This is a genomic window from Micromonospora sp. CA-248089 (genome assembly GCF_050948515.1).
Lineage (GTDB): Bacteria > Actinomycetota > Actinomycetes > Mycobacteriales > Micromonosporaceae > Micromonospora.
Genome location: NZ_CP192016.1, coordinates 4,429,793 through 4,485,420, shown reverse-complemented (window position 1 = coordinate 4,485,420; position 55,628 = coordinate 4,429,793). Strand labels below are relative to the sequence as shown.

57 protein-coding genes (2 of these 57 running past the window's edge) are annotated in these 55,628 nt (G+C 72.7%); 34 read left to right on the top strand and 23 right to left on the bottom strand.

What is annotated here, in order from left to right:
* The 3 genes from ACQP26_RS20930 to tkt form a co-directional block, all read right to left on the bottom strand.
* A protein-coding gene (locus tag ACQP26_RS20930; protein ID WP_433493783.1) for a glucose-6-phosphate isomerase crosses the window boundary here: on the bottom strand, window positions 1-1,125 show its 5' portion. The gene continues 453 nt to the left of window position 1, outside the view; the window shows 1,125 of its 1,578 coding nt (coding positions 1-1,125); its start codon is at window positions 1,123-1,125; its stop codon lies beyond the left edge, outside the window.
* A gap of 99 nt (window positions 1,126-1,224) precedes the next feature.
* A complete protein-coding gene (gene tal, locus ACQP26_RS20925) occupies window positions 1,225-2,403 on the bottom strand; it encodes a transaldolase (protein WP_433493782.1) in 1,179 nt (392 codons plus the stop codon).
* Window positions 2,404-2,419: 16 nt separating this feature from the next.
* The gene (gene tkt, locus ACQP26_RS20920; RefSeq protein ID WP_433493781.1) at window positions 2,420-4,558 is read right to left on the bottom strand and encodes a transketolase; all 2,139 of its coding nucleotides are present in this window, start codon (window positions 4,556-4,558) and stop codon (window positions 2,420-2,422) included.
* Window positions 4,559-4,821: 263 nt separating this feature from the next.
* On the opposite strand from tkt, the gene ACQP26_RS20915 reads away from it, so the two are divergent.
* The 3 genes from ACQP26_RS20915 to ACQP26_RS20905 all read left to right on the top strand — a co-directional run bounded on the left by ACQP26_RS20915 (window position 4,822) and on the right by ACQP26_RS20905 (window position 7,260).
* Entirely contained in the window at window positions 4,822-5,781 is a 960-nt protein-coding gene (locus ACQP26_RS20915) for a heme o synthase (protein WP_269705041.1), read from the top strand.
* A 219-nt stretch (window positions 5,782-6,000) separates the two neighbouring features.
* Window positions 6,001-6,333 (top strand): hypothetical protein, encoded by a 333-nt coding sequence (locus ACQP26_RS20910; protein WP_269705042.1) that lies wholly within the window; start codon window positions 6,001-6,003, stop codon window positions 6,331-6,333.
* A 9-nt stretch (window positions 6,334-6,342) separates the two neighbouring features.
* The gene (locus ACQP26_RS20905; RefSeq protein WP_433493780.1) at window positions 6,343-7,260 is read left to right on the top strand and encodes an ATP-grasp domain-containing protein; all 918 of its coding nucleotides are present in this window, start codon (window positions 6,343-6,345) and stop codon (window positions 7,258-7,260) included.
* 586 nt (window positions 7,261-7,846) lie between these two features.
* Here the strand turns inward: ACQP26_RS20905 and ACQP26_RS20900 are convergent.
* Window positions 7,847-9,514 carry a right-handed parallel beta-helix repeat-containing protein gene (locus ACQP26_RS20900; protein ID WP_433493779.1) on the bottom strand — a complete coding sequence of 556 codons (1,668 nt, stop codon included), beginning with the start codon at window positions 9,512-9,514 and terminating at the stop codon, window positions 7,847-7,849.
* 73 nt (window positions 9,515-9,587) lie between these two features.
* Entirely contained in the window at window positions 9,588-10,550 is a 963-nt protein-coding gene (locus ACQP26_RS20895) for a COX15/CtaA family protein (protein ID WP_269705047.1), read from the bottom strand.
* Between the two features lie 98 nt (window positions 10,551-10,648).
* Here ACQP26_RS20895 and ACQP26_RS20890 point away from each other — a divergent pair, with 98 nt between their 5' ends.
* The 8 genes from ACQP26_RS20890 (at window position 10,649) to ACQP26_RS20855 (ending at window position 17,425) form a co-directional block, all read left to right on the top strand.
* A complete protein-coding gene (locus ACQP26_RS20890; protein WP_269705049.1) occupies window positions 10,649-11,425 on the top strand; it encodes a helix-turn-helix transcriptional regulator in 777 nt (258 codons plus the stop codon).
* Window positions 11,422-12,852, top strand: coding sequence for a Fe-S cluster assembly protein SufB (gene sufB / locus ACQP26_RS20885; protein ID WP_013287447.1), 1,431 nt, complete (start codon window positions 11,422-11,424; stop codon window positions 12,850-12,852). The genes ACQP26_RS20890 and sufB overlap by 4 nt, the downstream gene beginning before the upstream one ends.
* A gap of 84 nt (window positions 12,853-12,936) precedes the next feature.
* Complete coding sequence (sufD, locus tag ACQP26_RS20880) at window positions 12,937-14,079, top strand: Fe-S cluster assembly protein SufD (RefSeq protein ID WP_433493778.1); 1,143 nt, start codon at window positions 12,937-12,939, stop codon at window positions 14,077-14,079.
* Window positions 14,079-14,423 carry a non-heme iron oxygenase ferredoxin subunit gene (locus ACQP26_RS20875; protein WP_064445305.1) on the top strand — a complete coding sequence of 115 codons (345 nt, stop codon included), beginning with the start codon at window positions 14,079-14,081 and terminating at the stop codon, window positions 14,421-14,423. The genes sufD and ACQP26_RS20875 overlap by 1 nt, the downstream gene beginning before the upstream one ends.
* The gene (gene sufC / locus ACQP26_RS20870; RefSeq protein ID WP_064445306.1) at window positions 14,423-15,196 is read left to right on the top strand and encodes a Fe-S cluster assembly ATPase SufC; all 774 of its coding nucleotides are present in this window, start codon (window positions 14,423-14,425) and stop codon (window positions 15,194-15,196) included. Before ACQP26_RS20875 ends, sufC begins: the two co-directional genes overlap by 1 nt.
* Window positions 15,197-15,204: 8 nt before the next feature.
* Entirely contained in the window at window positions 15,205-16,509 is a 1,305-nt protein-coding gene (locus ACQP26_RS20865; protein ID WP_433493777.1) for a cysteine desulfurase, read from the top strand.
* Window positions 16,509-16,982 carry a Fe-S cluster assembly sulfur transfer protein SufU gene (sufU, locus tag ACQP26_RS20860; RefSeq protein WP_269705052.1) on the top strand — a complete coding sequence of 158 codons (474 nt, stop codon included), beginning with the start codon at window positions 16,509-16,511 and terminating at the stop codon, window positions 16,980-16,982. Before ACQP26_RS20865 ends, sufU begins: the two co-directional genes overlap by 1 nt.
* On the top strand, window positions 16,979-17,425 hold the full coding sequence (locus ACQP26_RS20855) for a metal-sulfur cluster assembly factor (RefSeq protein ID WP_433493776.1): 447 nt from the start codon (window positions 16,979-16,981) through the stop codon (window positions 17,423-17,425). Before sufU ends, ACQP26_RS20855 begins: the two co-directional genes overlap by 4 nt.
* 380 nt (window positions 17,426-17,805) lie before the next feature.
* Here ACQP26_RS20855 and ACQP26_RS20850 read toward each other — a convergent pair whose 3' ends face one another.
* Window positions 17,806-18,990: a DDE-type integrase/transposase/recombinase gene (locus ACQP26_RS20850; protein WP_433493339.1), complete on the bottom strand. Its 1,185-nt coding sequence runs from the start codon at window positions 18,988-18,990 to the stop codon at window positions 17,806-17,808.
* Between the two features lie 407 nt (window positions 18,991-19,397).
* On the opposite strand from ACQP26_RS20850, the gene ACQP26_RS20845 reads away from it, so the two are divergent.
* From ACQP26_RS20845 to ACQP26_RS20830, 4 genes are all read left to right on the top strand, one after another.
* Window positions 19,398-20,126 (top strand): LysE family transporter, encoded by a 729-nt coding sequence (locus ACQP26_RS20845; RefSeq protein ID WP_433493775.1) that lies wholly within the window; start codon window positions 19,398-19,400, stop codon window positions 20,124-20,126.
* Between the two features lie 350 nt (window positions 20,127-20,476).
* Complete coding sequence (locus ACQP26_RS20840; protein WP_433493774.1) at window positions 20,477-24,181, top strand: M12 family metallo-peptidase; 3,705 nt, start codon at window positions 20,477-20,479, stop codon at window positions 24,179-24,181.
* A gap of 85 nt (window positions 24,182-24,266) precedes the next feature.
* Window positions 24,267-24,905, top strand: coding sequence for an acVLRF1 family peptidyl-tRNA hydrolase (locus tag ACQP26_RS20835; RefSeq protein WP_281577258.1), 639 nt, complete (start codon window positions 24,267-24,269; stop codon window positions 24,903-24,905).
* Between the two features lie 162 nt (window positions 24,906-25,067).
* Window positions 25,068-26,279, top strand: a complete 1,212-nt coding sequence (locus tag ACQP26_RS20830; protein WP_433493773.1) for an RCC1 domain-containing protein — start codon at window positions 25,068-25,070, stop codon at window positions 26,277-26,279.
* A gap of 68 nt (window positions 26,280-26,347) precedes the next feature.
* Here the strand turns inward: ACQP26_RS20830 and ypfJ are convergent, their stop codons facing one another.
* Window positions 26,348-27,262 carry a KPN_02809 family neutral zinc metallopeptidase gene (ypfJ, locus tag ACQP26_RS20825; RefSeq protein WP_433496175.1) on the bottom strand — a complete coding sequence of 305 codons (915 nt, stop codon included), beginning with the start codon at window positions 27,260-27,262 and terminating at the stop codon, window positions 26,348-26,350.
* A gap of 246 nt (window positions 27,263-27,508) precedes the next feature.
* Here ypfJ and ACQP26_RS20820 point away from each other — a divergent pair, with 246 nt between their 5' ends.
* The 4 genes from ACQP26_RS20820 to ACQP26_RS20805 all read left to right on the top strand — a co-directional run bounded on the left by ACQP26_RS20820 (window position 27,509) and on the right by ACQP26_RS20805 (window position 32,580).
* Window positions 27,509-29,116, top strand: a complete 1,608-nt coding sequence (locus ACQP26_RS20820) for an ABC-F family ATP-binding cassette domain-containing protein (protein WP_064445312.1) — start codon at window positions 27,509-27,511, stop codon at window positions 29,114-29,116.
* 310 nt (window positions 29,117-29,426) lie between these two features.
* Window positions 29,427-29,654, top strand: coding sequence for a helix-turn-helix domain-containing protein (locus ACQP26_RS20815; RefSeq protein WP_007072022.1), 228 nt, complete (start codon window positions 29,427-29,429; stop codon window positions 29,652-29,654).
* Between the two features lie 43 nt (window positions 29,655-29,697).
* Window positions 29,698-30,465 carry an enoyl-CoA hydratase/isomerase family protein gene (locus ACQP26_RS20810; protein ID WP_433493772.1) on the top strand — a complete coding sequence of 256 codons (768 nt, stop codon included), beginning with the start codon at window positions 29,698-29,700 and terminating at the stop codon, window positions 30,463-30,465.
* Window positions 30,466-30,597: 132 nt separating this feature from the next.
* Window positions 30,598-32,580, top strand: coding sequence for an ABC transporter ATP-binding protein (locus ACQP26_RS20805; protein ID WP_269707059.1), 1,983 nt, complete (start codon window positions 30,598-30,600; stop codon window positions 32,578-32,580).
* Between the two features lie 70 nt (window positions 32,581-32,650).
* Here ACQP26_RS20805 and mug read toward each other — a convergent pair whose 3' ends face one another.
* From mug to ACQP26_RS20775, 6 genes are all read right to left on the bottom strand, one after another.
* On the bottom strand, window positions 32,651-33,271 hold the full coding sequence (mug, locus tag ACQP26_RS20800; protein ID WP_433493771.1) for a G/U mismatch-specific DNA glycosylase: 621 nt from the start codon (window positions 33,269-33,271) through the stop codon (window positions 32,651-32,653).
* Window positions 33,272-33,332: 61 nt separating this feature from the next.
* The gene (locus tag ACQP26_RS20795) at window positions 33,333-34,094 is read right to left on the bottom strand and encodes an SDR family oxidoreductase (protein ID WP_433493770.1); all 762 of its coding nucleotides are present in this window, start codon (window positions 34,092-34,094) and stop codon (window positions 33,333-33,335) included.
* Between the two features lie 32 nt (window positions 34,095-34,126).
* Entirely contained in the window at window positions 34,127-34,573 is a 447-nt protein-coding gene (locus tag ACQP26_RS20790) for a hypothetical protein (RefSeq protein WP_433493769.1), read from the bottom strand.
* Window positions 34,570-35,388, bottom strand: a complete 819-nt coding sequence (locus tag ACQP26_RS20785) for a DUF692 domain-containing protein (protein ID WP_433493768.1) — start codon at window positions 35,386-35,388, stop codon at window positions 34,570-34,572. Before ACQP26_RS20785 ends, ACQP26_RS20790 begins: the two co-directional genes overlap by 4 nt.
* Window positions 35,385-36,296, bottom strand: coding sequence for a TIGR04222 domain-containing membrane protein (locus ACQP26_RS20780; RefSeq protein WP_433493767.1), 912 nt, complete (start codon window positions 36,294-36,296; stop codon window positions 35,385-35,387). The genes ACQP26_RS20785 and ACQP26_RS20780 overlap by 4 nt, the downstream gene beginning before the upstream one ends.
* A 104-nt stretch (window positions 36,297-36,400) precedes the next feature.
* The gene (locus tag ACQP26_RS20775; RefSeq protein ID WP_194803152.1) at window positions 36,401-36,973 is read right to left on the bottom strand and encodes a TetR/AcrR family transcriptional regulator; all 573 of its coding nucleotides are present in this window, start codon (window positions 36,971-36,973) and stop codon (window positions 36,401-36,403) included.
* Window positions 36,974-37,078: 105 nt separating this feature from the next.
* On the opposite strand from ACQP26_RS20775, the gene ACQP26_RS20770 reads away from it, so the two are divergent.
* The 3 genes from ACQP26_RS20770 (at window position 37,079) to ACQP26_RS20760 (ending at window position 39,764) form a co-directional block, all read left to right on the top strand.
* Window positions 37,079-37,924 (top strand): carbon-nitrogen hydrolase family protein, encoded by an 846-nt coding sequence (locus ACQP26_RS20770; RefSeq protein WP_433493766.1) that lies wholly within the window; start codon window positions 37,079-37,081, stop codon window positions 37,922-37,924.
* 59 nt (window positions 37,925-37,983) lie between these two features.
* Window positions 37,984-38,628 carry an HAD family hydrolase gene (locus ACQP26_RS20765; RefSeq protein WP_030503276.1) on the top strand — a complete coding sequence of 215 codons (645 nt, stop codon included), beginning with the start codon at window positions 37,984-37,986 and terminating at the stop codon, window positions 38,626-38,628.
* A gap of 206 nt (window positions 38,629-38,834) precedes the next feature.
* Complete coding sequence (locus tag ACQP26_RS20760) at window positions 38,835-39,764, top strand: serine protein kinase RIO (protein ID WP_281577263.1); 930 nt, start codon at window positions 38,835-38,837, stop codon at window positions 39,762-39,764.
* Window positions 39,765-39,810: 46 nt separating this feature from the next.
* On the opposite strand, the gene ACQP26_RS20755 is transcribed toward ACQP26_RS20760, so the two are convergent.
* Window positions 39,811-40,059: a DUF2630 family protein gene (locus ACQP26_RS20755; RefSeq protein ID WP_013287422.1), complete on the bottom strand. Its 249-nt coding sequence runs from the start codon at window positions 40,057-40,059 to the stop codon at window positions 39,811-39,813.
* A 312-nt stretch (window positions 40,060-40,371) separates the two neighbouring features.
* Here ACQP26_RS20755 and ACQP26_RS20750 point away from each other — a divergent pair, with 312 nt between their 5' ends.
* From ACQP26_RS20750 to ACQP26_RS20715, 8 genes are all read left to right on the top strand, one after another.
* A complete protein-coding gene (locus ACQP26_RS20750) occupies window positions 40,372-41,709 on the top strand; it encodes a cytochrome P450 (protein WP_433496174.1) in 1,338 nt (445 codons plus the stop codon).
* A complete protein-coding gene (locus ACQP26_RS20745; RefSeq protein WP_433493765.1) occupies window positions 41,706-42,581 on the top strand; it encodes a terpene synthase family protein in 876 nt (291 codons plus the stop codon). Before ACQP26_RS20750 ends, ACQP26_RS20745 begins: the two co-directional genes overlap by 4 nt.
* The gene (locus tag ACQP26_RS20740) at window positions 42,578-44,122 is read left to right on the top strand and encodes a prenyltransferase (RefSeq protein WP_433493764.1); all 1,545 of its coding nucleotides are present in this window, start codon (window positions 42,578-42,580) and stop codon (window positions 44,120-44,122) included. Before ACQP26_RS20745 ends, ACQP26_RS20740 begins: the two co-directional genes overlap by 4 nt.
* Window positions 44,123-44,216: 94 nt before the next feature.
* On the top strand, window positions 44,217-46,676 hold the full coding sequence (locus ACQP26_RS20735) for a nitrate- and nitrite sensing domain-containing protein (RefSeq protein WP_433493763.1): 2,460 nt from the start codon (window positions 44,217-44,219) through the stop codon (window positions 46,674-46,676).
* Window positions 46,677-46,742: 66 nt separating this feature from the next.
* Window positions 46,743-47,168, top strand: a complete 426-nt coding sequence (locus tag ACQP26_RS20730; RefSeq protein ID WP_030503283.1) for a roadblock/LC7 domain-containing protein — start codon at window positions 46,743-46,745, stop codon at window positions 47,166-47,168.
* The gene (locus tag ACQP26_RS20725; protein ID WP_433493762.1) at window positions 47,165-47,554 is read left to right on the top strand and encodes a DUF742 domain-containing protein; all 390 of its coding nucleotides are present in this window, start codon (window positions 47,165-47,167) and stop codon (window positions 47,552-47,554) included. The genes ACQP26_RS20730 and ACQP26_RS20725 overlap by 4 nt, the downstream gene beginning before the upstream one ends.
* A complete protein-coding gene (locus ACQP26_RS20720; RefSeq protein WP_128137372.1) occupies window positions 47,535-48,143 on the top strand; it encodes a GTP-binding protein in 609 nt (202 codons plus the stop codon). Before ACQP26_RS20725 ends, ACQP26_RS20720 begins: the two co-directional genes overlap by 20 nt.
* Window positions 48,144-48,171: 28 nt before the next feature.
* Complete coding sequence (locus ACQP26_RS20715; protein ID WP_281577267.1) at window positions 48,172-48,654, top strand: GNAT family N-acetyltransferase; 483 nt, start codon at window positions 48,172-48,174, stop codon at window positions 48,652-48,654.
* Between the two features lie 9 nt (window positions 48,655-48,663).
* Here the strand turns inward: ACQP26_RS20715 and ACQP26_RS20710 are convergent, their stop codons facing one another.
* On the bottom strand, window positions 48,664-49,512 hold the full coding sequence (locus ACQP26_RS20710) for a LysR family transcriptional regulator (RefSeq protein WP_433493761.1): 849 nt from the start codon (window positions 49,510-49,512) through the stop codon (window positions 48,664-48,666).
* Window positions 49,513-49,607: 95 nt separating this feature from the next.
* Between ACQP26_RS20710 and ACQP26_RS20705 the strand changes: the two genes are divergently transcribed.
* Entirely contained in the window at window positions 49,608-50,339 is a 732-nt protein-coding gene (locus tag ACQP26_RS20705; RefSeq protein ID WP_433493760.1) for an SDR family oxidoreductase, read from the top strand.
* A gap of 10 nt (window positions 50,340-50,349) precedes the next feature.
* Here the strand turns inward: ACQP26_RS20705 and ACQP26_RS20700 are convergent, their stop codons facing one another.
* Both ACQP26_RS20700 and ACQP26_RS20695 read right to left on the bottom strand, forming a co-directional pair.
* Entirely contained in the window at window positions 50,350-51,126 is a 777-nt protein-coding gene (locus ACQP26_RS20700) for a hypothetical protein (protein ID WP_433493759.1), read from the bottom strand.
* A gap of 80 nt (window positions 51,127-51,206) precedes the next feature.
* A complete protein-coding gene (locus ACQP26_RS20695) occupies window positions 51,207-51,677 on the bottom strand; it encodes a YfbM family protein (RefSeq protein WP_269705082.1) in 471 nt (156 codons plus the stop codon).
* 83 nt (window positions 51,678-51,760) lie between these two features.
* Here ACQP26_RS20695 and ACQP26_RS20690 point away from each other — a divergent pair, with 83 nt between their 5' ends.
* Window positions 51,761-52,165, top strand: coding sequence for an SRPBCC family protein (locus tag ACQP26_RS20690; protein ID WP_433493758.1), 405 nt, complete (start codon window positions 51,761-51,763; stop codon window positions 52,163-52,165).
* A 13-nt stretch (window positions 52,166-52,178) separates the two neighbouring features.
* Here the strand turns inward: ACQP26_RS20690 and ACQP26_RS20685 are convergent, their stop codons facing one another.
* Window positions 52,179-52,880 (bottom strand): TetR/AcrR family transcriptional regulator, encoded by a 702-nt coding sequence (locus ACQP26_RS20685; RefSeq protein WP_433493757.1) that lies wholly within the window; start codon window positions 52,878-52,880, stop codon window positions 52,179-52,181.
* 96 nt (window positions 52,881-52,976) lie between these two features.
* Here ACQP26_RS20685 and ACQP26_RS20680 point away from each other — a divergent pair, with 96 nt between their 5' ends.
* Window positions 52,977-53,207, top strand: a complete 231-nt coding sequence (locus tag ACQP26_RS20680) for a hypothetical protein (RefSeq protein ID WP_433493756.1) — start codon at window positions 52,977-52,979, stop codon at window positions 53,205-53,207.
* A 132-nt stretch (window positions 53,208-53,339) separates the two neighbouring features.
* On the opposite strand, the gene ACQP26_RS20675 is transcribed toward ACQP26_RS20680, so the two are convergent.
* The 3 genes from ACQP26_RS20675 to ACQP26_RS20665 all read right to left on the bottom strand — a co-directional run bounded on the left by ACQP26_RS20675 (window position 53,340) and on the right by ACQP26_RS20665 (window position 54,845).
* Window positions 53,340-53,543, bottom strand: coding sequence for a hypothetical protein (locus ACQP26_RS20675; protein WP_269705089.1), 204 nt, complete (start codon window positions 53,541-53,543; stop codon window positions 53,340-53,342).
* 74 nt (window positions 53,544-53,617) lie between these two features.
* Window positions 53,618-54,583, bottom strand: coding sequence for a trypsin-like serine peptidase (locus ACQP26_RS20670; RefSeq protein WP_433493755.1), 966 nt, complete (start codon window positions 54,581-54,583; stop codon window positions 53,618-53,620).
* Window positions 54,584-54,686: 103 nt separating this feature from the next.
* Complete coding sequence (locus tag ACQP26_RS20665; RefSeq protein WP_269707125.1) at window positions 54,687-54,845, bottom strand: hypothetical protein; 159 nt, start codon at window positions 54,843-54,845, stop codon at window positions 54,687-54,689.
* Window positions 54,846-54,847: 2 nt separating this feature from the next.
* On the opposite strand from ACQP26_RS20665, the gene ACQP26_RS20660 reads away from it, so the two are divergent.
* Window positions 54,848-55,222 (top strand): GNAT family N-acetyltransferase, encoded by a 375-nt coding sequence (locus ACQP26_RS20660; RefSeq protein ID WP_433496173.1) that lies wholly within the window; start codon window positions 54,848-54,850, stop codon window positions 55,220-55,222.
* Between the two features lie 6 nt (window positions 55,223-55,228).
* On the opposite strand, the gene ACQP26_RS20655 is transcribed toward ACQP26_RS20660, so the two are convergent.
* Window positions 55,229-55,414 (bottom strand): DUF397 domain-containing protein, encoded by a 186-nt coding sequence (locus tag ACQP26_RS20655; protein WP_269705092.1) that lies wholly within the window; start codon window positions 55,412-55,414, stop codon window positions 55,229-55,231.
* Window positions 55,405-55,628 carry the 3' end of a Scr1 family TA system antitoxin-like transcriptional regulator gene (locus ACQP26_RS20650; RefSeq protein WP_433493754.1) on the bottom strand. 544 nt of this gene lie beyond the right edge of the window, so only the last 224 of its 768 coding nucleotides appear in the window; its start codon lies beyond the right edge, outside the window — the gene reads right to left on this strand; its stop codon occupies window positions 55,405-55,407. Before ACQP26_RS20650 ends, ACQP26_RS20655 begins: the two co-directional genes overlap by 10 nt.

Genomic DNA, 55,628 nt, shown 5'->3' with positions numbered 1-55,628 from the left:
TGGCCCGGCGTCGGGCTCGACGTCGACGTCGACCTCGATGGCGGCGGGTGCCGCGAACGGGTCGGCCCGCAGCGTCACCGCGGCGGCCGCGGCGGCGTAGGTCCAGGTCAGCAGGTGCGCGCCGAGCGGACCGTTCACCGCGATGTCGGCGGCCACGCCCGGTCCGACGCCGGCGCCGAGGGCGCCGCCGAGACCGACTGTGAGCACGCCCGGCCCGGTGGCACCGGGGGAGCCGGGGGACTCCGCGACCACCGGCAGGAGCCGTCCGCCGGTCGCGTCCGCCAGCAGTGCGCCGGCCCACCGGCCCAGACCGTCGAGGCCGGTGCCGTCGGGAACGAGCGCGACCGTGTCCCGTCCGGCGCCGGGCGCCGCGCCCAGGGCCGCGCCGAGCGCCAGGGCCGGGTTGTCCCGGTCCCGGTCGAGCGCGCCGGTGAGCGCCTCCGCCTCGTCCAGCACCTCGGCCACCGGAGCGCCGGCCAGCGCCGCCGGGACCAGGCCGGACGCGGTGAGCGCGGCCCACGGCCCGGCCACGCCCGGTTCGGCCGGGATCACCACCGCGCCCAGCTCGTCGGCGCGCGCCGCCGGCTCGGAACCGGGCTCGGTGACCACCACGACGTGCCGGGCGGCGTCGGGGCCCTCGTCCGCCCACGCCTGCCGGTAGGCCCGCAGGTGGGCGTCAGTGGTCCGGTCCAGGCCGCGCCGGGCGGCGAGCACCAGGAGGGTACGCGCCGGAGCGCCGGCGGCGAGCGCCGCCCGCACCGGCCCCGGATCGGCGGTGTCGAGCACCGTCACCCGGCGGCCCAGGCACTCGGCGACGACCTCGGCGGCGAGCGTGTCGCCGGGGTCGCCGGCCAGCACCACGTGGTCCAGGTCGTCCAGCTCGGCGGCCAGTTCGGCGAGCTGGGGGAGCAGCTCCCGGCTGTGCCGGTGGGCGTGCAGCCAGCCCAGGCGGGCGAGGGCCGCCGCCTCGGCGCCGGGCCCCCAGAGGGCCGGGTCGGCGGCGGCGAGCCGGGCCGGGACGTCGTGGGAGACGAGCGAGGCGCGTGCGGACGCGCCGAGGGCGTCCGCGCCGCGCACGGCCAGCCCGGCGGCCATGTCCGCCCGCCCGGCCAGCAGGTCACTCACGGCGCCACCTCGGCTTCCACACAGCGCTCCCTCACCGCTTCCACGGTACGGCGCGACGCGTCCCGGGGCCGGGCCCCGGGACGCGTCGGACGCCGTCGGTCACGCGTTGCCGCCGGCCTGCTGGGCCGCCTGCGCGTTGCCCTCGGCGGCCCGGTGCGGGCTGCCCGAGCCCTTGGCCGCCTCGGCGAGGGACTTCTTGACCCCCTCCAGCAGCTCCACCCAGCTCGCCTCGAACTTCTCCACGCCCTCGCGCTCCAGCGTGGCGATTACGTCGGACAGGTCCACGCCCACCGACTGGAGGTCGGCGAAGACCTGACGCGCGTCGTCGTAGGCGACGGTGACGGTGTCCGCCTTCGTCTCGCCGTGCTCGGCGTAGGCGTGGATGACCGGCTCCGGCATGGTGTTGACGGTGCCGGGCGCGATCAGCTCCTCGACGTAGATGACGTCCCGGTAGTCCGGGTTCTTCGTCGAGGTGGAGGCCCACAGTGGGCGCTGCGGGTGGGCGCCCGCGTCGGCCAGCTTCTGCCAGCGCGCCGAGGAGAACACCTCGCCGTAGCGCTCGTACGCCAGCCGGGCGTTGGCGACGGCGGCCTTGCCGCGCAGCGCCTTGGCCTGGTCCGAGCCGATCTTCTCCAGCCGCTTGTCCACCTCGGTGTCGACCCGGGAGACGAAGAACGAGGCGACCGAGCCGATCTTCGACAGGTCGTGCCCGTTCTCCTTCGCCTGCTCCAGGCCGGCCAGGAAGGCGTCCATCACCTGCGAGTACCGGTCCAGCCCGAAGATCAGCGTGACGTTGACGCTGATCCCCTCGGCCAGCGTGGCGGTGATCGCGGGCAGGCCCTCCTCGGTGGCCGGGATCTTGATGAACAGGTTCGGCCGGTCGACCAGCCACCACAGCGCCTTGGCCTCGGCGACGGTCTTCGCCGCGTCGTGCGCCGAGCGCGGGTCCACCTCGATCGACACCCGCCCGTCCACGCCGCCGCTGGTCTCGTACGACGGGCGCATCACGTCGCAGGCCCACCGCACGTCGTACGTGGTGAGCATGCGGACCGCCTCCTCGACGTCCACGCCGCGTACGGCGAGGTCACGAAGCTGCCAGTCGTACTCGTCGGCGTCGCTCAGCGCCTTGGCGAAGATCGTCGGGTTGGTGGTCACCCCTGCCACGTGGCTCTCCCGGCGCAGCTTGTCCAGCCCGCCGGAGCTCAGCCGTACCCGGGAAAGGTCGTCGAGCCAGATCGCCACCCCGGCGCCCTGGAGCTCCTTCAGCCTGTCCGTCATGACGCCCACGCTCCCCTCAGTTGCCGGTCGTGAAACCGGTGATGTCGCCGACCCGGGTCAGCGCCGCGTGCGCGGCGGCCACGATCCGGTCGGGGGTGAACCCGAACTGCTCGAAGAGCACGGTGTGCGGCGCGCTGGCGCCGTAGTGCTCGATGCTCACGCACTCGCCGCTGTCGCCGACGATCGCCCGCCACGACATCGCGATGCCCGCCTCCACGCTCACCCGTGCCTTTACCCCGCGCGGCAGCACCGACTCCCGGTACGCCTCGTCCTGGGCGAAGAACCACTCCTGGCAGGGCATGGAGACGACGCGGGTGGGGGTGCCGTCGGCCTCCAGCCGCTCCCGCGCGGTGAGGCAGAGCTGCACCTCGGAGCCGGTGCCGATGATGATCACCTGCGGCTTGCCGTTGGACGCCTCGGCCAGCACGTACCCGCCCTTGGCCACGCCCTCGGCGCCGGCCAGGTCGGTGCGGTCGAGCGTCGGCAGCGCCTGGCGGCTGAGCGCCAGCGCGGTCGGCCGGTCGGTGTGCTCCAGCGCCTGCCGCCACGCCCAGACCGTCTCGTTGGCGTCGGCCGGGCGGACCACGTCCAGGCCGGGGATGGCCCGCAGCGCGGTCAGGTGCTCGATCGGCTGGTGCGTCGGGCCGTCCTCGCCCAGGCCGATCGAGTCGTGCGTCCAGACGTACGTCACCGGCAGCTTCATCAGCGCGGCCAGCCGCACCGCCGGGCGCATGTAGTCGCTGAACACCAGGAACGTGCCGCCGTACGGGCGGGTGCCGCCGTGCAGGGCGATGCCGTTGAGGATCGAGCCCATGGCGTGCTCGCGGATGCCGAAGTGCAGCGTGCGGCCGTACTCGTCACCGGGGAAGTCCTTGGTGGCGTGCGCGGCCGGGACGAACGACCGCTCGCCCTTCATCGTGGTGTTGTTGCTCTCGGCCAGGTCGGCCGAGCCGCCCCACAGTTCGGGCAGCACCGGCGCCAGGGCCTCCAGGATCTTGCCGGAGGCGGCGCGGGTGGCGATGCCCTTGGCGTCCGCCGGGAAGGTCGGCAGCGCGTCGGTCCAGCCGGTCGGCAGCGTACGGGTGGCCATCCGGTCCCACAGCGCCTTGCGCTCCGGGTTGGCCTGCGCCCAGGCGTCGAACCCGGTGGTCCACTCGGCCTGCTCCTGCGCGCCGCGCTCCAGCACCTGACGGGCGTGCTTGAGCACCTCCTCGTCGACCTCGAAGGTGCGCTGCGGGTCGAAGCCGAGGATCTCCTTGGTGGCCTTGACCTCGTCCGCGCCGAGCGCCGAGCCGTGGATCTTGCCGGTGTTCTGCTTGTTCGGGGCGGGCCAGCCGATGATCGTGCGCAGCGCGATGAACGACGGCCGGTCGGTCTCCGCCTTGGCGGCCAGCAGCGCCTGGTAGAGCGCCTCCACGTCCTCGTGGTAGTCGCCCTGGTCGGCGTCGCCGCTGCGCCAGTCGACGGTCTGCACGTGCCAGCCGTACGCCTCGTAGCGGGCCGCCACGTCCTCGCTCTTGGCGATGCGGGTGTCGTCCTCGATCGAGATCTCGTTGTCGTCGTAGATCACGCAGAGGTTGCCGAGCTGCTGGTGACCGGCGAGCGCGCTGGCCTCGTGGGTGATGCCCTCCTCGATGTCACCGTCGGAGGCGATGCACCAGATGTCGTGCCGGAACGGCGAGTCGGCGCGGTCCGGCTCGGGGTCGAACAGGCCGCGCTCGCGGCGGGCCGCCATGGCCATGCCGACCGCGTTGCCGAGGCCCTGGCCGAGCGGACCGGTGGTGGTCTCCACGCCCGGGGTGTGGCCGTGCTCCGGGTGGCCCGGGGTGAGCGAGCCCCACTGGCGCAGCGCCTTGAGGTCGTCCAGCGACAGGGGGTAGCCGGAGAGGAAGAGCTGGATGTAGAGCGTCAGGCTGGAGTGGCCGGCGGAGAGCACGAACCGGTCGCGTCCGGCCCAGTTCGGGTCGGCGGGGTTGTGCCGCATGACCCGGTTGAAGAGCAGGTACGCAGCCGGGGCGAGGCTCATCGCCGTTCCCGGGTGGCCGTTGCCGGATTTCTCCACGGCGTCCATGGCCAGCACGCGGACCGTGTCGACGGCCCTGCGGTCGAGGTCGGACCAGTTGAGAGCGGGAAGCTCGGGTCGGTTGGCAGCCACGATGGTTGTGCTCCTCGGCAGATGGGCGGAACCCTCACTGATGACCCTATCGAGCGGTGCTAAACGTCCGCCCGGGGATCTCAGCATGCTGTTCTGTACGGATCGCGGACGTCTCGCCGTTCAACCCCAGGTGTGACGGCTCGCACCGTTGCCGGGTCCACGGGGCAGCGAAAACGACGCCGCGTAGTGTGTGGGGCGGTGTGTGGACCCGCAGCGGTCCGGGCCGAACGACCTCCCCCGCCGATGCCGGAAGGTGGCAATCCGTGAGCATGATCACCGAGCGCCCCGTCAGCAACCCTGCCGGGCAGTCGCCGGTGGGCGCGGTGGCGGAGTTGCCGGCGAGCGGCCGGCGGGACGTGCGCGCCGTGGTGGCGGCGTACGTGACGCTGACCAAGCCGCGGATCGTCGAGTTGCTGCTGGTGACCACCGTGCCGGCGATGATGCTGGCCCACGGCGGGATGCCGTCGCTGTGGCTGGTCGCGGTGGTGCTCGTCGGCGGGTCGCTCGCGGCCGGCGCGGCGAGCGTCATCAACTGCTACATCGACCGCGACATCGACCAGCTCATGCGGCGCACCAAGCGCCGCCCGCTGCCCGCGCACACCGTGTCGCCGCGCAGCGCGCTGGTCTTCGGCCTGGTGCTGGCCGCCGTGTCGGTGGCGCTGATGGCGGCGGCGACGAACTGGCTGGCGACGGTGCTGACGGTGGCTGCGATCGCCTACTACGACCTGGTCTACACGCTGTGGCTGAAGCGGACCACCGCCGCCAACACGTTCTGGGGCGGCATCTGCGGTGCGGCGCCGGTGCTGATCGGCTGGGCCGCTGTCACCGGCACGCTGGCGCCGGCCGCGTGGGGCCTGTTCGCTGTGGTCTTCTTCTGGCAGATGCCGCACTTCTACGCGCTGGCCATCAAGTACAAGGCGGACTACGCCCGCGCCGGGGTGCCGATGCTGCCGGTGGTGGCCTCGGTCCGGCGGGTCAATGCCGAGATCATCGGCTTCTCCTGGCTGACGGTGCTCTCCTCGCTGGCGGTGTGGCCGCTCGGGATGAGCCCGATCTACGGCGTGACGGCGCTCGTGGTCGGCGGGATCTTCCTCGTCGAGGCGCACAAGCTGTGCCGGCGCGCGACGCGCGGCGAGGCGGTCAAGCCGATGCGGCTGTTCCACTGGTCCACCACGTACCTCACGATCCTCTTCGCGGCCGTCGCGCTCGACGCGCTCATCTGACCCGCCCGTCCGGCGGTTCATCAGAAATTTTTTTCGGGCTTCCGCGGAGGGGGCCAACCTGGACAGATTGTGACGATCTCGCCTGTCCGCTTCGCCCAGGATTAAGCGACATGTACGGGCAAATTACCTGTGGTTCTTCTTAAACCGATGGGTAATTGGCATCACATTCAGTTCATGGTTCTCGCACATCCGGGTGGAAGTCTGCTTAGGCTTCGCGTCATGGCAGATGGTTCCGATACGACGCTGACGGCTGACAAGACCGCCGAGCAGGCCCCCAACGGCCTGGTCGCGGGCATCAAGTCGTTCGCCGCCGGGCACGGCGGCGCGAAGGCGGTCATCGAGTACGTCGGCAAGCGCGGCGCACGGATCGTCCTCGTGGGTTCCGACGGGGTATGGGCAGACCAGTTCGCCGACGACACGAACGTCGCGCGGCAGGCCTGCGCGAAGGCCGGAGTCGACGTCGAGAACGCCTGGGAGCGTGAACTGATGGACCAGATGCGTCCGAGCAACGACCTCTGGCGGTCGATGGCCCGGCGCACGATGGCCCGTTGACATAACCGAATGACCGACCACCACCAGTCGACCCGGGGGAGACCCCGGGTCGCTTTCGTCACCTGCGCCGAGCTGCCCGACCTCGACCCGGACGACCGGCTCGCGCTCGGCCCGCTCGCCACCCGCGGCGTCACCACCGAGATCGCCGTCTGGGACGACCCGGCCGTCGACTGGGGCGGGTACGACCTGGTCGTGCTCCGCTCCCCGTGGGACTACGCGCTGCGGCGGGACGAGTTCGTCGCCTGGGCGCGTACCGTGCCGGCCCTGGTGAACCCGGCCGACGTGGTCGCCTGGAACACCGACAAGCGCTACCTGTCCGAGCTGGCCGCCGCCGGGGTCCCCACCGTCGCGACCGAGTGGGTCGAGCCCGGGCAGGCGTGGACGCCACCGGCCACCGGCGAGTACGTGCTCAAGCCGGCCGTCAGCGCCGGCAGCCAGGACACCGGCCGCTACGACCTGACCGACGGGCAGCACCGCGAGCTGGCGCTGGCCCACGTACGGCGGCTCTCCGGCGCCGGACGGGTCACCATGGTCCAGCCGTACCTCGACGCGGTGGACACCGCAGGGGAGACCGCCCTGCTGTTCCTGGCCGGCCCCGACGGCCTGGCGTTCAGCCACGCGATCCGCAAGGGTCCGATGCTGACCGGGCCGGACCTGGGCGAGGCCGCGCTCTACAAGGAGGAGCGGATCGACGCCCGCGCCGCCACGGCGGAGCAGCGCGCCGTGGCCGAGAAGGTGCTGGCGGTGGTGCCCGGCGGCCCGGACCGCCTGCTCTACGCCCGGGTCGACCTGATCCCCGGCCCGGACGGCGAGCCCGTGCTGGTCGAGCTGGAGCTGACCGAGCCGAGTCTGTTCGTCGGGTACGCCGACGGCGCCCCGGACCGGCTCGCCGACGCGGTGCTCACCCACTTGACCCCCCGCGCCTGACCCGTCCCGCCTGGCGGTGGCCGTGGCCGTGGCGAGCGTGCCGGCCCTGGCGGCGTCCGGGCTTTGGCAGCGGGCCCGGGACCGCGACCCTCCCGGCTGCGGACGCACCTCGCCGACCCACCCAACGCGGTGCACGCAACGCCAGGCTGTCTCAGGGCTCGAGGCACCCACGGTGTTCCACTCGCTGTCTGCCGGGGCCCTGGGTGGAACACCATGGGTGTCTCAGGGCTGTCCAGGCACCCATGGTGTTCCACTCGCGATCCGTCCGTGCCGTGAGTGGAACGCCATGGGTGGCACGAGGGGGCGCGTTTCCACTCGGGCTGGCGGCGCGTTTGCCGGCCGTCGCCGCCATCGTGGCGTCGGCGGCTTTCGCCGGGGCCCACCGGGCCGCGTCTTCGACCACCATCAGCGCGCTGCTCGGCCTGCACGTCGCCAGGCTGCTGCACCGCGACGGCGATCTCTGGGTGCTGATCGTCGCGTACGCGGTCAGCAACGGCAGCTTGGTCATGCTGGCTGTCACCACCGACGCCGGCCCGGCTGAACCGGAGCCGCCCGAGCCGCCGGTGCCGCCCGCGCCGCCGGGAGGTCAGTCTCGGTCGCTGTGGTTGCGTGCCCAGCGACCGCCGATCGGCGGCGTGTCCAGCCGCAGCGCGGCCTCGGTGCCGGCCAGGTCGTTGTCCTCGAACGCGCAGGAGACGCAACTGCCCGCCTCGGTGACCCAGATGCCGTACGCCTGGGTGTCGGCGTCCCGGTGCCAGATCCGGTTGCCGCGCACGGTGGCCGAGTCGAACGGCGCGGCGATCGTGATGCCGCCGCACGCCGGTGGCGAGTCCGGCAGCTCGTACGCCGTGCCGGGCCCCGGCGTGGCGGCGCTCCAGCCGGTGGAGCCGTCCGGGCGCACCTCGGCCAGGGAGAGCCGGTCGGCGCTGTTGTCGGACACCACGGCGTCGCGGGAGCCGACCCGCACCACCTTGCCCCGGTGCCCGCCGGCCGGCCAGTCGGCGTTGCCGTCGGTGACCTCGCGTGGGCCGTACCGCACCGCCTCGCCGGAGCCGGAGCAGGCCGGGGCGGAGCGGCGGCCGTTGTCCCGGATCCGGTTCCCGACGATCGACGTGTCCAGCATCGGCCGGTCGATCCGGATGCCGTCCAGCGCGTTGTCCCGGATGTCGTTGTCCTGGATGACCACGTCGGCCGCCGCGCCCCGGTAGCCGTGGCCCAGGTCGTGCTCGTGGTAGCCGAAACCACCGTTGCGGCTGATCCGGTTGCCCTGCACCGTGTACGAGCCGGGGGTGTTGCCCATGCTGATCCCGTCGCCCACGTTGGCGTCGATCACGCAGCCGGTGACCAGGCCGCCGCGCCCGGCAACCCCGGCGGTGCCGTTGCCCGACACGTCGAAGCCGGCCTCCAGGTTGTTGGTCATGGTGCAGCCGGAGACGATCAGCCCCTCGGCGCCCCAGTCGGAGATGCCGAACCGGTTGGCCTGGCTGTGGCAGCCGATGATCCGGAAGCCGCGCGGCGGGGTCCAGTAGTCCTTCTGCAGCTCCAGGAAGATGCCGTTGGTGCCGTTGCCGATGGTGGTGCAGTTGGCGATGGTGAGGCGCTCCACGTCGCCCCAGCCGCCGATGCCGACGCCGATCCCGGCGCCGCCCATCTGGTCGCCGTTGTCCAGCCGGCCGCATCCCACCACGACCACGCCGTCGATCAGGCTGTCCTGGAGGAAGTCGCAGCCCAGGCCGGTCGCGCCGGTGTGGTGGATGTAGAGGTTGCGGAACACGCCGCGCACCACGTACTGCAGGCCCAGCCCCTTGGCCAGGTAGTCGTAGGACGTCTGGGCCACGCCGGAGCCGTCGATCTCGAAGTCGGCGAACGTGCAGTCGGTGATGTGCCGGTCCCGGTCCGCGCCGTGCTGCACCGTGGTCCAGTAGGCGAGCGGGACCGGTGCGCTGCGGTCGCCCTCGTTGCTGAGCAGGAAGCGGGTCGCGGCCGGCCCGGCGCCGAGCAGCGAGACGCCGCTGCGCCAGACGGTCCCGGCGTCGCGGATCGAGTAGAGGCCGGGCGGGCAGTAGATCACCCGGGCCCGGCCGTCGGCGTCGTACCCGGCGCCGAGGCGGTCCACCAGCGCCGCCAGGGCGGGCTGGTCGTTCGTGACCCCGTCGCCGGTGAGGCCGTACTCGCGGGCGTCGCACCACAGCGGCGCTCCGGCGACCGGGGTCAGCCGTTGCGGGGTGGTGGTGGAGAGGCTCTTGCGCGACACGGGGAGCTCCCCTCGGGCGGACGGTAGGTGGCCCGTGCCGCTTTCCCGCTTCCGCCGCGCGGTAACGCCCCGCTCAGGCGGCGGCGCCCACCCGCTGCGCGGCGGGCGCGGCCGGAGCCTCCGGGGTGGCCGGCAGCCGCTCCCGGGTGGCCCAGAGCACGCCCAGCGTGGCCAGCAGCACCAGGCAGGAGCCGAGCATGTGTGCGCCGACCAGCACGCCGGGCAGGTGGGTGAAGTACTGGACGAAGCCGATCACGCCCTGGCCCAGCTCGACCGCGATCAGCACCGCCGCGGCCCGCGCGGCGCGCTCCGCGCCGACCGCCCGGAACGCGAAGTACAGCGCCACCGAGAGGCCGATCAGCAGGAAGACGCCGTCGGCGTGGACCTGGGAGATCGCTGCCGGGTCCAGGCCGTTGCGGGCCGCGCCGTGGTCGCCGGCGTGCGGTCCGCTGCCGGTCACCCACGTGCCGACCACCAGCACCGACGCGCTCACCGCCGTGGTGATCCAGGCGAGGGTACGCAGCGGCGCCGGCACGGTCGGTGCCACCGGCCCGTCCGGCTCCTTGATGCGCCGCCAGAGCGCGTACGCGGCGGCGATCACCGCCATCGAGGCGAGGAAGTGCAGCCCGACCACCCACGGGTTGAGGTTGGTGAGCACGGTGATGCCACCGATGACCGCCTGGGCCGGGATGCCGAACAGCACGCCCACGGCCAGCGGGAGCAGTCCCCGGCGGCGGGGGCGGTGGGCCAGCACGGCCACCACCACGGCGAGCGCGATGATGCCCACCGCGAAGGTGAGCAGCCGGTTGCCGAACTCGATCACCCCGTGCACGCCCATCTCGGTGGTCGTGGTGTAGGAGTCGTCGGTGCACCGCGGCCAGGTGGGGCAGCCGAGGCCGGAGGCGGTGAGCCGGACGGCCCCGCCGGTGACCACGATCGCGACGTTCGCGATGATCGAGGCGAGCGCGAGGCGGCGCAGCAGCGTGGCGGAGACCGGGAACCGGACGGATCGCTTCACGGAGCGAATCCTACGCACCGTAGTTGATCCCGATCGGGTGACTCCGGCACCCCGGTGGTCGGAATCACCGGACCCCGGGTTTGCAGGCCCTCCGCGAATTACGTAACGTTGCCGTTGTGAAAAACGCGGCGGCGCTCTCCCGAACGCCGGTGGCCGGTCCGGTCGCCGGTGGTTCGCGCGCACGTCGCAGCGTACGGCGTGGCGAGCGGGAGGCCGCTCCGGCCGACCTGTCGACCCGCGACCGGGTCACCCAGCTGCTGCTGGAGCGTGGTCCCACCACCGCCGCGCAGCTCGGCACGGCCCTCGGTCTGAGCCCGGCGGCGATCCGCCGGCACCTCGACGCGATGCTCGCCGACGGTGACGTGGTCGCCCGCGAGCAGACCGTGCGCGGCAGCCGCGGGCGCGGCCGGCCGGCCAAGGTCTTCGCGCTCACCGAGGCGGGCCGGGGCCGCTGCGGCACCCACCACTACGACAACATGGCCACCGCCGCGCTGCGGTGGATCGCCCGCACCGGCGGCACCGAGGCGGTCGCGGCGTTCGCGGCCGAGCAGGTCTCCGCGCTGGAGACCCGCTGCCGGGCAGCCATGGAGGACGCCGGTGACGCCCCGCTCGCGCGGGCGGAGGCACTCGCCGGCGCGCTGACCGCCGAGGGTTACGCTGCCAACGCGTCCACGATCGCCTCCGGCGGCCAGCTCTGCCAGCACCACTGCCCGGTGGCGCACGTGGCCGCCGAGTTCCCTCAGCTGTGCGAGGCCGAGACCGAAGTGATCTCCCGTCTGGTCGGCACTCACGTACAGCGCCTGGCCACCATCGCGCACGGCGACGGCGTGTGCACCACGCACATTCCCGCCCAGTCCGGTTCCACCGTCACCACTGTGAGGACAGATAGATGACCGAGCAGATCGTCCAGCCCCTGACCCAGGAGGAGCAGCTCGCGGCCCTCGGTCGTTACGAGTACGGCTGGGCCGACCCCGACGTCGCCGGGGCCTCCGCCCAGCGCGGCCTCAGCGAGGCGGTGGTGCGCGACATCTCGGCCAAGAAGAACGAGCCGGCCTGGATGCTCGACCTGCGGCTCAAGGGCCTGCGGCTTTTCGGCCGCAAGCCGATGCCGAACTGGGGCGCCGACCTCACCGGGATCGACTTCGACAACATCAAGTACTTCGTGCGGTCCACCGAGAAGCAGGCCACCTCCTGGGAGGACCTGCCCGAGGACATCAAGAACACCTACGACAAGCTCGGCATCCCGGAGGCGGAGAAGCAGCGCCTGGTCGCCGGTGTCGCGGCGCAGTACGAGTCCGAGGTCGTCTACCACCAGATCCGTGAGGACCTGGAGGAGCAGGGCGTCGTCTTCCTGGACACGGACACCGCGCTCAAGGAGCACGAGGACCTGTTCAAGGAGTACTTCGGCACGGTCATCCCGGTCGGCGACAACAAGTTCGCCGCGCTGAACACCTCCGTCTGGTCCGGTGGCTCATTCATCTACGTGCCGAAGGGCGTGCACGTGGACATCCCGCTGCAGGCCTACTTCCGGATCAACACGGAGAACATGGGCCAGTTCGAGCGGACGCTGATCATCGTCGACGAGGGCGCGTACGTGCACTACGTCGAGGGCTGCACCGCGCCCATCTACTCCTCCGACTCGCTGCACAGCGCCGTCGTGGAGATCATCGTCAAGAAGAACGCCCGGTGCCGGTACACGACCATCCAGAACTGGTCGAACAACGTCTACAACCTGGTCACCAAGCGCGCCGTGTGCCACGAGGGCGCGACCATGGAGTGGGTCGACGGCAACATCGGCTCCAAGGTCACCATGAAGTACCCGGCGGTCTACATGACCGGCGAGCACGCCAAGGGCGAGGTGCTCTCGGTCGCGATGGCCGGCGAGGGCCAGCACCAGGACGCCGGCGCCAAGATGGTGCACGCCGCGCCGCACACCTCCTCGACCATCGTGTCGAAGTCGATCGCCCGGGGCGGCGGCCGCACCTCGTACCGCGGTCTGGTGCAGGTGCTGGAGGGCTCGACCAGCAGCAAGAGCACCGTCAAGTGCGACGCGCTCCTGGTCGACACGATCTCCCGCTCCGACACCTACCCGTACGTCGACATCCGCGAGGACGACGTGTCGATGGGCCACGAGGCGACCGTCTCCAAGGTCAGCGAGGACCAGCTCTTCTACCTGATGAGCCGGGGCCTGAGCGAGGACGAGGCGATGGCGATGATCGTGCGCGGCTTCATCGAGCCGATCGCCAAGGAGCTCCCGATGGAGTACGCGCTGGAGCTCAACCGCCTGATCGAGCTGCAGATGGAAGGCGCCGTGGGCTGACCGCCGCGCGGCCGGACCAGTCACGCCGCGTCGCGACCAGCGCGACCGACCCTCCGATCAATCGCAGAACAGACCAAGGAAGAGATGACTACCCAGGCTTCCGCACCGCCCACGACCAAGTCGCAGGCGCTCCGCTCGTACGACGTCGCCGACTTCCCGGCCCTGACCGGCCTGGAGGAGGAGTGGCGCTTCACCCCGCTCAAGCGACTGCGCGGCCTGACCGGGTCGGCGCAGGGCGCGACCGGCACGGTCCGGCACGAGTACGGTGACCTGCCCGAGGGCGTCACCGTCGACCGGATCGGCCGGGACGACCCGCGGGTGGGCAGCGTGCTCACCCCGTTCGACCGGGTCAGCGCGCTCGCGTACGGCGGGGCCGACGGCGCGCTGCTGGTGCGCGTCGACCGCGACGCGGTGGTGGAGGCGCCGGTGCGCCTGCGGGTGGTCGGCGAGAACGCCGAGGCGCTCGCCTTCGGCCACACGTTCGTCGAGGTGGACCGGTTCGCCGAGGCCACAGTGGTGATCGAGCACGTCGGCTCGGCCACGCTCGCCGACAACGTCGAGGTGTCGGTGGGCGACGGGGCGAAGCTGACCCTGGTCACGGTCGCCGACTGGGCCGACGACGCGGTGCAGGCGCAGCACCTCAAGGTGCGGCTGGGCCGTGACGCCCGGATCCTGCACGTGCAGGTCAGCCTCGGCGGCGACCTGGTCCGGCAGTACACGTCTGTCGAGTACACCCAGCGCGGCGGCGAGGCCGAGCTGTACGGCGTCTACTTCGCCGACTCCGGCCAGCACCTGGAGCACCGGCAGCTGGTCGACCACACCGTGCCGGACTGCCGCAGCAACGTCGGCTACCGGGGCGCGCTGCAGGGCGACGACGCGCACACGGTCTGGGTCGGCGACGTGCTGATCCGTGCCGAGGCCACCGGCACCGACACGTACGAGATCAACCGGAACCTGCTGCTCACCGACGGCGCGCGGGCCGACTCCGTACCCAACCTGGAGATCGAGACCGGCGAGATCGCCGGCGCCGGGCACGCCAGCGCGACCGGCCGCTTCGACGACGAGCAGCTGTTCTACCTGATGGCCCGGGGCATCCCGGAGGCCGAGGCGCGGCGCCTGGTGGTGCGCGGCTTCTTCGCCGAGCTGATCAACAAGATCCCGGTCGAGGACCTGCGCGAGCGCCTGGGCGACGCCATCGAGGCCCGGCTGGCGAAGGCCGACGCCTGATGCTCAAGATCTGCTCCACCGAGGACGTGCCGAAGGGCACCGCGATCAGCGCCGACGTGGACGGCGTGCAGGTCGCGATCGTGCACGGCGAGGACGACGTGTTCTACGCCGTGCACGACGAGTGCTCGCACGCCGCCGTGGCGCTGTCCGAGGGCGAGGTCGAGGGCTGCACGCTGGAATGCTGGCTGCACGGATCCCGTTTCGACCTGCGTACCGGTGAGCCCACCGGGCTGCCCGCCACCGAACCCGTACCCGTCTATTCCGTCGAAGTTCGTGACGGCGACATCTACCTTTCCGTGGACGGCGACGGCCGTCCGCTGCCGAGCAATGGAGTGACCCGCTGATGAGCACCCTGGAGATCCGCGACCTGAAGGTGTCGGTCAAGCTGCCCGAGGGTGAGCTCAAGCCGATCCTGCACGGGGTCGACCTGACCGTGCGCTCCGGCGAGACGCACGCCATCATGGGCCCGAACGGCTCCGGCAAGTCCACGCTGGCGTACTCGATCGCCGGTCACCCGAAGTACGAGATCACCGGCGGCGAGGTGACCCTCGACGGCGAGGACGTGCTGTCCATGTCCGTCGACGAGCGGGCCCGCGCCGGCCTCTTCCTCGCCATGCAGTACCCGGTCGAGGTCCCCGGTGTGTCGGTGGCCAACTTCCTGCGTACCGCCAAGACCGCCATCGACGGCGAGGCGCCGAAGCTGCGCACCTGGGGCGGCGAGCTGCGCGGCGCCATGGAGCGCCTCCAGATGGACCCGGCGTTCGCCCAGCGCAACGTCAACGAGGGCTTCTCCGGCGGCGAGAAGAAGCGGCACGAGATCGTGCAGCTGGAGCTGCTCAAGCCGAAGATGGCGATCCTCGACGAGACCGACTCCGGCCTGGACGTGGACGCGCTGCGCGTGGTCAGCGAGGGCGTAAACCGGGTGCGCGACACCGGTGACACCGGCCTGCTGCTGATCACCCACTACACGCGCATCCTGCGCTACATCAAGCCGGACTTCGTGCACGTCTTCGTGGCCGGCCGGATCGTCGAGCAGGGCGGCCGGGAGCTGGCCGACAAGCTCGAGGAAGAGGGCTACGAGCGGTACGTCGCCGGGGCCGGCGCGGCGCGGGCCTGAGACTCGACATGACCTCGATGGCCATCCCGGCGGGCATGCCGCAGTACGACGACGTGCCGCGCTTCGACGTGGCGAAGGTGCGGGCCGACTTCCCGATCCTCGACCGGGAGGTCAACGGCCACCCGCTGGTCTACCTGGACAGCGCGAACACCTCGCACAAGCCGCGGCAGGTGCTCGACGTGCTCGCCGAGCACTACGCGCTGCACAACGCCAACGTGTCGCGCTCGGTGCACACGCTGGGCACCGAGGCGACCGAGGCCTACGAGGGCGCGCGGGCGAAGATCGCCGCGTTCATCAACGCGCCGAGCGTGGACGAGGTGGTGTTCACCAAGAACTCCACCGAGGCGATCAACCTCGTGGCGTACGCGTTCTCCAACGCGTCGCTGCGCGCGGACAGCGACCCCCGGCTCCGGCTGGGCCCCGGCGACGAGATCGTGATCTCCGAGATGGAGCACCACTCGAACATCGTCCCGTGGCAGTTGCTGGCGGAGCGCACCGGCGCGACGCTGCGCTGGTTCCCGGTCACCGACCAGGGCCGGCTCGACGAGTCCGGCCTGGACGACCTGGTCACCGAGCGGACGAAGATCGTCTCGCTGGTGCACATGTCGAACATCCTCGGCACCGTCAACGCCACCGCGCGGATCACCGCGCGGGTCCGTGAGGTCGGCGCGCTGCTGCTGCTCGACTGCTCGCAGTCGGTGCCGCACCTGCCGATGGACGTGGTCGACTACGACGCCGACTTCATCGTCTTCACCGGGCACAAGATGTGCGGCCCGACCGGCATCGGCGTGCTCTGGGGCCGGGGCGAGCTGCTCGCCGCGATGCCCCCGGTGATGGGCGGCGGCTCGATGATCGAGACGGTGACCATGGCCGGCTCGACGTTCGCCGCGCCGCCGGCCCGGTTCGAGGCGGGCACCCCGCCGATCGCCGAGGCGGTGGCGCTCGGCGCGGCGGTCGACTACCTCACCGCGATCGGGATGCCGGCCATCCAGTGGCACGAGAAGGAGCTGACGGCGTACGCGCTGGACGCCCTCGCCACCGTGCCCGGCCTGCGGATCTTCGGCCCGACCGTGCCGGTGGGCCGGGGCGGGACGATCTCGTTCGCGCTCGGTGACGTGCACCCGCACGACGTCGGCCAGGTGCTCGACTCGCTCGGCGTGCAGGTGCGGGTGGGCCACCACTGCGCCCGGCCGGTGTGCACCCGCTTCGGGGTGCCGGCCACGACCCGGGCGTCGTTCTACCTCTACACCACCACCGCGGAGATCGACGCCCTGGTGGCGGGGCTGGAGCGGGTGCGGAAGGTATTCGACTGATGCAACTTGAATCTCTCTACCAAGAGATCATTTTGGACCACTACAAGCACCCGCACGGCCGTGGCCTGCGGGACGCGACGGACCCGGCCGCCCGGGTCGGCGAGGCGCACCACGTCAACCCGACCTGCGGCGACGAGATCACCGTGCGGGTGGCGACCGACGGCAGCGTGTTCACCGACATCTCGTACGACGGGATGGGCTGCTCGATCAGCCAGGCGTCGGCGAGCATCCTGCACGAGCTGCTGCGCGGCAAGGCCGCGAGCGACGCCGCGGTGGTGCACGAGGCGTTCGTGCAGTTGATGTCCGGGCGGGGCCAGGTCACGCCGGACGAGGACGTGCTCGGAGACGGGGTGGCGTTCGCGGGTGTCGCGCGCTACCCGGCCCGGGTGAAGTGCGCGCTGTTGTCGTGGATGGCGTTCAAGGACGCCGCGGCACGCGCCGGGGTGGGCGTGAGCCCGGAGGTGAAGGCATGAGCGACGAGAACATGACCCCCGAGGCCGGCGCGGTGGCGACGGACGGCACGGCTCCCGGTGGCGCGGCCGTCAACGGGGCTGACGGTGCGGCCGCGGGTGCGGCGGCGCCGGCCGGCGGCAAGGCCGCGATCGGTGACATCGAGGAGGCGATGAAGGACGTCGTCGACCCCGAGCTGGGCATCAACGTGGTCGACCTGGGCCTGGTGTACGGCGTCCACGTCGACGACGAGAACGTCGCCACCCTGGACATGACGCTGACGTCGGCGGCCTGCCCGCTGACCGACGTCATCGAGGACCAGGCCCGGCAGGCGCTCACCACCGGTCCCGGTGGCGGCCTGGTCAACGACATCCGGATCAACTGGGTCTGGCTGCCGCCGTGGGGCCCCGACAAGATCACCGACGAGGGGCGCGACCAGCTCCGCTCGCTCGGCTTCAACGTCTGACCGTTCTCCGGTCCGGCCACGGGCGCGGCACCCCTACCAGGGGGTGCCGCGCCCGCACTGCTTCCCGCGCCCGCCCCGCCTTCCCGCCCCCGGCACTGCCTTCCGCGCCCGCACTGTTTTCCGCGCCCGCACCGCTTTCCCGCCCCGCTTCCGAACCCCGCCCCTTTGTCCCCTCCGTTACTGAGCCCTCCGCCGACCTCGCTTCCGTCCGCCTCCCCACACTCGTCAGCCAGGCTCCGCCGTCCTACTCAGGATCGCGTCCCAGCCAGCGAGAGTTCGCGTCCACTTGTCAGGAAAGCCGAAGATCTTGGTAGGAAATGGCCCTCATGGGGGCTGTCATGTCCCGGGACATGTGTCAATGGGAAGTCCCGATAGATGTGTCATGGGTTGTGGATCGTGGGGGTGGGGGTGAGGGGGATGTAGTTCTTGTCGGGGTCGAGGTGGAGATGGCCGATGGGTTGGCCGTCGGGGTGGTAGATGGTGACGTGGTTGTTGTCGCGGATGGCGGTGACGGTGGTGCCGGCGTGGGTGGCGCCGACGCTGGTGCGGTGTCCGGCGATGGCGATGGCGCCGTTGCTGGCCACGGGGCAGTGGTGCAGGGTGGCGTCGGTTTGCAGGGGTGTGCTGGTGGGTCCGCCGAGGGTGGGTGCGTGGGTCCAGGCGTGGGCGGGTGTGGTGCGGCGGGGTAGGGCGCTGTGGCGGCGTTGGGTGTTGTAGTAGCGGCGGTAGGTGTCCAGGAGTGTTTGCAGGGCGGTGAGGGTCTGTGGTGGGGGTTGGGTGCTCAGCCATTTTTTGAGGGTTTGGTGGTGGCGTTCGACCTTGCCGCAGGTTTGTGGGTGGTAGGGGCTGGAGTTGATCGGGCGGGCGCCGTGGTCGATCAGGGTTTGCACGAAGGTGGAGATTGATCCGGGTCGGGTCCGGCGGCTGGTGAACGCGATGCCGTTGTCGCTGAGCACGATGGCTGGCACGCCGTAGGCGGTGAACGCCTGTCTGATCGCGGTGATCGCGGCTCGGGCGGTCTCCGCGGCGGCGGCGTGGCAGGCGACCAGGGTGCGGGTGCAGTCGTCCAGGACGTCGAAGACGACAACCGTGCGGCCGTCGGCGAGTTTCACTTCGGTGGCGTCGATCTGATAGCAGTCGCGGGGCCGGGCATAGCTGAAACGCCGCCACGAACTACGCGGTCGTTTAGCCGGAGTAGCCACGAGCAGGTCATGTCGGGCCAGCACCCGGTTGACCGTCGAGCGTGACGGCACCGACCAGGACGCGCCGATGCGCCGGCGCACCTCGCCCAACGCGTCTCGGATGAAGTCCGCCCCGTTGTCCGGGCCCAGTTCAACACGCAGTTTGCAGATCCACGCGTCCACCTCCGGCGGCGTGACCCGCGGACTACTACGCGGACGCCGGGATCGTTCCTGCCACTGACCCTCGGCCCGGATACGTGCGCGGTGCCGGTACACCGTGCGCACCGACACCCCGTGCTCACGCGCGAACTCGGCCGCGTTCACCCGAACCCCCGCCGCCAGCAGCGCGTCCAGCAGGTTCATCACATGCCGCCGAGAAGCCATGCCCGGCAGCACATACCACCCGACCCAAGATCCCTACCACCTGACACATGTATCGGGACTTCAACGCTGACAGATGTCATGGGACTGAACAGCCCTCATGGGGGCCATTTCCTACCAAGATCTCCCCGAGCCGAGCCGAGCCGAGCCGACGGCGCTGCACCGTTCCGACCACCCACGCACCCCCTCCCCGCGATCTTGCAGATCCTGCCCGGGCAGACCGGGCATTCCGACCGTCATCAGGGCCGCAAGTGCAAGATCGCGCGGAAATGGGTGGTGGGGTGGGGGAGTGGGGCGCAGGATGAGCGGGTGATCGAGGCGTACCCGAAGCAGGTTTCTGTCCGTGCGGCCACCGCCGCGCGTCGACAGCGCGCCCTGCCGCCGGCCGCCTCGACCCACCACCCCTCGTCGTGACCGGGGCGTTCCTCGCCGGTCTGATTGCCGGCTACGGCGTCGCCATCCCGGTCGGCGCGATCGCGATCCTCATCCTCGGGCTCAGCGCGCGTACCTCGTTCCGCGTCGGTGCGGCGGCGGCGCTCGGCGTGGCCAGCGCCGACGGGCTCTACGCGGCCGTCGCGGCGCTGGGCGGGGCCGCGGTGGCGAGCCGGCTCGCGCCGGTCGCGGGTCCGCTGCGACTGGTCGCCGCAGGGGTGCTGCTGGCTCTCGCCTGCCTCACCGCCTGGCGTGCGCTGCGCCCATCCGCCCCGACGCCGGAGCCGAGCGGGGAAGGCGGACCGGCCGTGGAAGGCGGACCGGCCGGGGAAGGCGGACCGGCCGTGGAAGGCGGACCGGCCCGGGAAGGCCGGCCGCATCGGAAGGCGGCGGCGCGGGGTGGGCTGGACACACCGGTGCGGGCGTTCGCCGCGGTCCTCGCGTTGACCCTGCTCAACCCGGCCACAGTGGTCTACTTCGTGGCGCTCGTCCTCGGCCGGGGTGACGTGCTCGGTGGTGGTCCGGCGGGCGCGGGTGCCTTCGCCGCCGGGGTGTTCCTCGCCTCGGCGAGCTGGCAGTTGCTGATCGCCGGCGGCGGCACGCTGATCGGCCGGGCCCTCACCGGGCCCCGCGGGCGGCAGGTCACCGCGCTGCTGTCCAGTGGCATCATCGCCGCCCTCGCGGTGGCCACGGTGCTCGCTGTCTGACCGACGTGGACATGCCGATGTGTCGGCACGATTGCGGGCCGGTTCATGATCCGTTGCCGGGGGACCGGTCGAAGCGGCAGTTGCGGACGACGGAAGGAGCCGTTCCGGTTCCGCGTCCGACCACAGGTGCCCTTGGTCGTCAGGCCGGCCGTGCCGGGCCTGCGAAGCGCGGATCCCGCAAGCCGGGACGACCCGGATCACCGTCCAGACAGAACCGCATCCTCTTTGCGGGTGATGTTCGAAGTCGCGAGTGGTCCTAGGGTCACGGAACAATCCGTGGACCGTTCACGTACGGCCGGTCATCCCCGCCGGTCGCGCGTCAGTCCACATCGATCGAACAGGGAGAAAACTTGAGGATCACCCTGTGGCGTCCGCCGCGCGACCGGCAACCCGCCGGACGGTCTCGGCGCGGACGGACCGCTGCCCTCCTCGTCGCCGCGCTGGCCGCGGCGACGCTTCCCGTTCTGGCGGCGCCCGCGCCCGCCTCCGCCGCTCCCGGCGTCCACGGACCGTGGCAGAAGGTGGACGGCAAACCGGCGGCCACGAAGGCGGGCCGCAAGGCGGCGATCAAGGCCAAGCGACTGGCCGCGTACAAGCTGGACCGCGGCACCATGAAGGGCCTGTTGGACGAGGCGCCGGCGGAGAAGCGCGTGGCGGTCGCCCGCGTGCCGAAGCAGGTGGTGTCGCTGCCCGCTCCGGACGGCACGTTCCAGCGCTTCGAGCTGGTCGACTCGCCGGTCATGGAGGCCGGCCTGGCCGCGAAGCACCCGGACATCACCACGTACGCCGGCAAGGGCCTGGACGACCCGACCGCGACCATCCGGGCGGACCTCACCCCGCTGGGGTTCCACGCCTCGGTCCGCTCGGCGAAGGGCAACTGGTACATCGACCCGTACTACCAGCGCGACCAGAGCCTGTACGCGAGCTACTTCGCCCGCGACCTGGAGCACCCGGAGGGCGAGTTCGTCGAGCGTGAGGACGTCACGCAGGAGGCGCACGCGCTGGCCGAGGAGATCGCCGAGGCGGAGGTACCGGCCGGGCCGCTGGTGAAGCTGCGCACCTACCGGGTGGCGCTGGTGACCGACCCGTCGTACGCCACCTACTTCGGCGCGGAGAACGTCACCGCCGCGAAGGTGACGCTGATGAACCGGGTCACCCAGATCTACGAGGACGAGACCGCGATCCGGCTCGTCCTGATCAACGACACCGACAAGACGAACCTGAACACGCCGGCCCTGGCCACCGAGCCGAACGGCCCGTGCGGCGCGGCGGCCTGCTTCACGCCGGCGCAGCTCACCTCCTGCGGCGGCGGCACGCTCAGCCGTAACCGGATCGTGCTCGGCCAGCTGGTCGGCGCGAGCAACTACGACGTGGGCCACATCGGCCTGGGCGTCAACGGTGGCGGCGTGGCCAGCCTCGGTGTGATCGGCGGCAACGGCAAGGCGCAGGGCTGCACCGGCCTGCCGACACCGGTCGGTGACTTCTACGCGGTCGACTACGTCTCGCACGAGATGGGTCACCAGTTCGCCGGCAACCACACCTTCAACGGCACGCAGTACAACTGCTCGGGCGGCAACCGCAGCGCGGCCAACTCGTACGAGCCGGGCAGCGGTTCGTCGATCATGGCGTACGCGGGCATCTGCCAGCAGGACAACCTCCAGCCGCACAGCGACCCGTACTGGTCGCACCGCAGCTACACCGAGATCACCAACTACGTCACGTCGAACCGCCCGGCCATCAACGAGGTGCAGACCGTCTCGCTGTACGGGTTCGACGCCGACGGTGACTCGTTCACCGTCAGCTACGCGGGCACCGACTCGGCGCCGATCGTGCGGGGCGTCAACTACACCATCGCCGGCATCAAGGCCGCCATCGAGGGCATCGCCGGCTGGCCGGCCGGCGCGACGGTCACCGTGGCCGCCTTCGGTGGCAGCGGCACGCTCAACGACAACGGCTTTCAGGTGACCTTCGGCGGCACGCTGGCCACCACCAACGTGGCGGCGCTGGAGCTGACCAACGCCTCCGGTGCCTCCGGATTCGTCGGCGAGACCGCCAAGGGCGGCGCCATCGACAACGGCGGCTGGCTGGTCGAGGAGACCACCAACCACGCGCCGGTGGTCACCGTGCCGGACACCGTCACCATCCCGGTGCGGACGCCGTTCGCGCTGACCGGCAGCGCCACCGACGCCGACGGCGACACGGTGACGTACCTGTGGGAGCAGAACGACAGGGGCGCCACGACCGGCACCGCGCTGACGAACAACACGAAGGTCAACGGCCCGCTGTTCCGGGTGTTCAGCGAGGCGGCGATCGTGTCCCCGACGGACACCCTGAAGTACTACTCGCCGGGTCTGAACGCGGTCACCACCGACTCGACCCGGGTCTTCCCGGACATGCGGCAGATCCTGGCCGGCAACACCAACGCGGCCACCGGCGCCTGCCCGGCGGCCCCGGCACCCCCGGCCACCGGTGGCGCCTCGAACGTGCCGGCCGAGCTGGTCGACTGCTACTCCGAGTTCCTGCCCACCCGCGACTGGGTCGGCATCGCGGGCGACCGGACCCTGCACTTCAAGCTCACCGCCCGGGACGGGCGACTGGGTGGCGGCGGCATCGGCAGCGGCGACGTCTCCGTGGTGCTGGCGCCGGACGCGGGTCCGTTCCTGGTGACCTCGCAGGGCACCGGCGCGGTCCTGGACGGCGGCTCGGCCCAGACCGTGACGTGGGACGTGGCCGGCACCGACGTGGCGCCGGTGAACGCCGCGCAGGTGAAGATCTCGCTGTCCGCCGACGGCGGGCTGACCTTCCCGTACGTGCTGGCGGAGCAGACCGCCAACACCGGCTCGGCGACGGTGACGCTGCCGAACGTGGCGACCGGGAAGGCCCGGATCAAGATCGAGGCGGTCGGCAACGTCTTCTTCGACGTCAACGACGCCGACTTCACCATCCGGTCCGCCCCGGCCGTCACCAGCACCGCCCCGGACGGCGGCGTGAACGTGCAGTACAGCGACGCGCTCTCGCCCGCCGTCACGGTGACCGCCACCGACGGCGACACCACGGGCGCGGACCTGACCGTCGCCGCCACCGGGCTGCCCGCCGGCCTGTCCCTGGCCGTCACGAGCACCTCGGCGACGGACGCCCGCCCGGGTACGCGTACCTGGACGGTCGCCGGCACCACCATGGCGGCCCCGGGCGACTACCCGGTCACCGTGACCGTCTCCGACGGCTCCGGGCTGACCGGCAGCACCTCGTTCATCGTCACCGTCGCCCCGGAGGACGCGGCGGTCAGCTGGGCCGGTGACACGCTCGTGAACACCGCGACCGGCGGCACGTCGGGCCAGGCCCTGCTGCGGGCCGTGCTCCGGGACAGCTCGGTGCTGCCCGGCGCCCCGGACACCACCGCCGGTGACATCCGGACCGCCACCGTCACCTTCACCTCCGGCGGCGTGACGCTGTGCACCGCCGTGCCGGCCCTGCTCGGCACGGCGACCACCACCGCGTCCGCGGCGTGCACGGCCACCCTGCCGAAGGGCACGCACACCGTCACCGCGACCGTGGGCGGCACCTACACGGGCAGCACCACCGCCCAGGTGACGGTCGCCGTCTCCGACGGCGGGTTCCTCACCGGCGGCGGCGAGTTCACCGCCGCCCGCTCGGCGGGGGCATACCCGGCCGACGTGAACTCCACAGTCGAAGTGGAGCTGAACGCGAAGCCGGGCAAGGCGAACAAGCCCGCCACGGGCAAGGCCGAGGTCGAGTTCCGCTCCGGCGGGAAGGCGTACACGATCAAGGCCGGCCCCGTCGACGCGCTCGGCGTCACCTCGGCGGGCAAGGTCGCCCAGGTGCGCTACCAGGCCGCCCTGTACGACAACAAGGGCAAGCTGGTGGCCTCCGGCCTGACCCTGGCCGTGACGGTGACCGACCGGGGCGCCCCCGGTCGGAACGACACCGTCGGGGTGACGCTCTGGAACGGCCGCTCGCTGCTGTTCTCGTCCGACTGGACGGGCGGCGGCACCGCCGAGGTCAAACTGAAGGGCGGCAACCTCACCGTCCACTGATCCACGCGGTGGACGCGGGAGGGCACCGGTCACGGTGTCCTCCCGCGTTGCGTCCCCGGCTCCGTCGATGGCGTACCGTCGGGCCATGAGCAGCCGACCTGCCGCGGGGGGTGGCCGGTGGGTCGAGGTCGACCCCGGCCGCATCGCCCGCTGGGTCGAGGGCTTCACCGACCGGCACGGCCCGCCGACCACGACCGTGCACGAGTACGGGCTGCTGCTCACCGCCCCGGACGGCGCCACCGCCGAGTTGCACACCCCGCCCGGCGCGAGCGCGTCGGCGGACGTACCGGGATTCGTCGCCTCCGCGACGGCGGCCCGCCGGCTCGGTCTGCTCCTGGCCCGCAAGGGCGCTGTCGCGGTCGGCGTCGCCGACGGCACCGACCTGGTGGTCTCCAAGGTGGACACCCGGTACGTGCAGGGCCGGACCGCGGCGGGCGGCTGGTCCCAGCAGCGGTTCGCCCGGCGGCGCGACAACCAGGCGAAGGCCGCGCTGGGCGACGCGGCCGAGCTGGCGGTACGCCTGCTGTTGCCGGAGGCGGGCACGCTGGCGTCGCTGGTCTGCGGCGGCGACCGGCGCGCGGTGGACACGGTGCTGGCCGACCGCCGGCTGGCCCCGCTCGCGGCGCTGCGCGCGCCGCGCCTGCTCGACGTGCCGGAACCCCGGCACGCGGTGCTGGTGGCCGCCGTCGCCGCCGCCCGGGCGGTCCACATCCTGGTCCGCTGAACAGGAAAGATCACCTCAAGACGACTCAATCCCGCTTCTCGAAGGTGCATCGAATCGACTCGATGCCTATCGTCGGTGTCACGAAGCCGGGTCTCCGGGCGACCCGCAGGGCAGCTTCGCCTCCGCCATCACGTGCCGACATCGTTGGGAGAGAACAACTTCATGAGCGGATATCAGGACGGCCGGCTGCGTGCCCGGTGGCGCCGTGCGACGAGGCTCCTCGTCGCGGCGGCGGCGATGAGCGCCGGAAGCCTCGTGCTCACCACCGCACTCACGGCCGGTACGGCGAACGCGGGCCCGGCGCAGCGCGCCGCCCTCGCCGCGCCCACCGTCAGCAGCGTCACCGCGGGCGGCGCACACACGTGCGCGATCAGCACCGACGGGGGACTGTGGTGCTGGGGCTCGAACTACGGCGGTCAGCTCGGCGACGGGACCGCCACGAACCGCAGTGCCCCGACGCAGGTCGGCACCGCCACCTGGACGAACGTCGACGCCGGCTCCGGGCACACCTGCGCGGTCCGCACGGACGGGACGCTGTGGTGCTGGGGCTCGAACTTCCGGGGCCAGCTCGGCGACGGGAGCACCACCAGCCGCAGCACCCCGGTGCAGGTCGGCACCGCGACCACCTGGGCCCGGGTCGACGCCGGCCCCCAGCACACCTGCGCGATCCGCACCGACGGCACGCTCTGGTGCTGGGGCTTCAACCGGACCACCCAGCTGGGCGTCGGCGCCTCGCCGTACGTCGCGAACACCCCGCTGCAGGTCGGCACGGCCACCGACTGGGTGAGCGTCTCGACCGGCTACGGGCACACCTGCGGCATCCGGACCGGCGGCACGCTCTGGTGCTGGGGGGCCAGCTCGGACGGCCAGCTCGGGCTCGGCAACCTGACGCCCCAGACCGCGCCCGCGCAGGTCGGCACCGCGACCGGGTGGACCGGCGTCGCGGCCGGGTACGCGCACACCTGCGGGGTCCGCTCCGGCGCGCTGTGGTGCTGGGGTGAGAACGGCTACGGGCAGCTCGGCGTGAGCGGCACCTACCGGACCGCGCCGGTGCAGATCGGCACCGCCACCACCTGGAACCGGATCGCCGCCAGCAGCGACACGTCCTGCGCGTCGCGTACCGACGGCACCCTGTGGTGCTGGGGCAAGAACTCGGCCGGCCAGGTGGGCGACGGCAGCACCACCCACCGGTCCGCGCCCGCCCAGGTCGGTAGCGCCACCAGCTGGACCGGCGGCCTCGCGGTCACCGATCACGGCTGCGCGATCCGTACCGACGCCGGCCTGTGGTGCTGGGGCGACAACAGCGGGGGCCAGCTCGGTGACGGGACGACCGTCAACCGGTCCACCCCGGGTCAGGTGACGCTGCCGGCCTGACCGCCCCGGAAACGACATCGGCCCGCACCGCCGTCTGCGGCGGTGCGGGCCGATGCGGTCTGCGGGGATCAGGCCCCCGAACCGAAGGTGTCGCAGGACTTCGGGTCACCGGTGTTGAAGCCCTTGGTGAACCACTGCTTGCGCTGCTCCGAGGTGCCGTGGGTGAACTCGTCCGGGTTCACCGGCCGGCCGGAGCGCTCCTGGATCGCGTCGTCGCCGATCTTCTCGGCGGCGTCGATGGCCTGCGAGATGTCCTCCTCGGTGATGCTCTTGAAGATTTTCTGCCCGCGGTCGTCGGCGGTGCCGGTGGCGTTCTTCGCCCACGCGCCGGCGTAGCAGTCGGCCTGCAGCTCGAGCTTCACCGACAGCGCGTTCGCGCTCTGCGGGTCGCGCTCCTGCTGGCGGCGCATCTGCGCCTCGGTGCCGAGCAGGTCCTGCACGTGGTGGCCGTACTCGTGGGCCAGCACGTACGGCTGGGCGAACTCGCCCTTGGCGCCGAGCTGGTCGGCCAGCAGCCGGTAGAACGTGAGGTCGATGTAGACCTGGTCGTCGGCCGGGCAGTAGAACGGGCCCACGCCGGAGTCGGCGGCGCCGCAGGCGGTGCTGACGTTCTGGCTGAAGAACACGGTCTTCGACGGCTTGTACTGCTCGCCGAACGCCTCCGGCATCGCGGTACGCCAGTACGCCTGGATCGAGTTGACGTAGAGGGTGTTGCGGCAGTCGAGCTGCTCCAGTGCGTCCTGTGCCGAGCACTTCTGCTCCAGCGAGGTGTTGTCGCCCTGCTCGGAGCCGCCGCCGTTGGTGGCGGCGTTGAGGCCGAAGCCGCCGCCCACCAGGGCGACCAGTACGGCGATGATGATGCCCACGATCCCGCCCCGGCCGCCGCCGATCGGGATCGGAATGCCCATCCCGCCGCCTCCGCCGGACCCTCGCCGGTCGTCCACCTGGCTGGTGTCGACCCGCGCGTTCTCGTTCAGCTCCATGTTGACCCCGATCACCGATGTGTCCGTTTGTGATGGTTGCGGTACCGGACCGGGTCCGGACGGCGGGTTTCGTACCCGATGATCTTGCGCGGTAATCCGGGGGAGGGGGCCCGCGGGGACCGGTACACTTGCCCCCGTGCTGCGCTGCGAAGGCTGAACCGCCCCGCGCCGACGGGAAATTCCACCCGCCGGCGCTTTCGCGTGCCCTGAATCAGCCCTTCCGGACCCGAGAGCGAGTACTCCGAGATGATCACTGCCACCGGCCTGGAACTGCGCGCCGGTTCCCGGATTCTGCTGTCCGACACCACCCTGCGGGTGCAGCCGGGGGACCGGATCGGCCTGGTCGGCCGCAACGGCGCCGGCAAGACCACCACCCTGAAGGTGCTCGCCGGGGAGGGGCAGCCGTACGGCGGCCAGATCGACCGGCGCAGCGCCATCGGCTACCTGCCGCAGGACCCGCGTACCGGTGACCTGGACGTCACCGGCCGGGACCGGGTGCTCTCCGCCCGCGGGCTGGACGTGCTCATGGCGCAGATGAAGGAACTGGAGAACAAGCTCGCCGAGGGCGCCGACGACGAGCGGCTGGTCCGCCGCTACGGCGCGCTGGAGGACCAGTTCGCCTCGCTCGGCGGCTACGCGGCCGAGGCCGAGGCGGCCCGCATCTGCGCCAACCTCGGCCTGCCCGACCGCGCCCTGGCGCAGACCATCGGCACGCTCTCCGGCGGTCAGCGCCGCCGCATCGAGCTGGCGCGGATCCTGTTCCGCGACGCCGGTGAGAACGGCGGCGGCATCCTGCTGCTCGACGAGCCCACGAACCACCTCGACGCCGACTCGATCACCTGGCTGCGCGGGTTCCTCGCCAACCACAAGGGCGGCCTGATCGTGATCTCCCACGACGCCTCGCTGCTGGAGGCCGTGGTCAACAAGGTCTGGTTCCTGGACGCCACCCGGTCCGTGGTCGACACGTACAACCTGGGGTGGAAGGCGTACCTGGAGGCGCGCGAGACCGACGAGCGGCGCCGCCGCCGGGAGCGGGCAAACGCCGAGAAGAAGGCCGGCGCCCTGATGGCGCAGGCGGACAAGATGCGGGCCAAGGCCACCAAGACCGTCGCCGCGCAGAACATGGCCCGGCGCGCCGAGCGCCTGCTCTCCGGCCTGGACGAGGTCCGCGTCGCGGACAAGGTCGCGAAGGTGCGGTTCCCGAGCCCCGCGCCGTGCGGCAAGACGCCGCTGACCGCGACCGGCCTGTCCAAGTCGTACGGGTCGCTGGAGATCTTCACCGACGTCAACGTGGCGGTCGACCGGGGTTCCCGGGTGGCCATCCTCGGCCTCAACGGCGCCGGCAAGACCACGCTGCTGCGGATGCTCGGCGGGCTGCTGGAGCCGGACACCGGCGAGGTACGCCCCGGGCACGGGCTGCGGCTGGGCTACTACGCCCAGGAGCACGAGACGCTCGACGTGGACCGGACGATCCTGGAGCACATGCGCAGTGCCGCGTCCGACCAGACCGACACCGACCTGCGCAAGATCCTCGGCGCGTTCCTGTTCTCCGGCGAGGACGTGGACAAGCCGGCCGGTGTGCTCTCCGGCGGCGAGAAGACCCGGCTGGCGCTGGCCACGCTGGTCTGCTCCGGCGCCAACGTGCTGCTGCTGGACGAGCCGACGAACAACCTCGACCCGGTCAGCCGGGAGCAGGTGCTCGACGCGATCGCCCGCTATCCGGGCGCGATCGTGCTGGTCACGCACGACCCGGGCGCGGTCAGCGCACTCAAGCCGGACCGCGCGATCCTGCTGCCCGACGGCGACGAGGACGCCTGGTCCGACGACCTGCTGGAGCTGGTCGAGCTGGCCTGACCCCGCCCGCCCTCCTCCCCCCCACCCCCCAGGGCGCTCTGCTGGTCGATCATGAAGTTGGCGGCATTTTTGGAGATCCACATCGCCGTCAACTTCATGATCGACGGGGTGGGGGCGACCGTGGTGCCGCGTGTCGCTCGTCCGGCGGGGCGGTACGGATCAGCCGACCGGAAGGATCACTCTATCGGGAAGCTGACATTGCGTAGCGTGTCGGTTGGCGAATAGTTGATATCTGGCGCATGATCGTCCGAGGCGGTCTAATAGGTGGGACCGTATCCGAACCGCACAGTCTGGGACGTGAGGAATCAGCATGGCAGCCACCGGCACAGCCACCAGCACTGAGAAGGGTCGCCGGATCGTCGGGGCCGAGCGTCAGACGCTCGCCAAAGACCTGGTAAAGCGGTACACCGGCGGAGAGAGCATTCGTGCTCTGGCGGCCTCGACCGGCCGTTCCTACGGGTTCATCCACCGGGTGCTCACCGAGTCCGGGGTGCAGCTGCGGCAGCGCGGCGGCGCCCGGCGCCGGAAGAAGGCGTGACCCGCCCCCCAGCGTCGTCCACCAGCGCGTTGCGGGGCGTCCGGTGACCGCCGAGACGACCGGAGTGCGCTTCGACTGCGACGGGCCGGTCGCGACGGTGACGTTGTGCCGGCCCGACGTACTGAACGCCCAGACCCCGGCGATGTGGCGCGCGATGAGTGACTTCTCCCGCGACCTGCCCGGCGACGTGCGCGTCGTCGTCGTACGCGGGGAGGGGCGCGCCTTCTCCGCGGGCCTGGACCTGGCGGTCGCCGGTGCGACCGGGCCGGGCTCCTTCGCCGAGCTGGCCGCGATGCCGGAGGCGGAGTGCACCGACCGGATCGCCGACTACCAGGGTGGGTTCACCTGGCTGCACCGGCCGGACGTGGTGTCGATCGCCGCCGTGCAGGGCCACGCCATCGGTGCCGGCTTCCAGCTGGCGCTGGCCTGCGACATGCGGGTGCTCGCCGCCGACGCGAAGCTCTCGATGGCCGAGGTGACCCTCGGCCTGGTTCCCGACCTGGCCGGCACGCGCCGCCTGGTCGAGCTGGTCGGCTACTCCCGGGCGCTGGAGATCTGCGCCACCGGCCGCCGGATGGACGCCGCCGAGGCGGACCGGATCGGCCTGGCCACGCTCGTGGTGCCGAACGACGAGCTGGACGGCGCCGTGCGTGATCTGTCCGCCGGGCTGCTCGCGAACAACCGGGACGCGATCGTCGAGATCAAGGCGCTGCTCGCGGGCGCGGCCGTACGCTCGCACGCCGAGCAGCAGCGCGCCGAGCGGGAGGCGCAGACCCGGCGGATCCGGGACCTGGCCGGGCGGGGCGAATAGCCGGTACGGCGATTTCGTAAGGACCGTCCGGGAAGATCTGGGTTACTCGCGAGGTTGTCACAGGCGTCGGGAGAATGGACTCCGACGGTTCATGCTGCCCCGACGACCCGGAGGTGACGAGTGTCCCACCCGATGGCCGGCGGCGGCATGGGCGGCTGGAGCATGCTCCGGTCGCTGCGCAACCGCGACGAGGTCTCCGCACACGAGCTCAAGCGCGGCACCGCCCGGCGGATCGTCGCGTTCGCCCGGCCCTACCGGCGCGACATCGTCGTCTTCCTGATGACCGTGGTCATCGCCGCGGTGATCGGCGTGGCCACGCCGCTGCTCGCCGGCGACGTCATCGACGCGATCGCCGGCGGTGGCCCCGACGCCCGCTCGACTGTGGTCCGCCTCGCCCTGATCATCGCCGCGCTCGCCGTGGCCGACGCGCTGTTCTCGCTGGTCCAGCGGTGGTATTCGGCCCGCATCGGCGAGGGCATCATCCTCGACCTGCGCACCCGGGTGTACGACCACGTCCAGCGGATGCCGCTGCAGTTCTTCACCCGCACCCAGACCGGCGCCCTGGTCAGCCGGCTCAACAACGACGTGCTCGGCGCCCAGCGGGCGTTCACCTCGACGCTGTCCGGCGTGGTCAGCAACGTCATCCAGCTCGTGCTCACCGCCGGGGCGATGCTCGTGCTGTCCTGGCAGATCACCGTGCTGGCGCTGGTGCTGCTGCCGATCTTCATCATCCCGGCTCGCCGGGTCGGCCGGCGACTGGCCGAGATCACCCGCGAGTCCTACAACCTCGACGCCAAGATGAACGCCACGATGACCGAGCGGTTCGGCGTCGCGGGCGCGCTCCTGGTCAAGCTGTTCGGCGCGCCGGAGGTGGAGGCCGACCGGTTCGCCCGCCGGGCCGAGCGGGTGCGCGACATCGGCATCCAGTCCGCGATGTACTCGCGGACGTTCTTCGTGGCGATGCTGCTCGTCGCGTCGCTGGCCCAGGCGCTGACGTACGGCGTCGGCGGCTGGCTGGCCGTCACCGGTGCGGTCAGCGCCGGCACCGTGGTCAAGCTGGCACTGCTGCTGACCCGCCTCTACGGCCCGCTGACCGCCCTGTCGAACGTCCGGGTCGACGTGATGAGCGCGCTCGTCTCCTTCGACCGGGTCTTCGAGGTGCTCGACCTGCGCCCGTCCATCACCGAGAAGCCGGACGCGGTGCCGGTGCCGCGCGGCAACGGCCGGGTCGAGTTCCGCGACGTGCGGTTCCGTTACCCGAGCGCCGCCGAGGTGTCGCTCGCCTCCCTGGAGGAGGTCTCGACCCTCGACCGGACGGTCAACGAGCCGGTGCTCAAGGGCGTCTCGTTCGCTGTCGAGCCGGGGCAGATGGTGGCGCTGGTCGGCCCCTCCGGGGCGGGCAAGTCGACGCTGTCCATGCTCATCTCCCGGATCTACGACGTCAGCGACGGCCAGGTGCTCGTCGGTGGCGTCGACGTACGGGACGCCACGCTCGCCTCGCTGCGCGACGAGATCGGCGTGGTCACGCAGGACTCGCACCTGTTCCACGAGACGATCCGGGAGAACCTGCGCTACGCCAAGCCCGACGCCACCGACGACGAGATCTGGGCGGCGCTTGCCGGTGCGCAGGTCGCCGACCTGGTCCGGGCGCTGCCCGACGGGCTCGACACGACGGTCGGGGAGCGGGGCTACCGCTTCTCCGGCGGCGAGAAGCAGCGCATCGCCATCGCCCGGCTGCTGCTCAAGGCTCCGTCGATCGTGATCCTCGACGAGGCCACCGCCCACCTGGACTCGGAGAGCGAGGCGGCGGTGCAGCGGGCGTTGTCGGTGGCGCTGACCGGGCGTACCGCACTGGTCATCGCCCACCGGCTCTCCACCGTCCGCGACGCCGACCAGATCCTCGTGCTCGACGAGGGCCGGATCGTGGAGCGCGGCCGGCACGACGAACTGGTGGCCGTCGGCGGCCTGTACGCCGAGCTGTACCGCACCCAGTTCGCGGTCACCGACTCGCCCGCGCCCCACGCCGAGGCCGAGCAGCCCGAGCCGGTGGTGACCACCGTGCCGATGGGCACCTACGTCGCCCACGAGGCCATGCCCCCGGCCGCTGCCAACTAGCGGACCGGCCAGGCGGCGCTCCCGGCGCCGGCCGAGCCGGCGGTGGCCCGGCCGGCACCGGGCCGACGCCCTAACCCGTGACGACCGCGGCGCGCAGCTCGGCGAACGCGGCACCCAGCGTCTCCGGGGTGAAGTGGGCGTTCAGACCGCTCGGGTTGGGCAGCACCCAGAGCCGGGCCGCCGCGAGCGTCTCCGCCTGCGGCCCGAACGCGGCCTTGGGCCGGGCGAACCCGATCCGGTACGCGGTCACCCCGACAACCGCCACCCAGCGGGGCCGGTAGCGTTCGACCTTCGCGGTGAGCGTGGCGGCGCCGTCGACCAGTTCGTCGGCGGTGAGTTCGTCGGCGCGGGCGCTGGCCCGGGCCACCATATTGGTGATGCCGAGGCCCAGCGCCGGAAGCGTGTCCTGTTCGCTGGGGTGCAGCAGCCGCGGCGTGAAGCCGCCCCGGTGCAGGGCGGGCCAGAACCGGTTGCCCGGGCGGGCGAAGTGCCAGCCGGTGGCCGCCGACCACAGGCCCGGGTTGATGCCGACGAACAGCACGTCCAGACCGGGTGCGATCACGTCGGGCAGCAGCCGGTCGGCCGCCGCCGCGAGCTGCTCCCGGCTGGGCCGGGGGTGGCGGCGGGCGGGCGTCCCCGGTCCCGGCGCCGCCTCGGGCCGCTTACCGGCCGGTCGCCGCCGATCGGTCACCGGCCCACCGACCCGGGAAGCCGGCCGGGCGGCGCCGCCGGCGCGGGAAGTCCGGCCACTGTCACAGCCCGCGCAGCGCGCCGCCGTCGACCGGGACGGTGATCCCGGTGACGTACCCGGCGGCGGGGGAGAGCAGGAACGCGGCCACCTTTCCGAACTCCGCCGGGTCGCCGATGCGCCGGAGCGGGATCGCCGCCTCGGCCTGCGCGCGGGCCCGCTCGGGGTCGCCGGAACCGGCCAGCAGCTCCCGGTTGCGGTCGGTCATGATCCGTCCCGGCAGCAGGCTTACCACGCGTACGCCGCGCGGGCCGAACTCGTCCGCCATGTCCTTGGCCACGCCGGCGAGGCCCGGCCGCAGGCCGTTGGAGATGCCGAGACCGGGCAGCGGTCCGCGTACCGAGGTGGACAGCACCAGCCCGATCGCGCCGCCGTCGGTGAGTGCTCCGGCCACCGTGCGGGCGAGCCGGACGCTGCCCAGGAAGACCGTCTCGAACGACTCGCGCCACTGCTCGTCGGTCACGGTGGCGGCGGTGCCGGGCGGCGGGCCGCCGACCGAGATCAGCGCGCCGTCGAGGCGGCCGAAGTGTTCGCGGGCGGCGGCGACGAGCCGCTCCGGGGTGGCGGGGTCGGTGAGGTCGGCGGCCAGCCCGATCGCGTGCTGCGGGCCGCCGAGCGCCTCGATCGCGGCGGCCACCCGTTCCGGGGTACGCGCGGAGATGACCACCCGGGCGCCGTCGGCGACGAGCTGTTCGGCGGTGGCGAAGCCGAGGCCGCCGGAGGCGCCGGTGAGCACGTACACCCGGTCGCCGAGTCCGAGATCCATGCACCGATCCTGCCGTACCCGGCGGGTGCCTGTCAGCGTGGGGCGGGCCGCAGCAGGCGTACCCGGCCGGCGACCTGAACCGCGACGGCGCCGCCGGTCCGGGCCAGGGCCGGCAGGCGGCGCGGCCGGGGCGGGCGGCGGCCGTCGTAGCGGCTCGCCGCCTCGCGCACGGCCAGCTCGTCCGCGCCCAGCGGCGGCAGCGCGTCCCGCTCGCGCAGGTCGCGGGCCAGGTCCCAGCCGTCGCGCAGCGAACCGTTCGTGGGGCGGCCGTCGGCCCAGGCGGCGAACGCGGCCGTCCAGCCGGGGCCGAGACCGGCGGCGAGCAGCGGCCAGTGCCGGGCCACGTCGCCGGCCCGCTTGCGCAGCAGCGCCCGGCGGGCCGCCTCGACCGGCGCCGGGGCGAAGCCGGGCGGCAGCGGCCCACCGGCCACCAGTGCGGCGACCAGCTCGGCCTGCCGGGCCGCCAGGTCGCCGCTCACGTGACCACCGGGTGGCCGGACGCGGCGGCCAGGGCGTCCAGTTCGCCGCGCAGCTCGGCGGCGGGCGGGTAGTGCCCGTCGCGTTCCAGCAGCAGCGCGGGCGGCCGGCGCCTGGTGCACAGCTCGCGGACCAGGCCCAGCACGGCGGCGGGCACCGGGTCGGTGTGCGTGTCGTGGTAGAAGCCGCCGTGCTCGGCGCCGCCCGCGACGTGCACGTAGGCGATGCGCTCCAGCGGCAGCCGGTCCAGCAGGGCGGCCGGGTCACCGCCCCGGTTGCGGGCGTTGGCGTGCACGTTCGCCACGTCGAGCAGCAGCAGCGCGCCGGTGGCGTCGAGGATCTCGGTGAGGAAGTCGGCCTCGTCCAGTTCGTCGTCCGGCCAGTCGAACAGCGCCGCGATCGGTTCCAGGGCCAGCGGCACCGGCAGTTCCGCCTGCGTCCGCCGCACGTTGGCCACCACCGCCGCGACCGCCTCGCGGCTGCGCGGCAGCGGCAGCAGGTGACCGGCCTCGAGGCCGCCGGCCCGCACGAACGCGATGTGCTCGCTCACCAGCGGCGCGTCCAGGGCCGCGGCCACCCCGGCCAGGTGCGCCACCCGGGCCCGGTCGACCGGCTCCGCGCCGCCGAGGGACAGCCGCACCCCGTGGGGTACGACGTCCACGCCGCGTTCGCGCAGCTCGGCGAGCCCGTCCGGGAGCGGCCCGGCGGTCGCGACCGCCTCCGCGACCACCTCGACGAAGCGCAGCCCCGGCAGGCCGGCCACGAAGCCGGCGATCTCGGGGCGCCAGCCGATGCCGACGCCGGACGGGCCGGTCATCCGCCGCACCCGCCTCCGCCGCAGCCACCGCCTCCGCCGCAGGAGCTGCCGCCTCCGCAGGAGCTGCCGGCGGTCGCCCCGCCGCCGCAGGAGGTGCCGGAGCTCGCGCCGCCCGCGTTGCCCATCGCCTGCCGCTGGATCTCGGCCTGCTCCGCGAAGCCCGGATCCATCGTCCAGAGCGTGGCGGTGCCGAACAGCGCCACGCCCAGTGCCACCTCGGTCGGGCCGTACGTGGTGTACGCGGGCCCGGCGGCCGGCCGCAACCAGGTGTGCCGGCGGCGCATGTCGTTCAGCGCGGCGGTGGCCGCCCGGGTCCGCCACGGCACGCGATTGAGCAGCAGGAACGCGAGGCCGAGCGGGAACAGGCTGAGCAGCAGCCAGCCGGTGGGCCGATCGTTGAGCATCCCGGAGATCGCGCGCACGATGCCGATCGCCAGCAGGGCTCCGATCAGGAGCGCGCCGCGCCGCAGCGTCCGGCGCCGCTCCTGGTCCAGGGCCAGGCCCCGGCGGACCAGGCCGTCGCGCAGGCCGTCGAGGGCACGCCGTACCCAGTCGTCGGCCGCCAGGTCCCGGGTACGCAGACCGCGGCTCGCCGCGTGGTGGACCGCCTGGTCCAGCGGGGTGGCCCCGGCCGGCAACGGGCCGCCGGTGGTGAGCCGCCGGTCCGGTCGTACGCCGACCGCGCCCGCATGGCGCAGCCCGCCCAGCGCGGCCCAGACGGCGAGCTGGTCGCCACCGTTGAGGTAGGCGACCTGCTGCGGCCCCAGGTCGCCGTGCACGTTCACCGGCGTGCCGGCGAGCATCCGCCGCCGGTAGACGACCGCGCCGATGACCAGGACGACGGCGAGCAGGAGGTACCAGCGCAGGAATACGGGGCCGGGGATGCCCCAGGTGTCGGAGGGGGTCATCGTCTGCTCCTGTCGCGAGGAGGGGTCGCGGCTCATTGTGGAGCAGGCGCGCCAGAGTCGATCTCCTGGCGGGGCGTAGTTACCGGACCGAGACCGGCACCGGCTCAGTGCCGGCGGACGGCCTCCTCGACCAGGTCGAGCACCCGGGCCAGGTCGCCGGCCGGCCGGCCCATCGCCAGGTGCAGCACGAGCCCGTCGTAGGCCAGCTCCAGGAACTGGGCCAGCACGTCGATCGGCACGTCGTCGCGGAGCACACCCGCCTCGCGCTGCCGCAGCAGGCGCTCCCGGGTGGCCGCGGCGATGGCCTCGGAGCGCTCCGCCCAGCGCTTGGCGAAGGCGGGGTCGGTGCGCAGCCGGCGGGAGACCTCCAGCTGGCTGCCGAGCCAGCCGGTGGTGTCCGGCGAGACGGCCCGGGCGAGCAGGTCGCGCATGACCTGCACCAGGCCGTTACGGGCCACCGTCTCCACCATCGCGGCGGCGTCGTCCTCGGCCACGGCGAGGAACAGCGAGTCCTTGTCGCGGAAGTGGTGGAAGATCGCGCCACGGGACAGGCCGGTGGCCTCCTCCAGCCGCCGCACGGTGGCGCCCTCGTAGCCGTGCCGGGCGAAACACGCCCGCGCCGCCGCGAGGATCTCCTGCCGGCGCGCGTCGAGCTGGTCCTGACTTACTCTGGGCACGAACGGATCGTCGCAGGTGGAACCGCGTGATGCAAACCGTACGTACGGCTTGAGATGCGATTCCGGATGATCATCCGCGCGACGCCGAGTGGTTAGGATCGGCGCGTGACCGCCCAGCCCGCGCACCCGCTCACCGTCGCCGCCGTCCAGGCCCAGCCCGTCCCCGGCGACGTCGCCGGCAACGCCCGTGCCGCCGCCCGCCTCGTCGGCCGGGCCGAGGGCGCCCGCGTCGTGGTGCTGCCCGAGCTGTTCCTGCCGGCGTACCACCCGCCGACGCTCGGCGCCGACCCGGACGCCACGGACGTCGCGGCCGACGCCGACGGCCGGGTCACCGACGCCCGGCTGGACCCGCTGCGCTCCGCCGCCGCCGACGCTGGCGCCGCGGTGGTCATCGGCGCCGCCGTCCGCCACCCCGACCGGCGGCGCACCATCTCCTCGCTCGTCGTGGACGCGGCCGGCACGGTCACCGCCGCGTACGACAAGCAGCAGCTCTGGAGCGGCGAGCGGGAGCTGTTCGACGCCGGCCGCCGGGGCGCCACGCTCGAGGTCGACACGTGGCGGCTGGGCCTGGGCGTCTGCTACGACGGCTGTTTCCCCGAGCACGCGCGGGCCGCCGCCGGTGACGGCGCGCACGGCTACCTCTGCCCGAGCGGCTACCTGGCCGGCTCGGCGCACCGCCGCGACCTCTACTACGCCGCCCGCGCGCTGGACAACACCATGTACGTGGTGTTCGCCAACGCGGTCGGCGGCACCGATCCCTGGCGCTTCAACGGCGGCGCGGCGGTGTACGACCCGGAGGGCCGGCCGTTGGCCCGGGGCGCCGACACCGGCGAGGACGTGCTGGTGGCAACGCTGGACCCGGATGCGCTGGCGGCCACCCGCGCGGCGCACACGATGCTGCTGGACCGTCCGCTCGACGCCGGGGCGGCGCGCGCCGTCCTCGTGGCCTGATCGTCGTGGGGGAGCCCTCGGCCCTGTCGGTGCTCCGAGCGTTACCGTAGGGTGCCCAAGTGCCGTTGCTCCTGCTCGATCTGGACAACACCCTGCTCGACCGCGACGGGCCGTTCCGTGTCTGGGGAGAACGCTTCCTGGCGGGCATCGGCGCGCCGCCGGCCGACCTCGACTGGCTGGTGTCGGTGGACGCGGACGGGCTCACCAACAGGTGGGACGTGGCGGATGCGATCCGCGACCGGTACGCGCTGCGCATCCCCTCGATCGACCTGGTCGACGAGCTGCACGACGGCGTGGTGGCGCACATGCGGCTGGACCCGCTGGTGGCCTGCGCGCTGCGGATCGCCGCCGACGCGGGCTGGGTGCCGGTGGTGGTCACCAACGGCGCGTCCCGTCAACAGGACGCCAAGATCCGCAAGACCGGCCTGGACCGGTACGTCGCCGACTGGGTGATCTCCGAGGAGGCGGGCGTCAGCAAGCCCAACCCGAGGATCTTCGCGCTCGCCGCCCAGCGGGCCCGGATGCCGCTGCGCGGCGCGTGGGTGGTGGGCGACAGCCCGGAGGCGGACATCGGCGGCGCGACGGCGGTGGGCCTGCCGAGCGTCTGGCTGCACCGGGGACGCCGCTGGTCCGACCCGAGGTTCGCGCCCACCCGGATCGAGGACGGGCTGATCGCCGCCGTCGCGGCCGTCCTGGCCGGCTGACCGCGCGCGACGACGGCGCAGCGACAAGGGCACGGCGGGCCCGGGCGGAAAATCCGTTGACCCGCACCGGGCGGGGCCACGAGCATGGTGCCGCGCGAGTGCGCAGCCGGGGTGTGCCCGGTCGAGGAGAGGAGGTCGGTCATGGCCGTCTTCGCAGGGTCGTTCCACCTGCCTCCACCAGCCTCGATCGAAGGACAGATCCACCCGTGCGCGATCACGACTTCCCGGCGCCGCAGCGCCGTGGCCGCGGCAAGAGCCGCTTCGACGACGACGAACCCGACTTCCTGAAGCGGGGGCGGCACACCCCGCCGACCCTCACCGACCCGGACGCCGAGCCCGAGGCGGAGGACGCCTGGTCCTCCTGGGACCAGGCCGTCCACGGCCCCGAGCCGCACCCGGACTGGCTGGTCACCGAACTGGCCGCCCGGGACACCGAGCTCGGGGTGCTCAAGACCGGCAAGGAGGCGGACGTCCACCTGGTCCGCCGGGCCGTGCCGGGCACCGACCGCAGCTGCCTGCTCGCGGTCAAGCGCTACCGCGACGCCCAGCACCGGCTGTTCCACCGCGACGCCGGTTACCTGGAGGGCCGCCGGGTGCGCCGGTCCCGCGAGATGCGGGCGATGACCGGCCGCACCGCGTTCGGCCGGCAGATGATCGCCGGGCAGTGGGCGGCGGCCGAGTTCGCCGCGCTGTCCCAGCTCTGGGAGATCGGGTCCGCCTCCGGGCGGATCGCGGTGCCCTATCCGGTGCAGCTGCTCGGCACCGAGCTGATGCTGGAGTTCGTCGGCGACGCCGGGGCGGGGGAGGCCGCGCCGCGGCTGGCCCAGACCCGGCCCGACGCCGGCGAGCTGCGTGACCTGTGGGAGCAGCTCGTCGAGGCGCTGACGGTGCTCGCCCGCGCCGGGTACGCACACGGCGACCTGTCCCCGTACAACCTGCTGGTGGACGCGGGCCGGCTGGTGATGATCGACCTGCCACAGGTGGTCGACGTGGTGGCCAACCCGCAGGGGGCCGACTTCCTGGCCCGCGACGTGCGGGTGGTGGCCGCCTGGTTCACCGCCCGCGGGATGCCGGCGACGGTGACTGACCCGGCGGCGCTGACCGAGGCGCTGCTGCGGGAGGCGGGGCTGCGCTGACCGGCCGGCGTCCCGGGCGGGAGACCGCCCGGGACGCCGGTCCGGGTCACTGGAGGTAGCGCTCGACCTCCGGCACCGGGCGTTCGCCCTGGGCGTCCGGGTCGCCGTGCGCCTGGCGGGCGGCCCGGCGGCGGCGCAGCAGGTCCCAGCACTGGTCCAGGGACTCCTCCAGGGCGCGCAGCCGCTCCCGCGCCTCGTCGTCTGTGCCGGCCTCGTGCTGCTGCGCGTCGGCGCGCAGCCGGTGCTCCTCGTCGACGAGTTCCGAGATCCGGCTCAGGATGGTCTTGTCGTCCATGCCCGAAGCTTGGCACAGCGGACGGGTCCGCGCCCGCGTTCTGGCGGCGTCCGCGCAGAGGTGAGCGTCGCTCGCGCTCCGCAGCGACCACTGTGTACGCGAGTGACGCATATCCCACTGGCTCCATTCTCGACAAAGAGATTGTTGTTACGTGAAATATCCTCTGACCTGCCTTTTGATCTGCGACTCAGGATGGCATGCTCACGGGCAACGTCACGGGTCGATACGGAGTCGCGACCCTGAGTCAACCGAGGGAGCGTTCAGGTGCCCGAACCAACGGACACAACGAGGCCCACCGGCCGACCCCGGACCGTGCCGCTGCGGCAGATCCTGCCCGCGGTGCTCCGCGACCCCGCCCGGGCGCTCATCGACATCGGTAACCGTACCGAAGGCGAACTGGTCCGGCTCAACCTCGGTTCGTTCCGGCCCTACCTGGTCACCCACCCGAAGCACGTGCAGCACGTCCTGCGTGACCGGGCGGACAACTACGAACGAGCAGGTGACGGGCTGTTCTGGCGCCCGGTCAAGCGGCTGTTCGGCGAGGGGATCCTCGGCGAGGGGCAGATCTGGTCGGCCAGCCGGCGGATGCTCCAGCCGATGTTCACCGCCAAGCGGGTGGAGGCGCTCGTCGACGGGATGGCCGACGCGATCCGCGACGCGGTCGACGAGCTGGACGAGCCGGCCCGCGCCGGCCGGCCGGTCGACATCGGCGTGGAGCAGGCGCGCATCGTCAGCCGGGCGATCATGAAGGTGCTGTTCGCCGACCGGATCTCGGTGCCGGACGCGATGCGGGTGATCGAGGCGCAGGACCGCATCGCCACCGCCGTCATCCCCCGGATCATCGTCCCGTTCGCGCCGCTGTCCCTGCCGATGCCGGGCGACCGTACGTTCGCCCGCGCCGTCCGCATCGTCGACGACGTGCTGGTGCCGATCGTCCGCGAGACGCGGGAGTCCGCCGACCAGGGCGACGACGTCATCTCGACGCTCTGGCAGGCCCGCACCGACGACGGACGCCAGCTCGACGAGCGGCAGGTCCGAAACGACACGGTGGCCATGTTCGCCGCCACCACCGAGACCACCATCAACGTGCTGACCTGGGCCTGGCCCCACCTGGACCAGCACCCGGAGGTGGCCGAGCGGCTCTACGCCGAGATCGACGAGGTGGTCGGCGGCGAGCCGGTACGCCGTGAGCACCTGAGCCGGCTCACCTACACCCGGATGGTGCTGGACGAGCTGCTGCGGCTCTACCCGATCGGGTGGATCATCCCGCGCCGCGCTGTCGACGGCGACGTCATCGACGGCGTGCCGATCGAGCCCGGCGCCACGATGGCGGTCAGCCCGCTTATCACCCAGCGGATGCGGCAGTTCTGGGACCGCCCGGACGAGTTCGACCCGGAGCGGTTCCGCCCCGAGCGGGTCCGCGCCCGGCACCGGTACGCCCACTTCCCGTTCGGCGGCGGCCCGCACCAGTGCCTCGGCATGTACCTGTTCTACCTGGAGGCACAGCTCATCCTCGCCACCATGCTCAGCCGCTACCGGTTCCGGCTGCACCGCACCGGCGTACCCGGACTGCGGCTGGCCGCGGCGTTGCGGCCGCGCGAGCGGGTCGAGCTGACGCTCGTCGCGGCCGGGCGGACGGAGGGGGCATGACCGACGGCGTGACACCTGATCCGCTCGCCGTCGCCGCCGAACAGGGCCGGGTCTGCGCGCTCGCCGCGCAGGGCCAGCGCGGCCTGCGCAAGGCCGCCGCCGCGCACCCCGAGCTGTTCCCCGGTGACCCGTTCGACGCGACGCTGTTCAGCAGCATCGCGCAGGCGATGGCGTTCAGCGCCCCCTGGCACAGCGCCGCCGAACTGGCGGTGACCAACCGCGCGGTGCTCTGGGGCTTCGCCGTCGACTGGCTGGTCGACCACCAGGCCACCAGCCGGGCCGAGGTCGACCGGATCACCGGCGTCTGCCTGGACGTGCTCGACGGCGCCGGCAGCGGCGACCCGCTGGGCCGGTTCCTGGCCGAGCTGCGCGACGACGTCGCCGCCGCGCCCGCCTGGCCGGCGCTGCGCGGCCACTGGCGGGACACGATGGCCCGCACCCTCGACGCGATGGCCCGCGAGTGGGACTGGCGGCGTACCGGCCGCCCCACGCTCGCCGACTACCTCGCGAACGCCGACAACCTCGCCGCGACGGTGGTGAACGTGGCGCACTGGATCCACACCGGATCGGTGAGCGACGCCGCCACGCTGGCCCGGCTGATCGAGGTCAGCGACGAGGTGCAGCGGGCCCTGCGCCTGGTCAACGACCTCGGCACCCACCGCCGCGACGCCGAGTCCGGCGACCTCAACGCGCTGCTGCTGGTCGACGACCCGGCCGAGGTCGAGCAGCGCTTCGCCGAGCAGGTCGAGCACTGCCGCGTCCTGCTGGCGAAGCTGGCCGGTGAGGTGCCGCGGGAGGCCGACTTCCTGTCCCGGCAGCTCGGTTTCACCACCGGTTTCTACCGGCACACCGACTTCTGGGGCGTGCGGTGACGCTGACCGCCCGACCGGTGCCCGCCACCCGGTCCGGGACCACGCGTGACCTGATCGCCGCGCTCGACGGCGAACCGGAGGGGCAGACGTCACCGTCGGTCTACGAGACCGGACGGCTGGTCACGCTCGCGCCGTGGCTCGACGGCCACGACCGGCGCCTGGCCTGGCTGCTGGACCGGCAGCGCCCGGACGGCGGCTGGGGCGGCCCCGGCGGGTACGCGCTGGTCCCGACGCTGAGCGCGGTCGAGGCGCTGCTGGCCGAGCTGCACCGCGACGGGCCGTCCGCCGCGCCGTCCGACGCCGTCCACCGGGGACTGGCGTACCTGGCCGGGGCGCTGCGCGACGGCGCTCCGCCGGACCTGCCGGCCACCGACCTGATCGTGCCCGCGCTGCTCGCAGCAGTGGACCGGCACCTCGACGGGCCGGCCGGGCCGCCACCCGGGCTGACCGAGTGGGCCGGCCGGCCCCGCCTGCCGCTGCCGGCCGGTCTCGACCCGGCCCGCCTGACCCGGGTACGCGGACTGCTCGCCACCGGGCGGCCCGTGCCGGAGAAGCTGGCGCACGCCCTGGAGGTGGCGGGTGAGCTGGCGTACCGCGCGTCCGGGGTGCGTCCCTCGGCGAGCGGCGCCGTCGGCGCCTCACCGGCCGCCACCGCCGCCTGGCTGGGCGGGCCGGAGCCCGGACCCGCGCTGGACTACCTGAACGCTGTCGCCCGCCCCGGCCCGGTGCCCTGCGCGAGCCCGATCACCGTCTTCGAACGGGCCTGGGTGCTCGGCATCCTGGTCCGGGCCGGCGTGCCGGTCGGCGCGCCCGAGCCGGTGCTGACCGAGCTGCGCGCCGCCGTCGGCCCGTCCGGCGCGGCCACCGCGCCGGGCCTGCCCGCCGACGCCGACACCACGGCGGTCACGCTCTACGCCCTGGCCCGGCTGGGCCGCGCGCCCGGTGTCGCGCCGCTGGCCGGATTCGACACCGGCCGGCACTTCTGCACCTGGCCGGGGGAGGACGGTGCGTCGCTGACCACGAACGCCCACGTGCTCGACGCGCTCGGCGAGCAGCCCAGCGGTCCCGGCGTCACCGGCGCCCGGCGCCGCGTCACCGACTGGCTGCTGGACCGGCAGGAGCCGGACGGGCGGTGGGAGGACCGCTGGCACGCCTCGCCGTACTACGCCACCTACGCGGTGCTGCTGGCGCTGGCCGACCACGCGCCGGACGGCGCGGCGCGTGCCGCCGTCGAGCGGGGCGTCGCCTGGTTGCTGGACACGCAGCGCCCGGACGGCTCCTGGGGACGGTGGGACGGCACCGCCGAGGAGACCGCGTACGCGGTGCTCGCCCTGGCCGACGCGGGCCGGCCCGGTGACCCCCGGATCACGTCGGCGCTGGTGCGGGGACGTCGTCGACTGTCCGAGCTGGACGGATGCGACGACGAACCGGCACTATGGCACGACAAGGACCTCTACCGCCCGACGCGGATCGTGCGCGCCGCGGTGCTGGCGGCCTCGGCCGCGCCGGGGCAGCCCGGTCCGGGGCCGCACCTACCATGATCAGGATCGCTTGAATGAGGTTCCCGACGGCTGCTAGCGTGCGCCGGAGTCGATCGGATGTCGGACCGACCGAAGACCGGGCCAGGACGGTGTGATGGGTTCCCGCAGTACGAATCTCCGTACGAAGATCATCGCGCTGCTGGCGTCGCTGACCGCGCTCTGGGCGTTCGCCGCGTGGGTGACCGTACGGGACGGGTTCAACCTGCTCGGCGTGCAGACGCTCAACGCGCGCGTCTTCGAACCGAGCGACCCGCTGCTGCAGGAGTTGCAGGCCGAGCGACGGCTGTCGCTGCGCTACCTCGGTGAGTCCGACCCGGGCCGGTTGCAGGAGCTGGAGGCCCAGCGCGCGCGGACCGACGGCACCGCGACCGCACTGTGGCGCTCGGTGCGGGACTGGCGCACCGAGATCCCGGCCAGCGAGGAGCTGATGCAGCGGCTCGACGAGCTGAAGACCGAGCTGGACCAGCTCGGTCAGGTACGCGCCGAGGTCAGCCGCAAGACCATCGACCGGACCACCACGCTCATCGCGTACGACGAGGCGGTCGACGGGATCTTCGCCGTCTTCGACGCCCTCGGCGGCCTCGACGACGACGAGATCGCCAAGGACACCGCCGCGCTCATCGACCTCAACCGGTCCCGGGAGCTGCTGTCCCAACAGGACGCGCTGATCACCGGTGCGATCGCGGCCAACCGGATCACCGTCGGCGAGCAGACCGCGTTCGCCCGGCTGGTCGGCGCGCAGTGGTTCCTCGCCGACCGTACCGCCCGGGAACTCGCCCCCGGTGACCGTGCCCGCTTCGACCGGATGGTCGAGGGCGACGCGTTCCAGCAGCTCCGCACGCTCCAGGACCAGGTGCTCGCGGCCAAGGGCGCCGAGGTGCGCCCGCCGGTGACCGCCGCGGCGTGGCAGGTCGCCGCCGAGAAGGCGATGGCCGACCTGCGCGAGGTGATCCTCGCCGGCGGTGAGGACATCGTGTCCCGGGCCATGCCGGTCGCGATCGGCGTCATCGTGCGGCTGGTGCTCGCCGCCGGTCTCGGCCTGATCGCCGTCATCGCCTCCGTGGTCGTCTCGATCACCACGGCCCGGGCGCTCGTCCGCCAGCTCGAACGGCTGCGCGAGGCCGCCTTCCAGCTGGCGCACGAACGCCTGCCGAGCGTGGTGGAGCGGCTGGGCCGCGGCGAGGAGGTGGACGTCGCCCGCGAGGCGCCACCGCTGCAGTTCGGCGACGACGAGATCGGTCAGGTGGGCAAGGCGTTCAACGTCGTGCAGGAGACCGCCGTCCGTACCGCCGTCGAGCAGGCCGAGCTGCGCCGCAGCGTACGCGACGTGTTCCTCAGCCTGGCCCGGCGCACTCAGGCGCTCGTGCACCGGCAGCTCACGCTGCTGGACGCGATGGAGCGGCGGGAGCACGACGCCGAGGAACTGGAGGACCTGTTCCGGGTCGACCACCTGGCCACCCGGATGCGGCGCAACGCGGAGAACCTGATCGTCCTCTCCGGCTCGACGCCCGGCCGGGCCTGGCGGCGCAACGTCCCCATGGTCGACGTGGTACGCGGCGCGGTCGCCGAGGTCGAGGACTACACCCGGGTCACCGTGCGCCCGCTCGGCGACGTGTCGCTGACCGGCCGTGCCGTCGGTGACGTCATCCACCTGCTGGCCGAGCTGATCGAGAACGGACTCTCCTTCTCCCCGCCGCAGACCACTGTGGAGGTTCGCGGCCAGCTCGTGGCGAACGGCTTCGCCATCGAGATCGAGGACCGCGGCCTCGGCATGAGCGCCGACGAGATGGCCGCCGCCAACGCGCGCATCGTCGACCGGTCCGAGCTGAACCTCGCCGACGCGGCCCGGCTCGGCCTGTTCGTGGTCAGCCGGCTCACCGAACGGCACGGCGTCAAGGTGCAGCTCAAGGAGTCCGCGTACGGCGGGACCACGGCAGTGGTGCTGATCCCGCGTGAACTGATCACCGCCGACGGCGCCGACGCGTCCGACGCTCTCCCCGCCCCCGGGACGGTCCTGCCCGCGCCGGAACCGGCGCGGAACACGCCGGCCGAGGACGGCACCGAGCCGGCGACCGCGTCCGGCCCGGACGGCGGCACCGAACCGGACCAGCCCGCCGAGCCCGCCCCGCAGGTGCCGGAGCCGGTGGCGCGGGCGCCCCGGCTGACCCCGTCCGGGCTGCCGGCGCGTACCCGCAAGCGGCAGCCCGCGGTGGCCGGGCCCACCACGGAGCTGGCGGTGGTGGAGCGGCGGCCCGCCGCCACGACCGACGCCGCAGCGGAGCCGGAGCCGGAGGACGCGCCGGTCACCGACGCGGGGCTCCCGGTCCGGGTACGCCAGGCCAGCCTCGCGCCGGAGCTGCGACACGACCAGAGCGCGGTGGACGACGACGACACCGCCGACGACGACACGGCGCGTGCACCGGAGCAGGTGCGCCGGATGATGAGCTCCTATCAGAGCGGCACGCGACGCGGCCGTACCGATGCCGCGCGCTTGCTCGGCGGAGCGCAGGGGGCCGGCGGTGCGCCGGCCGACGCGGACGAGCAGGTTACCTGACCGGGACGTCGACGCGACGGAAACCGGAAGCTGACGGCACACCAGCCGGGAAGATGAGGACGACGAGTGGCGCAGAAGACGGCTTCGAGCGCGGATCTGACGTGGCTGCTGGATGACCTGGTCGGCCGGGTCAAGCAGGCGGAGCACGCCGTGGCGCTCTCCACCGACGGACTGTTGATGGCCTCGTCCCGCGGATTGAGCCGGGACGACGGCGAGCACCTGGCGGCCATGGCGGCGGGCATCCAGAGCCTCGCCCGGGGCGCGGGCAAACGGTTCGGTGGCGGGCAGGTGCAGCAGACCATCATCGAGATGCAGTCCTCCTTCCTGTTCGTCACAGCGGCCGGCCGCAACGCCTGCCTGGCGGTGCTGGCGTCGGAGGACGCGGACGTCGGCCTGATCGCGTACGAGATGGCCATGCTCGTCACCCGGGTCGGCCGGTTCGTCGCATCACCGACCCGGGAACAGCCCCTCGGCGAGAACGCGGCACGATGACCGGCCGGGGGGACTCCGCGGAGCAGGAGTGGGTGGACGACCACGCCGGCCCGGTGGTGCGCCCGTACGCGGTGACCGGAGGCCGGGCCCGCCCGGTGACCGGTACGTTCGACCTGATCTCGCTGGTCACCTCGACCAGCACGGATGTCGGGTCGGAGTCCGGGCTGGGCCCGGAGCACGTGGCGATCGTCGGCCTCTGCCAGCGGATCCTCTCCGTGGCCGAGATCGCCGCCCATCTCGACCTGCCGGTGGGCACGGTCCGGGTCCTCCTCGGAGACCTGGCCGCCCGCAGCCTGGTACAGGTACGCGAGCCGCGCGCGACCACCGCCGGCCTTCCCGACGAGCACGTTTTCGAGGCGGTTATCAATGGACTACGGGCGCTCTGAGCGGCCGGCGGGCGCCGCTCCGCTACCCACCGCGATCAAGATCCTGATCGCGGGCGGGTTCGGCGTCGGCAAGACCACCATGGTCGGCGCGGTCAGCGAGACCCGGCCGCTGCGGACCGAGGAGGTGCTCACCGAGACCGGGATCGGCATCGACGACCTGTCCGGTATCGAGGAGAAGTCGACCACCACCGTGGCGATGGACTTCGGCCGCATCACCATCAGCGACGACCTGGTGCTCTACCTGTTCGGTACGCCCGGGCAGGACCGGTTCTGGTTCGTCTGGGACGAGCTGGCGCTCGGCGCGCTCGGCGCGGTGGTGCTCGCCGACACCCGCCGGCTGGCCGACTGCTTCCCGTCGATCGACTACTTCGAGGGGCGCGGTACGCCCTTCGTGGTGGCGGTGAACTGCTTCGAGGGCGCCAAGAAGTTCCGTCTCGACGAGGTGCAGGCCGCGCTCGACCTCGACCCGGGCGTACCCGTGGTGCTGTGCGACGCGCGCAAGCGGGAGTCGGCCAAGGAGGTGCTGATCACGCTGCTGGAGCACGCCATGAAGCTGCGGGAGGCGCGCCGCCGCGCCGCCGAGGACTGAACTGTCACACATCGACGGGGGAGTGGCGATGACCGAGGTGAGCGTCCGGGCGATGAACCCGGACGAGTTCGACAGATGGCAGGACGAGCTGGCCGCCGGCTACGCGCGGGAGCACGTCACGGCCGGCAACTGGACGCCCGAGGAGGCGCTCGACCGGGCCCGGGAGGCCGCCGCCGGCTTCCTGCCGCAGGGCATGGCCACACCCGGCATGCTGTTCCTGGTCGGCGAGCTGGCAGACGGTTCACCGGTCGGCCGGCTGTGGATCGGCCTGACCCACCCGCGCGGTCTCGCCGACTGCGCGTTCCTCTACGACATCGAGGTGGCCGCCGGGCATCGGGGCCGGGGCCTCGGGCGGGCGCTGCTCGCGGCCGGGGAGCGGGCCGCCCGGGAGCACGGCGCCCGGGCGCTGGAGCTGAACGTCTTCGGCGCCAACGAGACGGCACGCAAGCTGTACGAGACGTCCGGCTACCGGGTGGTCACCCAGCAGATGCGCAAGGAACTGCCCGCCTAGCGGCCGGCGTCACAGGCGGGTGGCGGTCCGGATCAGGGCGGCGAGCGGCCGGGACCGGCTGTGCGGCGGCCACGCGATCACGGTGGTCACCGCCGGAGCGTCCGGCACCGGCACGGCGGCCAGGTCGGCGAGCAGCAGCGACCGGACCGACTCCGGCAGCACCACCACGGTACGGCCGAGCGCGATGAGCTGGAACAACTGGGCGTGGTCGCGGACCTCGGGGCCCGGACCGTCCGGATACGACCCGTCGGCCCGGGGCCAGCGCGGCATCGGCAGGCCGGACAGCGTCTCCACCTCGGCCATGAGGAGGTGCGGCCGCCGGGCCAGCGGATGGCCGGCCGGCAGGACCGCCACCTGCTGCTCGGTGACCAGTTCCTCGGTGTCCAGCCCGGCGGTCGAGTCGAACGGCAGGTGCAGCAACGCCACGTCGGCCCGCCCGTCGCGCAGCAGCCGTTCCTGCTCGCCGATGCCGCACAGCAACACCTCGACGGGGACGGCGTCCGGCTCGGCCGCGTACGCGTCGAGCAGTTTCGGCAGCAGTTCGCTCGACGCGCCCGCCTTCGTGGCCAGCACCAGCCCGGGGCCGCCGTTCGTGGCCTCGCCGGCGCGGCGGGTACGGCGGTCGGCGGCGTCCACGGCGTCGAGGGCGGCCCGGCCCTCGCGGAGCAGCACCGACCCGGCCGCGGTGAGCACGACGCCGCGGCTGTCCCGGTCCAGCAGCGTCACGCCGAGACGCCGTTCGAGCTGCTGGATCGCGCGCGACAGCGGCGGCTGGGCGATGCCCAGGCGTCGCGCGGCGCGGCCGAAGTGCAGTTCCTCGGCCACCGCGACGAAGTAGCGAAGCTCCCGCGTCTCCATCCCGCCACCGTACCGCCGAATCGATACCCGCCAGGTATCGGCCGCTACCGAGGTGGTGTTGGAGGCCCGCTCGCCGCGCGGACAGGATCGAAACCATGAGCGAACGGACGATCGCGCTGGTGACGGGCGCGAACAAGGGAATCGGGTACGAGATCGCGGCGGGCCTGGGCGCGCTGGGCTGGCGGGTGGGCGTCGGCGCCCGGGACGAGCAGCGGCTCGCGGAGGCGGTCGCGAAGCTGCGCGCGGGTGGTGTGGACGCGTTCGGCGTACCGCTGGACGTGACCGACGACGCGAGCGTGGCCGCCGCCGCCCGGCTGCTGGAGACGGAGGCCGGCGGGCTGGACGTGCTCGTCAACAACGCGGGCGTGACCGGTGGCGCGCCGCAGCATCCGGGCGACGTCGACCTCGCGACCATCCGGACGGCGGTCGAGGTCAACGTGATCGGCGTGGTCCGGGTGACCGAGGCGATGCTGCCGTTGCTGCGCCGCTCGGCCTCGCCGCGGATCGTCAACATGTCCAGCGGCGTCGGCTCGCTGACCCGGCAGAGCGCCTCGGAGGGCGAACACCAGACCGGCCCGCTGTCGGTGGCGTACTCGCCGTCGAAGAGCATGCTCAACGCGGTGACCATCCAGTACGCGCGGGCGCTGGCCGGCACGGGCGTCCTGATCAACGCCGCCTGCCCGGGTTTCACCGCCACCGACCTGAACGACTTCCGCGGTGTGCGGACCCCGCAGCAGGGCGCGGCGATCGCGATCCGGCTGGCGACGCTGCCCGGCGACGGGCCGACCGGCGGCTACTTCGAGGACGCGGGCGTGATCCCGTGGTGAGTGCGGCGCGTCAGCACCACATGACCGGGTTGCCGGTCGCCACCGACGCCGCGCACAGCCGGCGCAGCGGCTCCACGATGTAGGCGAATTCGCCGCCCGCCCGGCTCCGGGACCGCACCGCGAGCCGTTCGGGCGGCGGCTCGCCGTGCCCGCCCACCGGCCGCATCGCCAGCACCGTCCGCGTCCCGCCGGCGGTGAACTCCACCCGGTCGCCGGGCAGCGGCCGCTGGCCGAACCGCACGGCCCGGAACAGCGTGGCGGGCGGGTCGGCGGTGTCGACAACGAAGAAGCCGTCCGGATCGACCCCGGCCCGGAAATCCGGGCCCAGCATGAACACCCCGTGATAGCTCTCGACGTACTGCATCAGCACCCGGCCGGTCGCCTCGTCGATCAGCTCCACCTCGTCGGTGATCCGGTCGGTGCGCGCGAACGCGTCCAGCTCGGCGAGCGCGACCGCCGCCCGGTCGGCCGGCAGCGAGCCGCCGTTGAGGTTCGGGAGCGCGGTGGCGAGCGTCGGGAAGCGCTCCGGGCCGGCGGCGCGTAGCGCCTGCTGGAACAGCCGCACACCGGCCCAGTTGGACACGTGCTCGCTCGCCTGCTCCATGGCCTTGTGCGGGCACGCCTCCGCCTGCCAGGCGTCGAACGTGCGGTGCGCGGCCTCGTTGCCCTCCCACTGCAGCAACAGCGCGAGACAGCCCTCCTCGTCGATGCCGACCGGTTCGACCGGGCAGGGCGTGGCGAGGCCGTCCTGCCAGCACCGGCAGTGCACGAACGCGTCGAGTCCCACGCCGGCACGCTACCGGCGGCAACCCGATGGCGCGTACCCGTTTCCGCCGGCTCGCCTTCGGGCGGCTCGTTTCCGTCGGGTCAGGTGACGGCGAGCAGCACGGCGTCTCCGCTCGCCGCCGCGTCGCGGTAGAAGTCACGCAGCCGGGTGAAGTTCGGCAGCAGGTAGCCGTCGAACTCGTCGTCGCCGTCGTCCCAGATGTGCGGGTAGATCTCGGCCTCCGACATGGCGGCCGGGTCGAAGCGGGCCCGCAGCGTCGCCTCGTCGATCGCGTCGAGCCCGGCGGCCACGGCGCGGACGGCGTCGGGCATGAGCAGCCGGGCCGGGCCCATGCCGAGGTCCGGGCCGATCGGGTCACCGCCGATGATCGCCGGCCCGGCGTCACCCCGGACCTCGTACGTGGTGCCGGTCAGCAGGTAGTGCAGCCCGTGCCACGCCTTGTCGAGGTCGAGCTCGTCCGGCCCGCCCGGGAACAGGGTGCCGACCTTCTCCGGGTCGGCGAGGACCGCCGCCAGCTCCTCGGCGGACAGCCGGCGTGCGTAGAAGATCATGCCCATGGGGTGCCTCTCGGGGGACCGGTGGGAATCGGCGGCAGCGTAGCGTGCGCGTGCGACAGGCATGGCACCATCGGCGCATGGCCACCGACACCCGGCACCTCAGCGTCCACATCGACCGGCCGGTCGCGGATGTCTACGCCTTCGCCGCCGACCCGGCGAACCTGCCCCGCTGGGCGCCGGGTCTCGGCGGCTCGGTCGTGCTCGTCGACGGCCACTGGTATGTGGAAACGCCCGAAGGGCGGGCGCGGCTGACGTTCGCGCCGGCAAACGAGTACGGCGTGCTCGACCACGAGGTGCTGACACCGTCGGGCGAGACGGTGTACGTGCCGTTGCGCGCGATCGCCGACGGCGTCGCCACCGAGGTGGTGTTCAGCCTGCGGCGGATGCCCGGCATGAGCGACGCGGACTTCGAACGGGACACCGCGCTCGTGGAGGCGGACCTGGCCCGGCTCAAGGCGGTGCTGGAGAGCGCCGCCGGCTGAGAGGCGCGCGTGGTCAGTCCGGCGTGCCGGTCCGTGCCGCCGCCCGGAGAATGCCGTCGAGGCCCTCCTCGAACAGCAGGTCGTCGTCCCATCGGGCGTCGTCGAGATGGCCGGAGGCGCTGAGGGTCGGATAGGTGTCGGCGCTCGCGGCGATGTGGTCGCGGGCTGCGGCCCTCGCGCCCGGGTCCGCGGCCCGGCGCCACGTGGCCTCCGTGAGCGAGGCGCCGATGACGTAGTTGGCCAGCATTCTCGTGGCGACCGTGAGGGGAAGACCGTGGCAGCCGCCGCGCACGAGCGCCGACTGCAGGAACTCGGTGCGGGCCAGGACGTTGGGCCCGAGCATCGGACGACCGATGAGCCCGGGTGCCCAGGGATGGCGCAACATCGCGTCGCGCCAGGCCCGGACGAGGACGCGGATGTCCTCCATCCAGTCGTCGCCGGCGTCCGGGATCGGCACGTCGCCGAAGATGCGGTCGACGGCCAGGTCCAGGACGTCGTCCTTCGTCTTCACGTGCCAGTAGAGCGCGGTGGCGGTCACGCCGAGCCGCTGGGCGAGCAGACGCATCGTCAGGCCCTCGACGCCGTGCTCGTCCAGCGCTGTCACGGCGAATTCCACGATGCGCTCACGGGTCAGCGGCGGCTTACGCCGCGCCCGCGGCTGCTCTGCCCGCAGCCACACCGGTGTCGTCGCCGCACCGGGCTTGGTCGTGGTCATGGAGCCACTCTAGTTCACTGGACAGGCAGCTTAACAACGGTAAGCTGATTGAACAGACCAAAGTTCGGCCTCGACAGTGGGCAAGGAGGCTGCGCCGTGCCCCTGCTGCGGATCCACCTCGACAGCGACCCCACCACCGCCCGCCGCGTCCTCCACCTGCATCGCGAGGGCGGCGTCCATCACGAGTCGCGGGAAGCCGCCCGGGAACAGGTGTGGCGCCAGGGCCGCACCCCGGCCGGTGATCCCGTCTTCGTCGGCATCACCAACGGCCGCCGCAATGTGCAACTGCTCTACGACGTCGAGGTCTACTCCGACACCGTTCCATGAGGACTCGTCGGTACTCACACCTGGCACGAATGGGAATTGCGACTCGGGCTCGGCCGGCGAAAGGAATTCGGCGCGCCCGTGCGCGAGCGTTCGATTCCAGGCAACGCAATCCGGCGGACGCAATTCGGCGATTCAGTCGCCGATCGCGTCCCGCATTCGTTCCCTCGTCCAGTATTCGGACGGATCGGTGGCGCCGGGGCTCGGGTTGTGCGTCGCGACCACCGGGCCGGGCGCCGGCCGCGCCGAGCCGCCGTCGCGCGCCGCGACGACCACGACGGCCGCGGCCACGGCGAGCGCCGCGACGGCGGCCGCGCCGAGCAGCACACGGTGTGACATGTCGCCTCCTCCGGGCCGTGGGGCCGGTGCCGGTCCGCCTGGTGCGCCGGGCGGCACACCAGGCGGACCGTCGTTCACCAGGTGTCGTTCGCGTACGTGTTGTAGAGCGTCCCCACCACCGCGGCGGAGAAGTACGGCGAGCCGTTCGTGTTCGAGCCGCTCGAGTAACTCATCACCCCGTGCACGTCACCGCGCCTGGTGGTGTTGTCGTAGCTGTAGTACCACGGGCCGCCGCTCGAACCGCCCCCGAAGCCGCAGTTCATCTCGATCCGGTTGCTGCCCGCGTCCCTCGACGTGCCCGAGCAGACCCACTGGATCTCGCCGCTGTCCTTGTTGCTCGGGTAGCCGAAGATGTCGTAGTGGTACGCCCGGCCGCCGCCGGTGAGCAGCCCGTTCGCGCCGACCGCGTCCACGATCGACCGGCTGCCGTAGACGAGCGCGACAGCCACGTCGTACTGCCGCTCGCGGGTGCTGATCCAGCCGCTGGGCACCGCGAGCGTGGACCAGTCCCAGGTGCCGTACGGCTGCGCGCCGTTGCGGTACGACGGCACGAACATCCAGTTCGCGGTGTGCCAGTCCCGGCCCGGCCCGTCGTGCACGCAGTGCGCGGCCGTGAAGACCATGTTGCGCGCCGGGCTGTTCACCACGCTCGCGGAGCAGTAGTGCCCCAAGCCGTCGGTCGAGCTGGTGTAGAAGATCTTCCCGACCGTGATCGACTCGTTCAGCTGGGTGCCGAAGCCGCTGCCGTCCTTCGGCGCCACCGCCTCGGCGAAGCGTCGCACCCGCTCGGCCGTGGGGCTCTGGGTGACCGGGCCGGCGGACTTCTCCACCTCGTCGGCCGGGGTGGCCGCCGCCATGCGCTCGGCCGTCCAGTAGGCCTTGGCCTGCGTGGACGATCCCGCCTTGCGCTCGATCGACGTGACAGTGGCCGGAGCGGCCGTGCCCGCGGTGGTGCCGGTGCCGGCCAGCACCGGAGTGCCGGCGAGGATCGCCGGCAGGATCAGGGCCGGCAGGGCCAGAAGTCTGATCGTCGTCTTCATGAAATCCTTCCCAGTGTTCGATTCCCGGATCGAAACTGGAGCGCCCCCGTTGTTCATCGCGATGTCGGCAACGTATCGACGTGCTTCGGATCGTGTCAACGAATCATGGACGTCGATTGTTTGCAGTGTCGGATGTGCGATCGGGGAACATTATCGAATTCCAATTCAGCACCTCCGCCAGGGTCTTCGGTCGCGGGTAGTAGCGCATCACGAGCGGGTCGCCGAGCATGGCAGCCACGTCGTCGAGGTCGTCGACGGTCATCGCTGGACTGGATCCGCTGGAACGAGGGCCTGTACCGCGGCCACGGCTTCGGGCTGTGGGTGCTCAGGTCACGGGCGACAGGCGAGTTCGTCGGCGACTGCGGCCTCACTCCGCAGCCGGTGGACGGGGTGACGGAGGTCGAGGTCGGTTACCACCTGCGAACCGGGGTGCAGGGTCGCGGATTCGCCACGGAAGCGGCGGCCGCGTGTCGCGACCACGCGCGCGACCGGCTGGGCGTCGACCGCCTCGTCGCGATCATCCACCCCGACAACACGCCCTCGCAGCGGGTCGCGGAGCGGATCGGGCTGAGCTTCGAGCGTGCGACCACGTCCGAATCGGGGGATCCGGTGCACGTGTACGCCGCGCGCCTGGCCTGACCGGGCTCAGCGGCGGGTCGACGCCACGAACCGGGTCCACGCGGCCGGGGTGAAGGTGAGCACCGGCCCGGCCGGGTCCTTCGAGTCGCGGACGCCGACCACGCCGGGCAGGTTGCCGGCGACCTCGACGCAGTTGCCGCCGTTGCCGCCGCTGCGGGTGCTCTTGCGCCATCGGGCGCCGCTCAGGTCCATGCCGCTGCCACTTCCCTCAGCAGTTCCAGGGTCCGCGCGCGGGGCAGCGCCTCGCCCCGGATGCGTTCCCACCGACGCTCCAGGGTAGCAATCTCCGAGGGCTGCTCGATGATCTGCGCGCGGGCCTGGCTGTCCACATGCGCCACCCGGTTGCCGTCGCGCAGCTCCGCGATGACGAACGGCCCGTCCAGCCCGGGATAGGTCGGCGTGTCCA

Coding starts and splice junctions, on each gene's coding strand:
- tal (WP_433493782.1), bottom strand. CDS start 2,403: ATGACGGACAGGCTGAAGGAGCTCCAGGGCGCCGGGGTGGCGATCTGG.
- ACQP26_RS20910 (WP_269705042.1), top strand. CDS start 6,001: ATGGCAGATGGTTCCGATACGACGCTGACGGCTGACAAGACCGCCGAG.
- ACQP26_RS20905 (WP_433493780.1), top strand. CDS start 6,343: ATGACCGACCACCACCAGTCGACCCGGGGGAGACCCCGGGTCGCTTTC.
- sufB (WP_013287447.1), top strand. CDS start 11,422: ATGACCGAGCAGATCGTCCAGCCCCTGACCCAGGAGGAGCAGCTCGCG.
- sufD (WP_433493778.1), top strand. CDS start 12,937: ATGACTACCCAGGCTTCCGCACCGCCCACGACCAAGTCGCAGGCGCTC.
- ACQP26_RS20875 (WP_064445305.1), top strand. CDS start 14,079: ATGCTCAAGATCTGCTCCACCGAGGACGTGCCGAAGGGCACCGCGATC.
- sufC (WP_064445306.1), top strand. CDS start 14,423: ATGAGCACCCTGGAGATCCGCGACCTGAAGGTGTCGGTCAAGCTGCCC.
- ACQP26_RS20865 (WP_433493777.1), top strand. CDS start 15,205: ATGACCTCGATGGCCATCCCGGCGGGCATGCCGCAGTACGACGACGTG.
- sufU (WP_269705052.1), top strand. CDS start 16,509: ATGCAACTTGAATCTCTCTACCAAGAGATCATTTTGGACCACTACAAG.
- ACQP26_RS20855 (WP_433493776.1), top strand. CDS start 16,979: ATGAGCGACGAGAACATGACCCCCGAGGCCGGCGCGGTGGCGACGGAC.
- ACQP26_RS20850 (WP_433493339.1), bottom strand. CDS start 18,990: ATGGCTTCTCGGCGGCATGTGATGAACCTGCTGGACGCGCTGCTGGCG.
- ACQP26_RS20835 (WP_281577258.1), top strand. CDS start 24,267: ATGAGCAGCCGACCTGCCGCGGGGGGTGGCCGGTGGGTCGAGGTCGAC.
- ACQP26_RS20830 (WP_433493773.1), top strand. CDS start 25,068: ATGAGCGGATATCAGGACGGCCGGCTGCGTGCCCGGTGGCGCCGTGCG.
- ypfJ (WP_433496175.1), bottom strand. CDS start 27,262: ATGGAGCTGAACGAGAACGCGCGGGTCGACACCAGCCAGGTGGACGAC.
- ACQP26_RS20820 (WP_064445312.1), top strand. CDS start 27,509: ATGATCACTGCCACCGGCCTGGAACTGCGCGCCGGTTCCCGGATTCTG.
- ACQP26_RS20815 (WP_007072022.1), top strand. CDS start 29,427: ATGGCAGCCACCGGCACAGCCACCAGCACTGAGAAGGGTCGCCGGATC.
- ACQP26_RS20805 (WP_269707059.1), top strand. CDS start 30,598: ATGGCCGGCGGCGGCATGGGCGGCTGGAGCATGCTCCGGTCGCTGCGC.
- ACQP26_RS20795 (WP_433493770.1), bottom strand. CDS start 34,094: ATGGATCTCGGACTCGGCGACCGGGTGTACGTGCTCACCGGCGCCTCC.
- ACQP26_RS20785 (WP_433493768.1), bottom strand. CDS start 35,388: ATGACCGGCCCGTCCGGCGTCGGCATCGGCTGGCGCCCCGAGATCGCC.
- ACQP26_RS20780 (WP_433493767.1), bottom strand. CDS start 36,296: ATGACCCCCTCCGACACCTGGGGCATCCCCGGCCCCGTATTCCTGCGC.
- ACQP26_RS20755 (WP_013287422.1), bottom strand. CDS start 40,059: ATGGACGACAAGACCATCCTGAGCCGGATCTCGGAACTCGTCGACGAG.
- ACQP26_RS20745 (WP_433493765.1), top strand. CDS start 41,706: ATGACCGACGGCGTGACACCTGATCCGCTCGCCGTCGCCGCCGAACAG.
- ACQP26_RS20735 (WP_433493763.1), top strand. CDS start 44,217: ATGGGTTCCCGCAGTACGAATCTCCGTACGAAGATCATCGCGCTGCTG.
- ACQP26_RS20725 (WP_433493762.1), top strand. CDS start 47,165: ATGACCGGCCGGGGGGACTCCGCGGAGCAGGAGTGGGTGGACGACCAC.
- ACQP26_RS20720 (WP_128137372.1), top strand. CDS start 47,535: ATGGACTACGGGCGCTCTGAGCGGCCGGCGGGCGCCGCTCCGCTACCC.
- ACQP26_RS20715 (WP_281577267.1), top strand. CDS start 48,172: ATGACCGAGGTGAGCGTCCGGGCGATGAACCCGGACGAGTTCGACAGA.
- ACQP26_RS20710 (WP_433493761.1), bottom strand. CDS start 49,512: ATGGAGACGCGGGAGCTTCGCTACTTCGTCGCGGTGGCCGAGGAACTG.
- ACQP26_RS20705 (WP_433493760.1), top strand. CDS start 49,608: ATGAGCGAACGGACGATCGCGCTGGTGACGGGCGCGAACAAGGGAATC.
- ACQP26_RS20695 (WP_269705082.1), bottom strand. CDS start 51,677: ATGATCTTCTACGCACGCCGGCTGTCCGCCGAGGAGCTGGCGGCGGTC.
- ACQP26_RS20690 (WP_433493758.1), top strand. CDS start 51,761: ATGGCCACCGACACCCGGCACCTCAGCGTCCACATCGACCGGCCGGTC.
- ACQP26_RS20685 (WP_433493757.1), bottom strand. CDS start 52,880: ATGACCACGACCAAGCCCGGTGCGGCGACGACACCGGTGTGGCTGCGG.
- ACQP26_RS20675 (WP_269705089.1), bottom strand. CDS start 53,543: ATGTCACACCGTGTGCTGCTCGGCGCGGCCGCCGTCGCGGCGCTCGCC.
- ACQP26_RS20670 (WP_433493755.1), bottom strand. CDS start 54,583: ATGAAGACGACGATCAGACTTCTGGCCCTGCCGGCCCTGATCCTGCCG.
- ACQP26_RS20665 (WP_269707125.1), bottom strand. CDS start 54,845: ATGACCGTCGACGACCTCGACGACGTGGCTGCCATGCTCGGCGACCCG.
- ACQP26_RS20655 (WP_269705092.1), bottom strand. CDS start 55,414: ATGGACCTGAGCGGCGCCCGATGGCGCAAGAGCACCCGCAGCGGCGGC.